The organism is Archaeoglobaceae archaeon, assembly GCA_038734275.1.
In the GTDB taxonomy this organism is placed as follows: Archaea; Halobacteriota; Archaeoglobi; order Archaeoglobales; family Archaeoglobaceae; genus WYZ-LMO2.
This window is the reverse complement of record JAVYOO010000008.1, coordinates 1-57,316: the sequence shown is the minus strand read 5'-3', so window position 1 is coordinate 57,316 and position 57,316 is coordinate 1. Positions and strand designations below refer to the sequence as shown.

The following is a 57,316-nucleotide window of genomic DNA, read 5'->3' as shown; positions in this document are numbered from 1 at the left end:
ATAATGTTAGAGCTTAACAAAGATGCGATAAGAGATGTAAAATTGACTCAGCTTGCATCCAATGCCGAAAATTTCACAAAACCGGAAAACTATTTATTTCATAGAATAAAAGAGATAACGAGAAAAGTTGGGACGCATAAATACTGGGAAAGGGCTTCGATAAATCTTTATTATTTCGTTTGTAATAATCAGACACAGGTGCTTGACATAATCCATGTTCCTACCTCTGCAATGGTGTTTGCTGCTTATGCGGAACTTGTTGACAGTTTAGGATGGAACAAAATACTAATGGCGGGTTGGAGAAACAGAGATACAAGATTTGAAGAACTTGAGAGGAATTATCGCAACGAAGTCTATTCAAGACTTCTAAATGAGGAGAGCATTTTGGAATACTTCTTCGATCGCCAAAACAGAAATACTAACGCTAAATGGGAACTTTTGAATTTTTATTGTGTGGAGGTGTTGGGAATGGATGAGAAGTCTTTAGAATTTATTAAAAGTATTGGAGACAGAATTGTTGAAACCCTTCAAAAATTGCCAGAAAACAAATTAAGAGACAGAGTTAGGGAACTCGAGAGAGCAGAGAGGCGATACCAATTTGAGATGTTTTTTATTAGGCTTGAGAAGGATAGATTGGAGCTCGGTTTAGAAAAACCCTTACTAAGCTATGAGGAATTTGCAAGTATCCTTACGGCTTATGGTGAAGATCTGAACGTTTCTTGGAGAACCGCGAAGAATTTGTTGCTCTTTAGGATTTATGAGAGATTGCATGAGAAGCTTTTGAAAGTTGGAGAAGTCGAAGCCCAAGGAGAAGCTGAAATGATTTTTGCTGGAGGTGAGGAAACATGAGGTTTGTTGTCGGGTTGGTTTTGGTAGATGCTCCACATTCGGCTTTGAACATGTTCGGAATAGACCAGAGCGTTCCGGATAGAAACATAACGCGAGTGAAAAAGTTTCGACGTGGTAGAGATCAGTATCCATACGTATCTCCACAGGCTTGGCGCTACTGGTGGAGAGAAACTCTAAGAGAACGTTTTAATTGGGAACTTTCACCGCTCTTTAGAGAAGAGAAACAGGTTTTTACGTCTGCAAATCCTGTTAAATATCCGGACGATGATGTATTTGGATATATGAGGGCTTATAAAGTAGGAAACAAAAACGTAAGTGTTACAAGGGTTTCTCCACTGAAAACAACACCCTTAGTCTCTATACTCCCAGAAAGAAGCTCGGTTACAGTTGATGAGGGATTTGCATCAAGACACGAAGGTGATCCGGTGCCTTACTCTCAGGAATTCTACTCAACAATTTTAAAGGGAGCTTTTTCACTGGATTTGGATTCCGTAGGTAGATTCTCAATCTTGGACAAATCCGGGTTCAAAAACATACTCAAAGCTGAAGAAATTCCGGCTGGAAAGGGTGAAGAAGCCAAAAATATAAAGAGCGAGTTTGATGAAATGACTAATTTAGCAAAAAAGTTGGAGGTAACAATTTCTACCCAAGAGTGGATTATGCCGTCTGAGATTCGAAAAAAGAGAGCGGTTGATACAATAAAAGCTTTAAAATTCATTTTTGGCGGAGCAAAGCTTGCACAGTATCTCACTGACGTTTCACCCAAGTTTATTATTTTGGCTATGGTGGAAGGAGGAATAAATCCATTTATCTCTGGCATCTTCTATGAAGACAAGGGAGAGGTCAAATTCGATTCTAACGCTCTAAAGTCAAGAATCTTAGACTTGAAAGAAATATTTAATCCAAAGACCATCTACATCGGTAAAGACAATGGATTTATGCCAGAGTGGAACAATGACTTGGACAATCTTTGCAAAGATGACAAATTGAAAGAAGAGGAATTCGTAATTAAACTTGGAACCGTTGGAAGTGCTATTGAAGAGTTCACTAAAGAAATAGAACAATATTATGAACCTGTTAAGAGTTAAACTCCACAGCTGGACTGCGAGCTTCAGATATCCTACCTTCCAGTCAGGCTATCAACCAACTCTGCCCGCTCCACCCCCATCCACGATTCAAGGAATACTCTCTGCTGCAAAAGGGGACATAGTATCCTTCAGGGATTTAGAGTTCTTTGGTTATGTTTTCATAAGCAAAGGACTTGGGGTAGACTTGGAGAAAATCTACCCCCTCGGTAAACCAGAGACCGATGTTATCCAGAGAGAAGTTCTATTTGACAATGAACTATTTCTTTATCTACCCCAGTATTGGGAAATCTATTTTAAAAAGCCAAGATATCAGCTCTTGCTTGGAAGATCTTGCGATTTGGCAACGGTAGAAGAAATAAAAAAGACTTCATTAGAAAAGAAAAAGAATGTCCCACTCGGTGGAACAGTTGTGCCTATTGAGGCTGGAATTCCTGGAGTTGTTCATGCTCTGCCGGTTGAGTTCGATTACAACGTAGTCCCGAGAAAGGCAAAAATTGTGAAACCATTCATAGTTCTACCATTTCCCAGAACTTTAGGGCAAAAGAAAAGGCAGATTTTTGACAAAGAAATCTTCTACGATCCGGAATTAGAGGTTGGTGTATGGTTCCATGAAAACGTGCTTAGCAAAATTTAGACCAAATCAGTTTCTCGAATGTCACATTAACGAGTGTGTTAACGTTCTAAAAAGTCTAAGGGTTGCTTTTTCTGATGCTGTCAAAAACAACGATTTCTGGATACTGCTTTTTTATGCGGTCTTATTACACGATTTAGGAAAATGCGCGATGGGTTTTCAAAAAGCAGGCATAGGTAACAAAATATGGGATTTCAGACATGAAGTTCTCTCAGTCCCATTTACAGAGTTTTTAAATTTAAACTTGGAGCAGAAGAAACTCGTTGCGATCTCAATATTAACTCACCACAAATACCTCAACGAGGATGATAGGCTTATAATTCCAAAAAATGTGAAGTTTGCTTGGGAAAATTACTTGGCTAAAGTCGAAGAACTTTTGGAAAACTCAGATTATATTGAAGAAGTATTTTTACCAAAAATCCCCTACTGGGAAATAATCGCATTCGGGAAAGTTTTGGGAAAATTTAATCTACCTTCTAACTGGAAAGAAGCGATTAAAGAATACGAGTTTGAGAAGCTAATCAATTTTTATGAAGAGAGATTCGCCGAATATAAAAGGGAGCTCATTCTTCTTAAAGGTTTGCTAAATGCCTGCGATCATTTAGCTTCAGCTGGTGAAAGCTCCATAAGGTTTCTACCATCATTTAGAACCATTTTAGAGCAATTCATCCCAAATAAAAATCTAAGAACACTTCAAATCGAAGCTGGAAAAACCAATGGTAATTTAATGGTTAGAGCTCCAACTGGTTATGGTAAAACTGAACTCTCACTACTGTGGGCTGATTTTAATTCTAAGAAAGTTAACGATGAGATAGTCAGCAGAATATTCTATATTCTGCCATACAAAGCAAGCATAAACGCAATGTATGAGCGTTTTTTGAGCTATTTAAAAGAACCTGAGCTTGTCGGAATTCTTCACAGTACAACAAAGCATTATCTATACTCCTCCAATCTCGAATATCGCCGTCTTTCGAGTTTGTATCAAAAGATATTCACTCCAATCAAAGTTTCCACTCCATTCCAGATTATGAAGGCTTTTTTTGGTGTAGGGCACTTTGAGATGACACTAAGCGAGCTAATGGGTTCTGTTTTAATTTTTGATGAAATCCATGTTTACGAACCTAATGTTCTTGGAATAATCTTAGCTATGCTGGAAGTGCTGAAAGACTCAGACACAAGAGTTTTGATTATGTCTGCAACATTTCCAGATTTCATAAAAGAGTTGTTTGAGGAAACCTTAGAATTTAAAAAACTCGAAGTTTCGAAAGAAGAGGCGGATAGATTCACGAGACATAGAATTCGTATAGTTGATGGAACGATTTACGATAAAATCCAAGAATATGCCTCCAAATTCACCGATGAGTATTTAATCCCTGCTCTAATTTGTTGTAATAGCGTAGAAACCGCTATCAACATTTATCGAATTTTAAAGGAGTCTGGAAGAAAATGTCTACTCGTTCACGGCAGATTTACATATGGAGATAGGGAAAGAATTGAGAGAAATCTGAAAAACAATCTGAACAACTACGAATTCGTCGTTGCAACCCAAGTTGTAGAAGTGTCATTAGACATAAGCTTCAAAACAATCTTGACTGAACCAGCACCTTTAGATGCACTAATACAGCGATTTGGTAGAGTTAACAGACAAGGGTGGGTGCAAGGAAAAATATCTGATGTGAACGTTCTCACCAAAGGTTCGGATGTAGATGAGAAAATTTACTCCCCTTATAAAATTGTGGAAGAAACGATAAAAATTTTAGAAGAGTTCGATAGCGAACCGCTTCGAGAGTCGGTTATACCCGAACTCGTTACTCAAGCGTATTCTCCAGTAGCTAAAGAAATTCTGAGCAAAGTTAGGGAATATAAGAACATTGCCAAAAGTTTATTCGAAGAACTCAAACCCTTAGAAAGAGGTGAAACTGAAGAGAGGTTCTACGAGATGTTCGACTCTCTTGAAGTGATTCCGATGACTTTTGTTGATGAAGTGCTAAAATTAATTAAATTTGGAAAAGCGATCGAAATCTACGATTATCTTGTTCCAATCCAAAGAAGCAAATTCTTCGGTTTAAAAAGCAAGCTCGGCGAAGTTTTTAGCTACGACTCAGATAACAAACTCTTGTTTACCAACCTCAAATACAGCCCAGAGCTTGGACTACTCGAAGAATTGGGAGATTCGGAGATTGTTTTTTGAAAGACTGCAAATAGTAAATTTTCCAAAAATCAGTGTCAGAATTAGAGAGGCAATCGTTGAAAGAGATTAGTCCTTTAAAATTTTCTTTTCCATTCTGCCGCTTAGCATCTTTGAGTAAGTCCTTTGGTCTCCTCTATTTAAATGATGGAAAAGTTTATATGCATATATATACAAATATGCATCATGGCGAAAACGATTGCCCTCTCAGACGAAGTTTACGAGATGCTTTCGAAGGCGAAAATGAAGGGAGAATCTTTCAGCGATGCGATTAGAAGACTTCTGGAGAGGCAAAAGATAGGCGAAATTCCGAAAATTCTTGAAGAAGATGAGGCAAAAATGATAAAGGAGCTTATAAAAAGGCAAAAAGAGGCTGAGATGAAAAAATGTGGCTCTTTGACTCCTCCTTTTTAATAGATCTAATGAAGCACGACCCAAGTGCGATCAAAAAAGCACGAGAAATTGATGAAAAGCCATACATTAAAGCAATATCCGCAGTTACAGTCCACGAAGTTCTCAGAGGTCTCTTTTATCTTGGAAACCATGAAAAGATAAGACTTGGCGAATCCATGTTATCAAGATTTGAAATAATTCCCTACACACTGGAAATTGCGCGAAAGTCCGCAGAAATCGATGCGGAGCTCATGAAAATGGGAGAAGTTCTTCCCTTCAGCGACACTGTGATAGCTGCAACAGCGATTCTCTTCGACCTAACATTGGTGACAAGGGATGAGCATTTTAAGAGAGTTAAAGAGCTTAGGATCGAGGAATACTGAGCGAACTCCTCTGAATAGATAAAGAATAAGCCTTTTCTTCTCATTTAAAACTCCAAAGTAGCGAAAAGACCTTCTTGAGATTCCAATCATCGAATATGGCTCATAAACCATTTTTAATCGCCGTGCAAAACGCAAATAGCAGATCTTCGCTTCACAAAAAATCTCGAAACCAAAGTGATCAAAACTTCCTCAAAATCTCTTCCAACCTTTTTCCCCTTTCGATCGCTTTTAGCTTCTCTTCATAGCTACTATGATAGCTTATCCTATGCTTCACGTCTTCCCAGATTTTTCTCCACCAGTAAAAGTATTCAGAGATCTCAAGCTCGTCGCCAAAAAGAACGAGATAATTGCTAAAAATTGAAGCTTTGATCTTTATTGGTAACAACTCGAAAACTCTTACATCGTAAACCTGCCTGAATTTTCCTATTAGACTCTTCTGGATCTCAAGATTCTTATGTAGATCTCTCAGCCTTGTGATTACCGCAACATCGATGTCAGAGCCAATTCTGAACTCTCCAGTTACGTAAGAACCAAAGAGCACAGCTTCGTAATTCGATAGAGCATTAAGCTCTTTTCTAATCTCCTCGATGCTCGGTTTCGAGAACATGTTCAACCCTTCTTATAAACCCAATAAGGGTTTCCCTGACTTTATCAACCGATTCAAGCACAATTTTTTTATCCAATTTGTTATATCTATGAACCAACCAGTTTCTAAGCCCATTGCAAGTTTTTAGCTTTTCAGCCAGCTCTTTGTCAAGTATACCCAGCTCATGAAGAATTTCGATATTCGAATAATCGTCTTCAACACGTTTTCCAAGATCTTTCACAAGCATGGCACAGACGTCCATAGCGGATTCGATTGATGTTAGAAGGTTGTAAAAGGTTCCGCTAACCTCAATTGGCCTTTTGGGTTCTTCTGGAATCTCGTCAAGAGCTTCGAGTATATATTCGATTTTCTCTCTGTATCTCTCCTTTCTCATTGGATCAATTTTGTTCTACTTGGTTTTATATTTTTCTCTCGCATAAGAAAATTCTGAAAAATTTAAAATTCAATAGAATTTCTGCGATTTTTTGCTCTTAAAAATGCTCCAGAGATATGAGCAAAATCACCATTTTAGCGAGATTCCAGCGGATAAATTCTTTTAATAGACAGGCAAGGCAAAATAAAAGCTTTGCAGTCATAAAATTCTCTAATTAAAACAGTAATAGTGAGCAAAGCTAACGTAAAGCTTATATTAAAAATAATATCCAGCGAAAATGACTTATGAATGTGCAGAATTAACAAATTGGCTAAAAATTAGATAACTTCCTCGCAGTAACCCTTTTGAATCCCCAAAACTTCCTTTTTGAAGACTTCCGCACTTCTGAACCTATAGATCACAACCATGTCTTCATTTTCATCTATTATATCCTTTAGCCCCATTTTTATCTCTTCAAGCGTCGCTTGCGTCGCTTCACCCTCGAAAACAGAATTCTGAACCCAGTGTAGATACTTTCGCAGGAATTTCTTAACTCTATTGACTCTTTCAACGTTAACATCGTAGGCGATGATCAAATACATACTACCACCAGATCACAAAGGGCTTGTATTTTTCAACGCCAAAGAAATGCTTAATCAGCTTATAGCATTCGAGCCTGATCAAACGCTGGTATGAAACGTTTCTGTTAAGATCCTTATGCTTTATTGTCTTTTCAAGCCTTTCGTTGAAAGCCTTGACAAACTTTCTCTTTCCGTTTTCGTTCAGTAGAATTCCATTCATTTCTCGATCAAAATCATCTTTCTGGATTATTCTGTTGTTCACAAGGTTAAATATCAGACGATCAACGATTAAGGGCTTGAAGATCTCAGCAAGATCCAAAGCCAAGCTGAAGCGCCTCTCTGACGGCTCATGCAGGTAGCTTATCGCTGGATTCAGCTGTGTATGATAGAGCTCTGAGAGCACCGCTGAGTAAAGCAAAGAATTTCCAAAGCTGATCATCGCATTTACCTCATTCTCTGGCGGTTGTCTGCTCCGCTTTTCAAACTTTAGCTCCTTGAGAATGCTATCGAATTTTTCGTAGTAAGCGTTCCTCGCGGTTGCTTCAATTCCCATTATCTCCGCAATGCTTTTTGCATCGTAAAGGCTTTGTAGGGTTGAAATTATGTCGGTATCGTCTTCTCCGCTCTTCTTCGCTACCTTTGCCATGTTTAAAATGCTTCCCTCAACAAAAGCCTTTGCCAAGTATAGTCTTTTTTCTTTTTCAAGATGGTGCTCAGCTTGCCTTAAAACAACTTCGCCTGAGATCAGAGACTCGCGGGGATAAAAGCTACCTTCATAGAAGCCGTAGCGGTTGAAGAAGTGAATGCAAACGCCTTCTTTTGCTAAATACGATATCGCTTTGGAAGTTATGCTGAGAGAGCCTAAGGCGTAGATTGCATAGATCGTGTTTATCGGGATTGGCTTCTTTCCTTCTTCATTTTCAAAGTAGATCGTGTTCTCATCCCTCATCAGCTTTCCGTCGGAGATTATGTAGTAGTTCTTCCTCATAAGTTCACCCGCAGAAACAGAATTCGAAGTAAGCACATTTTCTGCAATAAGACTTGTATTCTGGCTTTGGCATCTCTCCAGCAAGTATCTCAGCTATTCTTTCCAGAACTTCTTCGATTTCTCCTTCTTCTTCAAGTCTTACTTCGACAACCTTTTTCTTTTTCGGATAACTTATTCTCCCCTTAGCTTTGATTCCAAACTTTGAGAGGTAGTAAAGGTAATAGAGAACCTGATAATAGTCCGCCTTCTCGATAGAATCTGATTTTTTGACTTCAACAATTTCAATCTCATCGCCTCGCCTTAAAACATCGATAGAAATTGGTCCAATGCTAACATCTTTCTCTTCTCTGCCGAAAAATTGCCTCTGCAAAAGCGAACCAAGCTTCACGAGGTCGCTTTCCTGTTCCATCGAAACGTTCTTGCTGAAAAGCCATAGTTTTGTTTTGCAAACAAAGTAGTAGTTAACCTGCGTGCCACGAACATACATTTCGTCGAGCATAAATTAAATTGTTTTATTAAGATAAAAGACTTTCTTTGATTACATGCTTTAACTCTAAGGCTTCAATTCCCTATTAGTTCTCGTTGTTTTGACCTTTATACCTTCCTTGATTTTAAGGTGAAATGCAGAAGAGAGTCACAAGCTCAACCGTATCCCTGAGCAAATCGCCCAAAACTCAACAAAAAACTTTTAAAAGCCTTAAATCAAAATCAAAGCCCAAATAGCAAGTCGCATGCGATAAAATTTTCCTTTATTATTGCAAAGACTTATTTTTTATACTTCCTCCTTTTGCCAATCTGAGCTCTACTATTTTTATTCTTAAGCTCTACCCTGCTGAAATTACCTCAATTTTTAAAAAAGCTTTTTAAAAGTGATTAAATTCAAAAAGAATGCGAAGAAAAAAGTCGCACACCTTTATAAATGACATGCAACTTTGGAGGTTTGCGAGAATATATAAATAAAAGAAGGCATTAGAAAGCTTTAAATTGAGAAAGGAGTAAAAATTCATAAGGTTGAAATCAGACCAAAATGGGATTGAAAGGCAGGCTCGCTGGTCTATGTTAGAAGCATAGGTAAGGTTGAAATCAGACCAAAATGGGATTGAAAGTGGCGTTAACTATAAAGATGTTTTAGTTTCAAATGAAAGTTGAAATCAGACCAAAATGGGATTGAAAGTGAAATACTGGTGTAAGGGCCTTCAATCTCCCTCTAAAGTTGAAATCAGACCAAAATGGGATTGAAAGAAGTCATATATCAAACCACCATTACAACCAAACACTATTGTTGAAATCAGACCAAAATGGGATTGAAAGAACACCACGGGATTGGAGCTCTGATTTCGAAAAATTAGTTGAAATCAGACCAAAATGGGATTGAAAGTCATACACATTCCATGCGAAATAGTCAAGCGAGTCCGTTGAAATCAGACCAAAATGGGATTGAAAGTATCGACACCTTATAAAGCATTAAATTATCTTGCTCGGTTGAAATCAGACCAAAATGGGATTGAAAGTTGGCTTCTGGACTAATAAAAAGTGTTTTTATCTGTTTTGTTGAAATCAGACCAAAATGGGATTGAAAGAGCTTGTTTAATTGCTGAATTGTTTCCTCGCTTGCTCGCGTTGAAATCAGACCAAAATGGGATTGAAAGTAGTCTATAAGCAGAGCTGGAAAACTTACATTGCCCAAAATGTTGAAATCAGACCAAAATGGGATTGAAAGAGTAATTGCAGATGTGTTATACTATCTGCGTCAAATGGTTGAAATCAGACCAAAATGGGATTGAAAGTTGGATCCTGTATCGCAGGAATGTCGGGGGAAATGGGTTGAAATCAGACCAAAATGGGATTGAAAGTTTTTCTTTACGTTTGATACCTTTACTAACATTTCATGTTGAAATCAGACCAAAATGGGATTGAAAGATTAAAACAGTGTCCCCACGAGTTCGTAAATTTACCTGTTGAAATCAGACCAAAATGGGATTGAAAGACGAGTATAAGTGGCATTACGAGAATATAGATCAAAGTTGAAATCAGACCAAAATGGGATTGAAAGTCAGATTCTACGAGACTTATCTATATCGTTGGCATAGAGTTGAAATCAGACCAAAATGGGATTGAAAGATGCTACGCTGTGTCTGTCATGATTGATAATTTGTCATGTTGAAATCAGACCAAAATGGGATTGAAAGCTGCGTCGTTATCACAAATGTCGTTATACTCGCACCAATCGCAAGTTGAAATCAGACCAAAATGGGAATAACTTCATAAAATCCATAAATGCATATTGAAAGCACATTTCGTGTAGCAGAACAAAACTTGAGTGTGAATAAATTTAAATCTCTTTTTTCAAAATTTAAGTATGCCAATTGTCCAAGTTTATGTCTGGAAGGGGATGTCATTGGAAGCTAAAAGAAAACTGATCTCAGGTATTACAAAAACATTTACGGAATTAGGCATTCCATCGCATGCGGTAGAGGTTTTAATTCTGGAAATCCCAAAGGAAGATTGGGGAATCGGCGGTGAATTGGCGAGTGAGAAGTTTAGAGAAGTAAAGCAACCCTGATTTTAAAATTTAAATTTAATTTTTAAATAGCAAAAAGTCATAAGCTGAACAACCCACTTATATGTCGGTGAAAAAACGCAAACTCTAACGGGGTGCTTTTTCAGTTTTAATACGATGTAGGAGGAGAGATATCAATAGAAAACCTGAACTTAGACGACCTTAACCCTGTTAAGAGAGCCCAACCTAAAAGAACTGGAATATTAGCTCCGAGATTTGAAGAAGTTGGGCTAAGACCAGTGGAACTAAACCTTGGTATCAGAGAAGTTGAAAACATTGAGCTTGCAGTTAATGCAAAAATTTACCCGCTTGGGGTTATTGAAGTCGTATTTACTGCTGAATTCAAAAAAGCAAGTTATGAAGACATCATACGCCTCGTTAAAATGCCAGAAAGCTTTGTAAGGTTTGAGGATAAAGAAGTGGAATTTGAAAAGCTGCCCGCTGAGATATTTCAAAAGTTGAAAAATAAGATCAGAAAATCAATAATCAATCCGTATCAGCCATTTGAACAGCCGGAAGTTTACCGAGTTGTGGTCATCACGGAATTCGAGTTAAAACTAAAATTAAGCGAAATTTTGAGTAAATTTAGAAAGCAAATTGCAGGAATTTTAGGAGGAGAGGAAAACTGGGAGAAACTCAATGAGAAAGAAGTTGAGGATATCATGAGATTCTACCTTTCTTACTCTGAAGATGAGGCAATTTTCGTGGACTGGTATTCAACGCTTTTTATCGGTGGTGAGGAATATCTTGATGGACTCATTCAAACCGTGGAAATAGCAAAAATCCAACTTTTAGAGTTGAAGACTTATGATAACCTTCTTGATAAGAGAATTGAGAAAGCTTACAGCTCCTTACGCACAGTATTTGTTCATTCATCTACTGGTATTGCCTGGCTGAGCAGAACCTATACCGAACTTTCGAGAACAGCGAGCGAACTGGCAGAACTGAGAATTGAAGTAGTCGACTACGTTAACGATCTCAGAAACATTCTAAAATTTACTGGAGACTGGTATCTTGGCAAACTCTACAGCGCTCTTAGCGAAAGATTCAGGATTGTTGAGTGGCTAAGTCTTGTAGACAAGAAACTAGATCAGCTGCAAGAACTTTATTCTATGGCAATGGAGAGAGTTGATGTTTACAGGGCGACAACTTTAGAGTTTTTGGTATTGCTTCTAATTGTTTCCCTCGTGTTTCTTCAGATTATCATGGTGGTAAAGCTTTGAGTTTTATTTATTTCAAAGATTTAGGCATACCTAAAAATTTATAAACAAGGACTTTATAGTGAAAAAAGAGAATGAGAACCTTAGAAAACGCAGTCGGAAAGGTTAGAGTGGTTGAGATTACAGGCGGAAAGGGATTCACGCGTAGACTTGCTGACATGGGTTTAACTCCTGGACAGATAGTTGAAGTTCTAACCAATGGTCCTCCTGTTATAGTGAAAGTAAGAGATACCAAAATAGCGCTTGGTAGGGGGATTGCAAGAAAGGTGATTGTGGAATATGTTGAATAGAATTTACTTGGTTGCCCAACCCAATTCAGGAAAAACAACTCTTTTCAATCTTCTTGCTGGAGAGAATTGTTACGTTGCAAACTGGCCTGGAAAAACGGTGGACGTCTTTCAAGCAAAAATCATACACCATGGGAAAGAGATAGTTCTTGTAGACCTTCCAGGAATAAATAGCTTTAAAACTCTTAGCAAAGAAGAAAAATTGACAAAGGACGTTTTGCTAAGAGAAGAAGGTGTTGTGGTAGTCCTTTTAAATGGGGAATCATTATATCGATCACTATACTTTGCAATTCAGATTCTTGAAATAAGAGACAAGGTGATTTTGGCGATAAATAAGTCAGACTATCTTGAGAAAAAGGGAATTCACCTAAATCTTGAAATTCTCAAAGAAAAGCTCGGCGTGGAAATTGTGAAAATCAGCGCTCTCCACGGAACTGGAATAAATCAACTCATGGATCGGATTATGGACGTTCTTGAAGGTAGGATAAAGAGCAAAAAGCTCAGAATAAATTATGGTGCTCTTGAGGCGTATCTGGCGAAGGCTGAACAAGTTATAGGCGAAAGAAGTCTGGCAATAAAGGCGATAGAGGGAGAGGAAGAATTTATTGCAACACTCTCCGAAGATAAGAAGAAGCAGATCGAGGAGATTAAGAGAGAAATTAACGAAAAATTTGCAAACCCGGAAGAGATAATGGCAATGCACCGATACAGGTTTGTGGAAGAGCTACTAAGCTCTGCATTTAAGGAAGTAAAGTTAGCATCAGTTTCGTTCGAGGAAAAATTGGATAAAATCTTTTTTAGTAAATTAGGGCCAGTTTTTTCAATTTTTATCCTATTTAGCTCACTTTTGGTTGCATTTACCGTAAATTTTGGATTTCCACTAAATATTGTCCTCAGACTCCTTGGGCATGTATCTCTTGCAGATTATCTGGAAAATTACAGCTTTGTTGGTATTGTGTCGTCTCTCTTCGATTTTTTGTCTGAACAATTACAAATATTAATGCCCGACTCTTTTCTAAAGAATCTTTTAGTTAACGGTGTTTTAGCTGGAATTGGGGCTGTGATAGCCTTTTTTCCACTGATATTGGTTTTGAACTTCTTTATCTCTCTGATCGAAGACAGCGGTTTAATGGCAAGAATTGCAATCTCAATGGACAGATTTCTATATTTATTTGGATTGACGGGAAAATCTGTTTTCCCCTTCGGAGTTAACATGGCATGTAATGTTCCTGGAGTGATGTGCTCGAGAATCCTCGAAACAGATAGTGAAAGGATTAGAGTTGCAATGGCGTCCCCATTTGTCATCTGCCAAGCAAGACTACTTGTGATAGTTCTCTTTGCATCATTCCTCCTCACTTCCCCGCTTATCCAGAGCGCCGTGGTTATTTTCGTATATCTTATTTCCGTTCTTCTTTTCTTGGTATCCGCTAAGCTTTACGGAAAAGCAGTCAAAGAGCGGAGCTCTGAACTCCTTCTCGAGTTGCCACCCTACCACATGCCCAGCCTGAAGGTAACTTGGTGGATTACATGGGAGAGAAGTAAGGCCTTCATTTTCAAAATAGCCAAGTTAATTCTTCTATTCTCTATAATTGCATGGTTTTTGAACTATTCCGGTATTTCTAATTTGATTGGAGAATTAATAGCAAGTTTACTCCTTCCTATTGGTCTGAATGATCCCGGTCTGGGTTTTGCATTACTAATGGGGCTCTTCGCAAAAGAGCTCATAATTTCTTCTCTCGCAGTCTCATTTGGAACTGCGGATCTGAGTCAGATATCAGCAGAATTGTCGCTAACGAATGCTCAATCAATTGCGCTCATAATCTTTGTAGCGTTCTACACACCCTGCATCGCAACGTTATCTGCAATGTATGCTGAAATCAGGAATTATAAACTTCTCGCCTTTGCCATGGCATTCCAGCTTTTTGTGGGCTACTTACTTGCTCTATTGACTTATTTAGTCCTTTCTTGACTGCTAAGCTCTTTAAGCTTGTGGTAAAGGGTGGGCAAGAACAACCCTACATCTGTAACAACCCCAATGGCCTGATGGGTTCCGCGATCCATTAACTTCATCACCGTCGCGGGATTAGAATCAACACAGATGGTTTTAACCCATGAAGGGAGAAGATTCCCTACTGCAATACTATGTAATGTTGTAGCAAGCATCAAAACCATGTCTATACCTTCTAAAGCTTTCTTCATTTCTGCCTTTGCTACCATTACGTCAGTTATAACTTCTGGCAGGGGACCATCATCCCTTATTGATCCCGCAAGAATGAAAGGAACATTATTGCGAACACATTCGAACATAATTCCATCTTTTATGATTCCTTTCTCCACCGCTTGCTTTATGCCCCCAGCAGCAATTACTTTGCTGATCGCGTAGAGATGATGTCTGTTCCCACCTGGCACGGGTTTACCGGTTTTAATATCCATACCCAAAGAAGTGCCAAAAATCGAAACTTCGATATCATGAACAGCCAGAGCATTTCCGGAGAGAAGCAAATCTACAAAACCGTCTCGAATCATTCCAGCCAATGCATCTCTTGCTGCAGTGTGATCTACCGCAGGCCCGGCTACGACAGCCATCTTCCCATCGCGTCTCTTTAACTCAAGAATTTCTGCTGCAATAGCTTCAATCATCTTTTCTGTTGGTCTTTCAGTAGATACTTTGCCCCCCATAAACTCAAAATATGTAGATTTTCTCGGTCTCTCTGGTGGGATCACTCTAACCCCTTTTTCCCCAATAACAACAAGATCTCCTTTTCTGACTTCGCTGATTGGAACGCATAGAGCTCTTCCGTCTTTGATTACGATTACTCTGTCCATGGCAATTCCTTCAACTTTAAGCCATTTGCCCTTATAATGAACAAAGGTAAGATTGTTTGTAGTGACGTAGAAGTTATCTGGCAAAATCCTATCTCCCGGTGCTTCAGCCAACTCAATCTCCTCAGCATCCGGAATTCTTGCTCCAATCTTATGCAACTCCTTAAGGATTAACCCGAGATGTTCTTCGTCTTTTCCAAAAACAATTATCCTTGCGTAGCTGTAGTCTTGTTTTCTTTTCCCAACCTTGAATTCTATAATTTCAAATTCACCTTCAAGATCGAGAATTAGATCCAGTGCCTTTGGAAAGATCATCGAATCTATCAAATGCCCCTCAAATTCAAGCTCGCGAGCTATCATAGATTCTCCTTAAGATACCGGAATAAATAGTCTCTTGTCTCTATGATGGAGTTCTCTTCCCGGGTCTCGATCGTAAGATACCCACCATAATCTTTAAGAGGTAACAAACTTAGATCAACTTTTCCTTTTCCAAGAGCTAAATGCTCGTCTTTTTGGCCGTTGTTGTCATGGAGATGGATATTTATCACTCTGTCGAAATGTTCAAGAAATATATTACATTGCTGGAGCAAATAGTGACCGATATCGAGCGTTAAAAAAAGCTCCGTATCATTTAATATCTCCCTTAATGCCCTCTCAATACCACCGCTGATCCCAATTGTGTTTTCAAGGGCTAATTTAACCTCAGTTCTTCTTAGAAAGGGCTTCAATTCTTTAAGCAAAACCCTCTCATTGTGTTTGTCATATATTGCTTGCGGAAAATAAAAGTCACCGTTATTTATAAAGCCAGGATTCCAGCCTATGTGAAATGTTACCACTTCCGCACCACACCGATCAGCGATGTGGAGAACTCTCTGCATTTCCGCATAACTCGCCTTACGCATGACTTCACTCGTAGATATAAAATTCGTCGTAGTGGTTGGTAAATGAATGAGAAGGTCGACATCATAACTCCATTTAAGCTCAATCAGCTCGTTATAGCTTAAAGCGTCGGGGGAGAAAAAAGGATGATCCATGAGTATTTCGATGTGCTCAAAACCATTGTTTGTAACGAACTCGAAAGCTTCCTTAGGGTTGTGTCTAACGTCAGGCTGTGCTCCAATTTTCATAATTCCACCATAGTTCCTATGCCCTCTTTTGTGAAGAGCTCCAAGAGAATTGCATGTTTCTTTGAGCCGTCTATTACATGAACTTTTTCAACACCACCACGCAAAGCCTTCGCAATTGCATCGAACTTGGGCAACATACCGCCTTTTAGAACTCCCTTTTCGTAGAGTTGCTCGAGTTCTGAAAGCTTTATTCTTGAGATTAGGGAATTTTTATCGTTTACATCTCGTAAAATTCCTGGAACATCGGTTAGCATTATTAACTTTTTCGCCCTTAATGCACTTGCAATATCTCCTGCGACACTGTCTGCATTCAGGTTGTAGACATTGCCTTCGAGATCAGCAGAAACTGGAGATACAACTGGAATAAATCCGTTATCGAGTAAAAGTCTAAGAATGCCGGGATTGACAAGTTTTGTTTCACCAACAAATCCAAGATCCACCATAGTTTCTTCCATTCCTTTTTTTAGCTTTAGAAGTTTCTTTTCTGCAACAATCAGCAGACCATCTTTTCCGCTCAAACCAACTGCCTTTCCTCCATTTTTTATGAACATAGAAACAATTCTTGAGTTTATTTTTCCATCTAAAACCATTTCTACAACTTCCATGGTCTCCCTGTCTGTTACTCTAAGCCCCTCAACGAATTTGGGTTTCAATCCAAGTCTTTCCATTTTTTCAGAGATCTCGGGGCCGCCGCCATGAACCACAACCGGCTTTATACCTGTAAAATATAGAAGAAGGATATCCTTGACGATCTCCTCGAGAACTTCGTCGTTTACCATTGCATGCCCCCCGATTTTGAACACCATTGTCTGTCCATAGAACTCCTTTATGAATGGGAGTGCTTCAAGTAGAACCTCAACATTCTCCATGAAATGAGCCTGTTTAATGGATTAAGAATTTTGCTGAGCGTAAAAGAATATAGATATATTTTTAAATGCTTCAAGTATTTCATGCCTTACCGTGATCTCAGAGAATTCATTGAAAAGCTTGAATCCTCTAATGAACTGGCCAGAATAAAGGTTGAGGTAAGTCCAGAGCTTGAAATTACTGAAGTTACTGATAGAGTTGTCAAATCTGGTGGCAAAGCTCTGCTTTTCGAGAAACCAAAAGGTTATTCGATACCAGTTTTCATCAACGCATTCGGAACAAAGAAAAGAATGCTTATGGCTCTCGAAATAAGTGATTTTGATGAGATCAGGGAAAGAATCCTTTCAATCTTAAAATTAAGACCATCATCATTTATAGACATGATGGAGGGACTGGAATCACTAAAAGATCTAATAGCTATCGCTCCGAAAAAGGTCAGCGATGCTCCATGTAAAGAAAAAAGGGCGGAAAGCCTCGATAAGTTTCCAATTTTAAAATGCTGGCCAAAAGATGGTGGGAAATTTATTACTTTGCCAGTCGTTATAACCAAAGACCCAGAAAGCGGAGAACTGAATGCAGGAGTATACAGAATGCAGGTTTTCGATGGTAGGACAACAGGAATGCACTGGCAAATTCACAAGCATGGGGCAGAGCATTTCAGGAAATATAGGGAACTTGGAAAAGATCGGATAGAAGTTGCAGTAGCCATTGGAGTGGATCCAGCAGTGCTTTACTCCGCTACCGCGCCATTACCAGAAGGTGTAAGTGAGTTTGCGTTTGCAGGATTTTTGAGAAGAGAAAGAGTTGAGCTTGTTGACTGTGAAACAGTTGACTTACAAGTTCCAGCTACTGCTGAAATTGTGCTTGAGGGATATGTTAAAATTGACGAACTTCGATTAGAGGGGCCTTTTGGAGACCACACTGGTTACTACACCCCTCCAGAACCTTATCCGGTTTTCAGAATTACCAATATCACCCATAGAGAGGATCCAATTTATCATGCAACCGTCGTCGGAAGACCACCAATGGAGGACGCTTGGCTTGGAAAAGCAACAGAAAGGATATTTTTACCGATTATACGGCTTTTGAATCCAGAAATAGTTGACATCAATCTTCCAGTAGAAGCTGGATTCCACAATCTCGCAATAGTCTCCATTCGCAAGAGATATCCCGGACAGGCTAAGAAAGTAATGTTCTCCCTTTGGGGAACAGGGATGCTCTCTCTGACAAAGATTGTGATCGTTGTTGACAGTGATGTTAATGTGCACAATTTGAGCGAGGTAATATGGGCCGTGACTACCAGGTTTGATCCGGCAAAAGATGTCGTGATTCTACCACCTTCTCCAACAGATGCGCTGGACCATTCTGCTTATCTTCCAAGTCTTGCAGGGAAGCTCGGAATCGATGCAACAAAGAAATTAAGAGAAGAAGGCTACGAAAGAGAATGGCCGGAAGTAGTTGAAATGTCTCCTGAAGTTAAAGAAAGGATAAAGAGGATTTGGGGAGAAATAAGCAGATTTTTATGAGCGTTGTGAGTTTGAGCAAAAAATTGTTCGTATTACCAAAAATAAAAACTTTAGCGTTTGTTTACAGCTCATTGGTTCTTATTTTTGGTTTTCTAGATTTTAGTATGCTCCTATTCACGATTCTCATAACACTAACTACTCTCTGCTCTATAAAGCTTTTAAAACTTCGATTTAATCTAAAAAGGGTTCTTTTCCTTTCGATTTTGGTAGCTGTGCTTAGTTTCTCTTCTTTTATAATTTCTGGAAGCTTTTCTGGTTCCTTCTTTCTATTTCTTGCTGTGATTTACTTTTGTTCCGAGCGAGGTTTTATACCAGCAGTTCTCGTCTCGGCAATTCCCTTTTTGATAGTAGAGCCCAGCTCATTTTTCGTAATTTTTATCTCATCTGTTTTATTTTATATTTATCTTAAACTAATGGATGTGAAAATCAAAAATTCAACCATGAGGGAATTCGTTGAGAGCTTCGTTAGATTCTGGCTGACAAATGAACCAAGATACGCTGAGGAGATTCTGATAAAAAACTCTGAAGTGTTCAGCGGAAGGGTTAGATGCATTAAAATAAACGAGTTCAAACTGATCTCGACAGATTTTCATCCCGGCCCTTTTAGAAATGTCGGAGGGGCAAAACTCGTGGACTCGCTCGGTCTTCCAGAAGGTGTTTACCTACATTCGCCGTCATCACACGAAAGAAATCCCGTATCTAAAGAAGAAGTAGAAAAAATTCGCAGTGCTTTAAACTTTGATTGGATAGAAATTTTTCCATTCAGACCTTTTGAACTTGAAAGCGATAATTTTAAGGTTTTTTGCTTGCCATTTGACAAGATTAAACTGATATTCGTTAGTGGGAAAAAAAGACTTGACGATTTCGTGATCAATTCCAAGAACTTTGTAGTGGACTGCCATAATGCAAACTTTTTTGGTGACCTAACGATTGATGAAATAAAGGAGATAGAAAAACTCGTAAGGATCGCTGAAAACACAAATTCTGAACCGATCAGTGAAGTTTATGGAGCATTTATAAAAATAAACGCTGAGACTGAAAGTATTTCGAGATACGTTTCTGCAATTCTACTGGATTACGGCTTTGTAAGATACGTAATAGTGGTCTTTGATTCGAATAACGTTTTACCAGAGTTCAGAGAAATCGTAGAAAAGAAGTTCCTTGAAATTGGATTCAAAGCTGTGGTATGTTCAACGGACAATCATGCCAAAACCGGTATTAATATAAAGGAATCTTACAAGCCGGCTGGAGCAGTTGCTGAAGATTCTGAACTTCTAAAAATTTTACTTGAGAGGTGTAAAAACCCAGAATACGAAAAATTGAGCTTCAGCTACGGAGAATCAGTTGTGAGTGTTAAAGTTCTGGGTAGCTTGAAGGATAAGATTGAAGAAGTTGCCAGTAAGGCAGGAAGATACGTCTATTTGTTCTTTATTTTTGTATTTATTAGCTGGCTTCTTGCAATTATGATCCCGAAATCTATTTAGATAAGGAAGCAGTCAGTCTTATTGGGTGATCAATGTGGAAGGTTTGGAGGAACTGATCAGAGAAGACTACTACGTGATAAACTCTGAGGAAACATTATCAAAGCTTTTTCCATTGATAGATAAGCTTGGAAAGGACAGGGCTCAGGCGATACTGGTAGAAGAGGACGGGAAAATTCTTGGAGTTGTAAGAGAGAAAGATCTGATACGTGGCAGAGCGCTAAAAAATCCACACGAAACCAAAGTCAAATCACTTCTTGTTCGAACTGGAATAATTCCTGCATCAGATTTAACTCCGGAAAAAGTCGCAAGAAGATTTGTAGAGGATTCTACTCCGTTTGTTGTCGTTTCATTGAATGGGAGGTTAGGTGTGATCTATATAAATGATTTTATTAAATTTATAAAAAACAAATTTGAGGGAATTAAGGTAAGAGACTTGATGAACGAAGAGTTTACAACTGTAAGAAGATTTGACACTGTAGCAAAAGCTCTTTCATTAATGAAAAAGAATGGCGTGGACAGAGTAGTTGTTGTTGACGAGCGTGGCAAAGTAATAGGGGTGCTTACAGGCAAAGACATCATAGATAGAGTGATATCTCCAAGAAAGAGAGCAAGAAGCGGAGATTTCAGCGGAGAAAAAGAAAAAACGCTTTCGATAATGGTTGAGAGTATAATGAGTGCCCCACCAATATGTGCAAAAGCAGGAGACAGTATTTCAGATGTAATAGAGTTGATGGCTGAGAACAGAATTTCGAGTGTTGTTGTCGAAAAAGACGGTGTTCCCGAGGGCATTTTAATGAAAAGAGACATACTTGAATACTTCCTGCGTCTTGAAGAAAAGAAAGAATTTGGAGTTCAGTTCGTTCTCCAGAATATTAACACGGATGAATTCGAGAGAGGTGAGATAGTAAAAGACTTGGATAGATTTATGCGGAAATACAGGGATTTTCTTGGTGAAACTCAGATATATGTTTATCTGAAAAAGCAGAGGGTCCATTTCAGGGGTCTACCACTGGTAATTGCGAAGATAAAGCTATGGAGTGTCAAAGGACTTTTTATTGCAAGTGGAGAAAGCTGGGGAATTGAATTTGCAATCCACGTAGCATTAGAAAAGCTTGAAAGAGAAGTGCAAAAAGAAAAAGAGTTGATAGAGGAGGAGAAGCTCGAAAAAGCCGTTTACGAGTTCTTTGAATGATTAAGCCTTATTTTTATACTTTCTGCATGATATTTTAATCCCTCAGCTTCTGCAAGCTTCACTACCGCATTTCCTATTCTTTTAAGGGTGTCCATGCTCAATTGCTGAAATGTAAATGATTTCATGAAACTTTCCACCGTGAGACCACTGTATATTTTTGCATAACCCAAGGTCGGCAAAACATGGTTTGTTCCCGCAGCATAATCGCCCATGGCAACTCCGGAGAACTCGCCAATGAAAACACTTCCTGCGTTTTTGATCTTACTCAAGTACTTTTCTGCATCTCTGCAGAAGATTGAGAGATGCTCGGGAGCGAATTCATTTGAAATCCTTATAGCCTCACCCAAGTCTTTTACGAGTTCCACTGCAAGATTTGCTTCACCCATCACATTCCCAACAATTCTTTTAACCTCTTCAGCAATTTTTTCCGAAGTAGTCAGAACAACAGCAATTGCCAAAGGATCGTGTTCCAATTGGGCTAAGCAGTCGTAAGCTATGAATTCTGGATTTGCAGAATCGTCGGCAATTACAAGGATCTCTGAAGGGCCTGCAGGCATATCTATTGCGACATCTTTGGCAACGAGCAGTTTTGCTGCTGTAACATAAGCATTTCCTGGACCCACAATTTTTTGAACTTTTGGTATGCTTTCGGTTCCGTATGCCATTGCTGAAATTGCTTGGGCTCCACCAACGCAGTAAATTTCGTCAAAACCCGCCAAATCACATGCTACGAGTGTTAAAGGGTTCACTTTCCCTTCAGAATTTGGGGGTGTGCATGCTATGAGTTTTCCAACACCTGCGATTTTTGCTGGAATTCCTGTCATTAGAGCTGTAGAAGGATAGCTTGCCCTACCTCCCGGAACGTATGCGCCAGCAATATCTAATGGCGCGTATATTTTACCCATAATACAGTCTTCAAAGTGAATTTTAATCTCTCTCTCGACAGTTGTAAGCATGTGGAACCTCTCAATGTTCTCCTTCGCAGTTTCTAAAGCGTCAATAAGCTCATCATCGATCTCCTCATAGGCTGCATCTATTTCTTTCTTTTTTATTCTTAGCCTTTTCAACTCCACTTTGTCAAAAAGCTTTGTATACTTCAGAACGGCCTTATCGCCGTTCTTTCTAACGTCTTCCACAATTGGTTTTACTTTTTCTATAAATTCTTCAAAGTTTACCTTTTTTCTTACGCTATCTATATCCATAACTCCCCCTCAATTTGTCGAAAAAACGATCTATGGTGCCATATTTAAGAACTATCCTCATATAGAGATCATCCAAAACTCTGCTCGAGGCACCCCAAACGAGTTCTCGAGCACACTCAAAATTGGGCCCCCAATCGGCAATTCTTCTCGATCTCAGAACTCTTTCAAGACTATCAACAAGAACTTTGCTCACTTCTTTGGTGTCTGGTTTAAACTCTTTTTCGTCGGTTATGCCAACAATCGGGCACAGCGGGATCCTATATTCTCTTACTTCTCTGGATTTTAAAAAACCGATTACCTCTACCTTCCTTTTGTCAACTCCAAGTTCTTCTTCGAACTCTCTTAAGGCAGTTTCAATAACATCTTCTCCCTCCTCTCGCATTCCACCGGGAAATGCTATGTGCCCTGCATTGCGTGTCAGGCTTTCTCCTCTTTTTATCATCAGAATTTTCGGTTCTCTACAGTCAAGAATAGGGACAAGCACAGCAGCCATTACTTCTTTGTTAAACTCCGGGTTGAGTATTTCTTTTAGCATTTCTCTAAGCACAACTCTTGTTTTTCACAAAATATATAAGATTTTAGAAGGGTATCTACTATTTAATTTAGTCAATCTTTTAAAGCATTTGGAAACAGATTTATATCCATCAAACAAATTTCTGCGAGATGGCCCGGATGGGGTAGTGGTTATCCTCTGGGACTGTGGATTCCAGGACGCGGGTTCGAATCCCGCTCCGGGCCCTAACTTTTTTGAAGATCGATAACACCTTTATTCACCAATACTATACTTGTGTTCGGTTTACTAATAAAAAATTACGAGGTTTTCAAAAAGATAAAATAGCATTTAAAAAGTTAAACCGTCGAACTCGCTTGATTTTCTCGGATTTTATGAAAAATAAATCCTGGATGAGCTTCTAAATTCCATAAAAGCTATTTAATTGACGACAAAAAGCAAACATCAGCGACAAATTTTGTTGAAAAACCGAAGATTTTTACTGCACAAGATAGGAATGGAAGTTGAAACTTAGTTCTTGCAGACAGGTCATATCGTGTCTTCTAATGAAAAAATTAATATATTGAGGGTGAGAGATCTAACCATGGCCATGAGCGGGGAAATAACTACTTTTTTTGGAATGAGAGTTTTTACGGATGAAGGACGATATGTTGGCAGAATTGAAGACGTGATGATCGACAGCGATACGAACACGATCACTGGGATAGTCGTTGTGGACTACAACAAGGCAATAATAGATTCAACGGCGAGGGGCGTGGTAATACCTTATCGTATAGTAAGAGCGGTTGGGGATATAGTAATAGTAAGAGATGTATTTACCAGAAAGAAGATACCCGCTTCTGAAATGAGAGAATTAGTTTTAGGCGATTCAGAAGAATAACCAAATTAATTGTTTTCGTTTTTTGGGTCTTTAAAGTTTATCGGTCCCGAATAAAAACCAAAAAACTTATATTCATCATTTAATCGAGTGGAATTGGTGATAGAATGAGCGAAGCAAAAGATCTGATTAAGAAGATGTGCGATATACAGAACCAAGACCCAGAAGTTCAGGCAGCATTGAAGGGCTGGAGCGGAGTAGTGCAGTATCAGATTGACGGCGAGGAGTTCTATGTAGAGTACAAACCAGATGGCAAGTGTGAGTTTAAGGAAGGCAAAGCCGAGAAACCAACATTCACAATTATCGCCAGTTCCAAGTTCTGGTGCGACGTTCTCAGGGGCAAGGAGGATCCAGTTGCAAGCTTCATGATGGGTAAATACAAGATTACTGGCAACATAATGGAGTCCCAGAAGCTTGCAAAAATTGCGAAACAATTCAGAGGTAAGTATCAACTTTAGAAAGTTTTTTAATCCCTTAAACTCCTTTTTTTTGTGCAACCGGATTACCTCGGTTACAGAAGGCAAAAGCTTTTTCCATACGGTGCAAACAATTTGGTTCTGTTCGTATGCCTGATTCTCTTCTTTATATCGATCTTTTTACCATACAAAATGGTCGATCTGTTTGCCCTGCATCCAGATCAGGTTTTGATCAAGCCATGGCAATTGGTTACAAGTATTTTCCTTCACATTGATTTCTGGCACTTTTTCATAAATTGCTTTGTTCTACTTTTCTTTGGGGCTGAATTAGAACGGCTTCTTGGTGAGAGAGGATATTTTAAAGTCTTTTTTGCTTCAGGATTGGCGGGAAATTTTGGATACATTCTCTACGCCTACGCCACACACAGCCTGATCCCAGCTCTCGGTGCTTCGGGAGCGATATTTGGTGTTATGGGAACGCTGGCAATTATAGCGCCCGGTATCAAAATCATAATTTTCCCAATTCCGATTCCAGTAAATATCAGAGCTGCGATACTTCTTTTTGCCCTGTATGACTTCGGAATGCTTATGCTTACGACTACCCACATTATTGGAAGCGGGGTTGCATACATTGCCCATCTTACAGGTCTTGCAATCGGAATTATGATTGGAGAAAGAATGAGGTTTAGGTATATTTATGCCTAAGTTCTGGAAAGAAAAGGAAAGATATCGCGGAAAGGTCGAAGATTGTCTAACTGCTATCATAACAACAAGGGGTTGCTCGTGGAGAAAATGCTACATGTGTAGCTACTGGAGCGAGTCGAGAGCAGTAAGCGAAACGGTTCTCAAGGAAGAGCTTGACCAAATTATCGAAAAAGTTGGAGATGCAAGCATTTTGAAAATTTTTACTTCAGGGAGTTTCTTGGACGAAAAGGAAATTCCGGCAGAGTTGAGAAGATACTTTGTAGATCGAATTAAAGAAATAGGTGTAAAAAAGCTGATAATAGAATCCCGACCAGAATTTGTTGATCAAGAGAAGCTTAAGGATTTTAGGGGAATCGAACTTGAAATTGGCATCGGGCTGGAGACAGCTGATGATGCTATAAGGGAGCAGTGTATAAATAAGGGTTTTAATTTTTTGGATTTCATTAAATCTGCAGAAATTATAAGAGGGAGGGGTTTTAGAGTTAAATGTTACCTCTTACTTAAACCTCCTTTTCTTTCAGAAAGCGAAGCGATAATAGATTTGGTTAAATCAGCAGATAAAGTAAAGAACCACGTGGACGTCATTTCGGTCAATCTAATGAACATACAAAAATCCACTCTTGTTGAAAAATTATGGGAGAAGGGGCTTTATAGATCTCCTTGGCTCTGGAGTGCTATCGAAGTCCTAAAAAATATCCAAACTGAGGTTATCTGTGATCCGGTAGCAGGTGGTAAGATTAGGGGCCCACACAATTGTGGTAGATGCGACAAAAATGTTGTGAGTGCAATCAAGCTGTTCTCCCTAACTCAAGATAAAGAAATGCTCGATATCGAGTGTGAATGTAAAAAAATTTGGCTTAAGTCCTTAGAGTTTGAAAAATATTCAAGAATTCCGCTTTTTGACTAAAATCTGAAGTGTGGTGCCCATGGTGGTTTGAAGATAGCTGAAAACATCATGCCAAAGATCAATGAGAGTATCATTACGCAGATTACGCTTATTATTACCGCAAGGATTGCTTGAAGCCATCTGAGATCAAGAATCTCCTTGAATACCCATAGATAGATAACCGCAAATATTATTGGAGCGAATAAGGTTATCAACGGAATAAATGATAAAATCACTGTTATAAAAGCAGAAGCCACGAAAGCAACAAGATTGGCAAATCCGCATTTGAGCAGTGGCCTTCTTTTCCCAATTAGTGCAAGTGATACCCATATAAAGAACCCAGGAATTACTATTAGCAATAAAAGCAGGATTAAAAGAAAAAATATTGAGATCAGACTCATTCCAAGTATTGTTATCGCTTCAGAGAAGAATTGCACCATCTTCAGCACCTGTTACAAGCTTTGAATACCTTGCCAAATATCCCCTTAGCTCTTTCTTCGGTGGTTTCCAATTTTTACGTCGATCTTTAATTTCTTCCTCACTCAATTTCACGTCAAGTCTTCTTGCAGGAATGTCTATAGAAATTTGATCTCCATTTCTAAGCAGACCGATTGTTCCACCTTCAATTGCCTCAGGAACAATATGGCCTATGCACGGCCCTCTCGTAGCACCACTAAATCTACCATCAGTTACCAGAGCCACCTTCTGCAACCCCATTCCAGCAATAGCCGCTGTTGGAAGCAACATTTCCGGCATGCCAGGAGCACCCTTTGCACCCATGTATCTAATGACCACAACATCACCTTCAGAGATCTCATTGTTCAGAATGGCTTTTAAAGCCATCTCTTCACCATCAAAGACTTTTGCTTCTCCTTCAAATTTTAGCATATCTTCACGAATTGCAGAAACCTTAACAACTGCACTGCTGGCAAGGTTTCCCTTGAGTATAGCTATTCCTCCCTCTTTGCGATATGGCTTTTCTGACATTATTATATCTCTACCCCTAGTAATCGCAGTATCCGCAATCTCGTATAGCTTTTTACCGCTCACTGTCATCTCATTGCTAAAGTAATTTTTCATCTTTTTTATTATCATCGGGACTCCTCCACTCTCGTCCAAGTCTACAACGGTGTCTTTGCTTGCCGGATCAAGTGAAACTATATGGGGTGTTTTCCTGCTTATCTCGTCGAATTTCTCCACTCTCAGTCTGATACCTGCCTCTCTTGCGATGGCTGGCAAATGCAGAACTGTGTTCGTAGAACCGCCAATCATCATGTCCATCGTTATTGCATTTTCAAAAGACTTCTCATTTATGAAGTCAAGAGGTTTTATTTTCTCTTTTACAAGTTCAACAACTCTCTTACCGCTCATCTTAGCAATTCTTAGCTTTCTGGAAGATGCACAGGGGGAAGTTGAGCAATATGGCAAACTTAATCCCAGAGTTTCTGTCAGAATCTGCATCGTGTTCGCAGTGTATAAACCCTGACAGCTCCCACAATAGGGTGCACAAAAATCTTCGTATAATTTTAGTTCTGCTTCACTTATTTTTCCAGATTTATACAGTCCTGCCGCTTCAAAGGCATCTTTTATTGATACTTTTTCCCCTCTTATCCTTTCCGAAAGCATTGGGCCTCCAGTGACTGCAATTGCGGGAATATTGAGTCTTAACATTGCCATTAACATTCCCGGCACAATTTTATCACAGCTTGCCACCACCACAAGTCCATCAAATCCGTGAGCTTCGACCATACACTCTATACTGTCTGCCACAATCTCTCTTGAGGGCAAGGAAAACAGCATTCCCCGATGTCCCATAGCTATTCCATCACATATGCCAATTATTCCGAATTCAAATGGAACTCCGCCTGCTGAGCAAATTCCCTCTTTGACTGCATTTGTGATCTTGTCAAGATTCATATGCCCCGGAACGATTGTGCTGTAGGCGTTTGCAATGCCTATAAATGGCTTATCGAAATCCTCTTCAAGAACACCGAGAGATTTCAGTAAAGCCCGATGTGCGACTCTGTCAATACCTTTTTTCACAATCTCGCTTCTCATAAATTTCAAGGAATTCCAAAAGCTTATAAAGATTTCATCTTCATTTGTTTTATGCGCGTAGAAGAAGTGATGAACAAGAGAATTGAATTCGTTGATCCCGATATAACGGTTTTAGAGGTTATAGAGAAGATCGTCAACAAAAGAATTCGATCTGTTGTCGTGAAACCCAGAGACAAGGACTACGGACTAATAACTATCCGAGATATCGTTTACAAATGCTTGGCAAAAGGATTAGACCCTGAGGATCTAAAAGCTTATGAGATTGCTTCAAAACCACTAATCACTGTAGAAAAAGGCACAAGTATTGGAAACGCCCTTGCCATCATGGAAAAATCAAAGATTGCGAATGTTTTTGTGAAAGAGGGCGAAAAGATCGTTGGAATTGTAAGTTTAATGGATATTATGACCGGATACTTAATAGGGAGACTTTTATGAGGGCGGAAGAGAAAGTTATTAATAATATTGGTCAAATGCTGAATTTAGCCCTCTCCGCTTGTGAATTGCTTCACAAAGCAGTTCTTGAAAAAAACAAAAACTTCTTGGAGGAGGTTTCGAGACTTGAAAGAGATGGAGATGATTTGAGAAGAAGCACCGCACGAGAAATTTACAAGGGGGCCTTTTTGCCGTATCTCAGATCAAATATATTAAGACTCGTTGAAGACGTGGACGACATTTTAAACACGATAGACAAAGCCGGAAAGTATTTCCGAAAAATCCGAAAACTTGATTTTTTGAATTCAGCGTATGAGATCGAAAGAATACTGGAACTGAATGTGATTCTATGCAAAATACTATCAAAAAATTTCTTGGAATTTTTCAAAACACCTGAAAAACTCGGCGAAGCTGTAATTGTGGTGAGAATGCTTGAAAAAGAAGCTGATACCCTCAAACACTCTATACTTGAAAGCTTTAGAGAGGAAGAATTCGAATTGTGGGATGGTATATTCACCTTCAACTTTGTGGAGTCGATTGAAGAAATAAGCGACGTAATTGAAGATACCATGGACACGATTCAAGTGATCGTTCTAAGCCTCTAATCATGACAGAGATAATCTCGCTGATAGCCTTTTTACTGCTTGCATTCAGTATTGGCTCCAATGACACATCAAACGCATTCGGGATCTGCATAGGATGCAAGATAATAAATCTCAAAAAAGCTGTTATCCTCCTTTTTGTTCTTGCTCTTATTGGATTGACTATCCAAGGTGGTAAAGTAATAGAGACTGTTGGTGAAAAAATCACAACACTTAATGCCCAAATCTCCTCAATAGCTTTAATAGTATCGGCATTGGTAGTAATACTCTCAAACTTTCGTGGAAATCCGCTTTCGACTCATCAGGTAATAGTGGGAGGTATTTCGGGAGTAGCTGTAGCTTTTGGTGCTCCCGTTAGTTTAAAAACGCTCTCAGAAATAATTCTATCCTGGATTCTTTCCCCACTTCTGGCTGGAATTCTCGCAATTTTAATATTTTATTCGCTGGAAAGAATTTTGAAAGCACCAACACTAATAGTCGAGAAAACACTGAGACACCTCATGCTGTGCTCCGCAATGTTAATTGCATACAACATGGGAGCAAATGAACTTGCGACTGCAATTGCCCCACTCGTGGCTACCGGGATAGATCGTTCGATCGCGATTCTGGGGCCATTTTTCCTGGCTCTTGGTGCCTTGGCTTTGAGCAGAAGAATTGCAGAGACACTCTGCAAGAAGATAACAACTATAGATCCAAAGTCGGGATTTTCAGCGCAATTCGCAGCTGGTTTAAGTGTTTACACATTTACAGTTCTTGGAATGCCCGTATCTACGACTTATTCACTTGTAGGTGGTATTTCAGCGATTGGACTATCAAAAGGGGTCAGAGCGATCAAGATAGGCAAACTGAGAGAGATAATACTTGGCTGGATTTTTGCCCCTGTTATCGCATTCGTTTTCGGATATGTTATATCAAAAGCATTTATATTTTATTACTAATATAATATTAAAAGAATCTGATCGTCTCCAGGTTCAAAGGGGCTCTTGTTTCGATTTTAAAAGTTTTATAGATTGTAGAGGCTAGATCTATGCACTTACCCTCGTCACCATGGACTGTGATTATCTTTGAAGGCTTTGGTGTTAAATATTTAACGTAATTCACGAGCTGTCTTCTGTCAGAATGCCCGGAGAAACCATCGACAGTTTCAACTCTCATTCTGACTTCAACTACTTCTCTCTTACCATTTGTCGGGAATGGAATTTCTTTCCAACCCTTCTGAACTTTTCTACCCAGAGTTCCCTCTGCCTGGTAGCCAACAAATACTATTGTGTTTTTCTCGTTCGGAGCCAAATGCTTGAAGTATTCCATGACAGGTCCACCATTAAGCATTCCAGAGGGTGAAATTATCACGCAGGGCGAAGGATCGTTGATTATTTCCTCTCTTTTTGAGCTCACGTCTACCTTAACAAAACTCTCGCTTATAAATGGGTTTACACCATTGTAAAAGATCAAATCCCTGAGATTGGCGTTTAAATATTCTGGATAGGCTGTATGAATTGCGGTTGCCTCGTAGATCATTCCATCAATATATATCGGCACTTCTTTTAGTCTCTTCTCTCTTATAGCCTCTTCAAGCACGATCATTACTTCTTGGCTTCTTCCAACCGCAAAAGTGGGAATTAAAACTTTGCCTCCATTTTCTACTGTTGAATTTATAATTTCTACAAGTTTCTGTTCGGCTTCCGTTCTTGATGGCTGAACGTCGTTTGCCCCTCCATAGGTTGCCTCCATGATCAGGGCCTCTAATCTTGGAAAGACACTCGTAGCCCTGTCAAAAAGCCTCGTTCTTTCAAATTTGAAATCACCTGTGAACGCTATGTTATATAATCCTTCGCCAACGTGGAAGTGAGCTATTGCAGAACCAAGGATATGTCCTGCGTTATAAAATGTGAGCCTTAAATCGGGGCTTATGTCTGTTACTTCACCATAATCGAGTGTTATCGTGTGTTTTAAAGCTTCTCTGACCATTGAAGAACTATAAATCGCCTCATTTTCCCTTTCAGCAACCTCTATAAAGTCAAGCTGTAGCAGGATCATCAAATCCCTTGTTGGGGGTGTTACGTAAATAGGCCCATTGTAGCCATACTTGTAAAGCAATGGCACAAGACCGCAGTGATCCAAGTGTGCATGTGTAATTACAACCGCATCGATAGAATCCAATGGCTGAACTTCGGGCAGGTAGAGATAAGGAGTCTCGGACACGTTGCTTACATTAACGCCACAGTCAATCAAGACCTTCGTGTTCCGAGTTTGAAGAAGATAACAGCTTCTCCCTACCTCCCTGCAGCCACCCAAAAATGAGACTCTAACCCAATTCTCATCTAAAATTACTCTCCTGTGTATTCTCTCGCCAACTCTTTTTAATATGTCTCTTCTATCTTCACGAACGCTGGTGAGATAATTTCTAATGCTCTCTATTATCTTAGACTTTATGGGAGGAGTCCTCATTACTCTGGGACTCCAGCCAACTTCCTTCATTATCTCTCTAAAAGTGGCTCCCTGCTTTCCTATAACAATTCCCGGCTTTTCCGCTTCTATTATTACCTCTCCGTTCTCCTCATCAAAGCTTATATTGGAAATCTTGGCCTCTTCGGGTACTATCTTCTTTATTATCTCTTCTGCTTCATTTTTCGGCTTTAATATCTTTGGATCCGGCCTGATTACTATTCTTTTCCTCAACTCTTTTGCGAGCTTTTTGATAAGATCGATTCCCGCGATTTCCTGTGGATTTTCGATATAAACCACTAAAAGTGGACCCTCAAATTCTACATTCTTAATCCTTACGTTCTCAGGAACGAGTTCCTTTACCTTTGTCTTTATTTCCTCCAGCTCTACCATCTCACTACTTCCTGAACTTTGAGATTATAATTTCAATCTCCTTTGGCTCCAACTGATGAAATTCCTTTTCTGTGATCCTTACTACATCTATACCATCTCCAGAAGCAGAATCTCGCTTCATGGCGGACATAATCGCCCTTACAGCCAATTCCACCGCCTCTCCCGTGGTTGTATCTGGCGTAAATCTATCTTCAAGGACACCATAGGCAGTGTAACTACCACTACCCGTTGCCACAATTTCTTTTTCCTCAATAGCACCACCTATTGGATCGATCGAGAAAATCTTGGGCCCTTCTTCATCGACGCCTCCAATCAGTAGCTGAACGAGATAAGGATAATATCTATAGGAGTTAAGTAGATTCGAAGTCAATGTCGCAATCGCTCTGACAGTGGGTTTTCTCTCTCTTTTAATTTCATAAAGACTTGCTTCGACTTTTATAATTCTCGCAAGAAACTGAGCATCACCAACGCTTCCAGCTGTGGTCATAGCAATTCTATCTGCAACCTGATAGATCTTCTTAGCTGTTCTGCTCGCAATTAAGTTGCCCATCGTTGCTCTCTTTTCGGTGGCGAGCACTACTCCATCCTTGCAGACCAAGCCTACCGTGGTCGTTCCCTTATATATCTTTCCATCCATATCCATATATCCACCCAAAATAGCCCACTCGGGCACTAATAATGGTAGAAAAAAAGGTTTTTAAAGATTTCGCCGATTTACCAGTATGATCCAAGATGCGATAGCGATAGGAAAGATGCTATTTCAATCTAAGCTGGTTGATGGAGCAAGCGGGAATCTCAGCTTTCGTGAAGGGTCAAAAATAATGATCACAAAGTCAGGAGCAAATCTTGGAGCTTTGGATGAGAATTCATTCGTTGAAATAACTCATCCCTCTGCCTCGAGAGATCGGTTGGTGCATGCCATGATTTATAAGACAACAGACTACAACGCTGTTATCCACTGCCATGGTGTTTTTAATGTAGTTTTAAGTATTATAAAAGACAAAATATCCCCCTTAGACTTGGAAGGAAAGCTATTCTTGAAAGAACTAAATGTTGTAGATATTGAATTCGGAACACCCGAATATGCGGAAGCCATTGCAGAGAGGATTAAAAATAATGGAGTGATAATTGCCAAAGCCCATGGCATTTACTCTGCAGGAAAAAACTTGGCAGAAGCTTTCAACAAAGCGTGCTACGCAGAACATTCATGCGAGATTCTATACTATTTAAGTCTTCTCGACAAGCTTTAACATCGCAAAAGCTGGAAAAAGCTTTGAAGCTTCTCCGTAAATTTTAGATAGTTTTGTGCAATCAAACGCATGCTCTACTAAAAACTCACCAATACCACATGCCAAAACTCTTTTTAATCCATATTGCAACACTTTCGATCTAATTTCTTCCCCAAGGATCTTTATTATTGTTTTCCTTGTCATTAAAGCCAACAATTTTACGTTTTCTTCGCCAAGCTCTTCAAGATCGCAACAAACGGTTCTCGCAAGTCTTCGCATACAATCCGTTACTCCTTTTCCAGCAGAATCCGGAGTATCGCAGTTGTAGTCTTCCTCATCGATCTCTCCAGTTATTCGAAAAACATCTGCGGTTATGGCAAAGAATTCTGGGCAGAGTTCCACTCCTTTAAAGCGTCTTAGAACATAAAATACAGGAGTTCTCAGAACTCCGATGTAGATTAGTTCCCTTCTCTTCAGTCGTTCAAAGTCGGTTTTTGCAGACATTACTCTGTCTTTTACTGGAATAAGATCTGTCGTCGTCGAACCCATGTCTACAAACAGAAAGTCCCTGTATCCCTCCGCCAATAAAAAAGTAACTGAAGCCATCCAGTTACTGGCACAAAACTTCAGGGGATCTTCAATCTCCTTTGTAAGGTGTCCATCTATATCTAAAAAATAGACTTCTCTGAATACTTCATAACATTTTTTCGCAATAAACCCCACACCCTCTTTTTTGCTCTTGAATACGTCCGCAAGTTCTGCAGTAATTACAACCCCGGCTTTTTCTGCTCCAAAATGATTTGCAATCTCTTTTAGCTTATTTCCCAATTCTGGAGCTTTTTTCCACATTGGAAAATAGATAATTTTGTTCTCTTGGCCGTTCGTAACTTTTAGGTTTGCTCCGCCTATGTCAATCCCCAATGAATTCATTGAGCGTTCCCTCTCCAAAAGTGAACTCCTGATAATCTTCACCCACAGGATAGTAACGAACAGCGATCTTTGGAGGGGGAAAGAAGTGCCCCATATGGGTTAGAACAACTTTTTTCGCCTCAACCCTCTCCGCCAGAGACAAAGCCTCTTTGGCATTCATGTGCTTCTTAAACTTACCGCTTGGAGCGATTGAGTCTACTATAAACAAATCGGGTTTATGCATTTCCGCAATACTGGTCTCAGGTATTTCTATGTTTGTATCTCCTGTTATAACAATTCTGTAGCCATTCCATTCAATTTTTACGCCCACCGCATCCACTGGGGGGTGGTTTACAGGAAAGAGCGTAAACGTGAGGTTTGAAATTGAAAATTTTTCATACACGTCGACTTCTCTTCTCTTGTAGCTCAGAAAATGAAGATATTTCCCAATGCTTTCATGAATCTGTGGAGTTGTATACACATCAATATCCCCCTGGACCCTATAGAATTCACTAAAGCCACCAAAGTGATCGAAGTGAGGATGCGTCCATAATACTGCATCGACTCTCTCGATTCTGTTCTCAAGTAACTGCCTTCTAAGATCGGGAGACGTATCAATTAGAATTATTTTTCCAGCATTTTTAATTAAAATCGAAAATCTTTTTCTTTCCCATCCGTTTCTTCTTGCATCCTCACAGGTTTTACAGTGACAATTTAACACAGGAGTTCCAGGCGAGTCTCCAGTGCCAAGAAGTTTGATTATCATGGTTCCTGACATCTTATTTTGAATCTGCTCTTTATCTCATTTATTGCGGATATAAGATCGTCCTGCGACAAGCGTTTTCTGCCCTCAAGCAAAGCTTTAAGCACTGCCTCCCTCACCACAAGCTTTATATCTGCCCCTGTGAATCCTGCAGTCTCTTTAACGAGCTCGTCTATGTTAAACTCACCCTCAATTTTTTCGAGAAATATTTCGAATATCCTTTTTCTGATTTTTTCCTCTGGCTCTGGAAATTCGAGAATTTTGTCGAATCTTCTCCAGACTGCAAGATCAAGGATTGAAGGATGGTTTGTGGCAGCAATTAACAGAACACCGTCGTTAACGAGGTTTATGTCATCAATTGCTTTTAGCAAAGTGTTTACGGCTCTTTTTATAGCTGCATGTTCATCGCTCGTTCTCATTTTTGCAACGTAATCGAATTCATCGATAAACAGTATGCAGGGGCTAAGTCTTTTCGCTATCTCAAATACTTTTTCGATGTTCTTTGAGGTCTCGCCCAGATATTGGCTGGTGATCATCGAAAGCTTCACTTCAAGCAGAGGTAGATATAACCTCTTACTTAGAGCTCTTGCAGTTGTAGTCTTTCCCGTGCCAGGAGGACCTATGAAGAGTATCTTGCCTATATCTACGAGCCCAATTTTTTTAAGATATTCTTTCTCGCCAATTGCAATCTCGATCTTTCTGACCTCTTCGAGCTGTTCCTCACTTAGCGCAATTGAATCAAAATCAACTGTTATTTCTTCTGGCGAGAATATTCTTACAAGATCAAGCATTTCTCTCGTCTCATCGTTCTTTGTTAGCTCTGCAACAACATTTGATAGCCATTCCTTGTCGCCATGAGCAGGTGGGTTTACTCTCTTTGCATCTTCGTAAGAAACGTCAAGCGAATCAAAGTTTTCATAGTAGTATGCAAGCACCGGATTCCGTTTTATCAACTCTAAACCTTTTGTAGCAAACCATTTAATTGCTAAGTCAAAGGAAGTTATTTTGAACTGTTTTGTCATTGGATTAAAATCAATGAATGGCAGATCATTCGAAATCTTACCCGAATACCTCAGCACGTTATCTTCTTTTACAACAATTGGCCTCTTGAGCATTCCTTTGCTGTAAAGCGCCTTTCGAATATCTTTGGGGATATCGCTCTCACTCAAATTCTCGAATCGGTTGAATATCTCTGCAGTTAACAAGAGTTCAACCAACCTTATGTTTTCCATCCTAAGTTATCTGGAACCAAGATTTTTAAAATTTTTGGCAAAGTTTAAAAAATCTCCCAAGGAAAAACCTAAGCAATGTTATCGGAAATCATAGCATCGGTTAGCATAATCCCGATGTTGATATATGTTTTGAAAAAAAACACCTTAATTGGCACGCTGGCATGGTCTATTTTTAGCATGGCTTGTATAACAAAATCTCTGGAGTTTTTTAACAGTAAAGATTACGTTAATTTCGTTATATTTTTGCTTGGAGCCGTCTTTTTTGTTTTTATGGCAAAATCGATTCTTTCTCGAAATTCAAGGACTTTTGTAGAAGTAACATCTTTTTCTGCTTTGGCCTGCATCTTTTATTTTCCATTTGTATTCATTCCACAGCTTAATTCAACAATTATCGATTCAACTGCCCTTCTAACAGCAGAAATCGGAAAAATTCTTGGCTATCCGATGAATGCGAATGGAAAAGTTGTTGAACTGAACAGCTGTTCAGTCGAAATCATACTCCCATGCACTGCAATAGAAAGCATGGCCCTATTTGCAGGGGCAACGCTTGGCATTAGTGCCAACATAAAAAGAAAGCTAAAAGCTTTTCTATTATCTGTGCCAATAATCTACAGCCTGAATCTCTTTAGAAACGTATTTGTAATTGTAAGCTTTGCATACTCAATCTTCGGAGAAGATAGCTTTTATATCGCACACCACGTAATTGCCAAGATTCTGTCCTTCATAGCGCTTTTAGCAATAGCCTATGTTGTATTCCGCATTCTGCCCGAACTTACGGAACTCATTTATTCCCTGAAATACGAGATTGCAAGGGGGGTTAGAGTTGATTGAAAAAGGAGGATTCAAGATATTTTGCTCCTTCGTGATTCTCTTTATTTTATTCTTATTTATCTCCCTCCCAATAGCCATTCTAATGCTGTCTTTTGCAATTTTCACCGCATACTTTTTCAGAGATCCAGAAAGAAAAATCGGAGATGGAGTTGTATCTCCTGCAGACGGAAAGATTGACTATATTGCCGGAAACAGACTTGAGATATTCATGTCTCCATTTGATTGTCATGTCAACAGAGCTCCGATAGATGGCAAGGTTTTAAAAGTTAAATTCCAAGAAGGAAGAGTTTTACCGGCTTTTTGGAGAATAAAAGACCCAAGAATGAACGAAATTCTCATAGAAGCAGAAGATGGAGTCTTTAAAGTAATTCAGATAGCGGGTATATTCGCCAGAAGGATAGTTTGTTATGTTAAAGAGGGTGAAAATTTGAAAAAAGGTGACAGGATTGGGATAATCCGTTTTGGCTCTCGAGTTGTTCTGGAAGTTCCTCAAAATTACGTATTTGTTAAAAAGATGGGGGATAAAGTAAAGGCAGGAGAAACGGTGGCGGTAAAGAATGAGAATATTCAGAGAAGTTAGTCTCGCAGACTCAATGAGCGTTTTAAACGCTCTTTTCGGCTTTTCGGCGATAGTTTATGCAATCCATGACTATGAAAAAAGCTTCACTCTTTTTTATCTTGCATTGATCGCCGATGGACTCGATGGATGGGTAGCTTCAAAAACCGAAAAAAGTAAAATTGGCAGAGAACTCGATTCACTTGCAGACGCCATTTCGTTCGGTGTTTTCCCCTCTGTTGCAATGATCGTTCAAAATATATCTCTTTTTGCATTTTCCTCTCTTTTCTTGGCTTTCTCAATCCTAAGACTTGCGAGATTCAATGTTCTGAGTCTGGATGGATTTCTGGGTATACCAACAAGCGTTAGTGCGATCGCAGTTACATCGCTATTGCGACTTCAGCAACCTTTTGAAGTTATAGCTCTCTCCGCCATTATTTTGTCTATAATGATGATTTCCGATCTGAATTATCCAAAATTAAGGGGGCACCACCTTCTACTTCCGGGAGCTATTTTAATACTTGGAATTTTTTATATAGAGTTCTGTTATCTACTTTTACTCTGCGTTGTTATATATGGTCTTTATCCGGTGAGTAAGCTATGGAAAAGAAAATAATTGCAAGCTTTGAAGCTGGAATAAAACTTGGTGCGCTATTTCACCAGTTTATAGGAGCTCCAGTTTCTGAAAAAAATGCAGAGATTCTTGAAAGAGCTATGGAAAGCTGTTTAAAGTTACAACCGTATGTAATCGAAGCAAAAGTAAGCATAGACAGAAAAAAGTTGAAAAATGTCTCCCAGTTTGGATACACCTCTCTATCACCTGATATGCTTAGAGCGAGAGTTGTTGTGGAATTTGAAGGTGAAAGAGTTGAAGCTGTGCTCGAATGGGACGAGAGCTTACGTTATCCATTGATGAGGCTCCTATGAAAAATTTTAAATTCCATGAAATGTTTGGCTTTTAAGGTGTCGAGATGGCAAGGATGCATAAAAGCAGAAGGGGAAAGTCTGGATCGAAGAAGGTTTACAGGAATGCTCCCCCAGAATGGGTAGAAATGTCAAAAGAGGAGGTAATCAAGAAAATATTAGAATTATACAATGAAGGCTTAGAACCGTCAAAAATTGGAATGGTTCTAAGAGATAGATACGGGATACCTTCAGTAAGGCAGATAACAGGCAAGAAACTCGTTGACATCCTTAAAGAAAACGGAATAAGCATGAAATACCCCGAAGATCTAAAAGCACTAATAAAAAAGGCCCTGAGACTCAGAAAACATTTGGAGTCGCATAAGAAGGATCTGCACAACAGAAGGGGCTTACAGCTTATCGAAGCTAAAATTTGGAGACTTTCAAGTTATTACAAGGAAATAGGTGTTCTTCCGGCAGATTGGTCATACGATCCAGAAAAACTGCGTGTAGAACTATCTTAATTTTTATGTTGAGCCGAAATAATGGGGTTCTTTTTATTGAAGGTGTATCCTTAGTCGAGATTGCAGAAAAGTATGGCACACCGGTTTACATAACATCAAAGACACAACTTGAGAAGAATATTGAAGCCTACAAGGAGGCATTTCCAGATGCCGAGAAGCTTTATGCTGTGAAGGCTAACAACAACTTAGCAATAATGAAAATAATAGCATCAAATGGATTTGGAGCAGATGTTTTCAGTGCTGGGGAGCTTTATTTGGCTATATTAGCTGGATTTGATAGAAAAAAGATTCTATTTAATGGAAATTCAAAGAGCGATGCAGAAATAGAGATGGGTGTTCAGGCAGGCGTAAAATTCAGTGTAGACAGCTACGATGAACTAAAAACAATTCAGAAAATTGCAGAAGCAGAAGGAAAAGAAGTTGAGATTACATTTCGCATAAATCCTGATATCGATCCAAAAACGCATCCAAAGATCGCAACAGGACTAAAGGAGTCAAAGTTCGGGATTCCAGAGGAACAGGCTGTGAAGGCATATGAAATGGCTCTGAGCATGAAGAATGTTGTCCCAATAGGAATTCACTGCCATATAGGCAGTCAAATTATCGAAACTTCACCATTTGTTTCTGCAATGCAAAAGATAGGAAAAATTGCCAGAGAGATCGAGCAAATCGGAGTTGAACTTGAATTCATCGATATTGGTGGGGGTCTCGGAATTGACTACGAAGGAAAAGGTGTGATCACACCTTTAGATCTTGCTAAAGATTTGCTACCTGTTTTTGACAAAATCTGCGTCAATCTTCGATCAAAACCAAAGCTCTGGCTTGAACCCGGAAGAAGCATAGTTGGAAACACCACGATACTTCTCACAAGAGTTAATGCAGTCAAAAAAGGCTACAAGAATTTTGTAGCGGTTGATGCAGGCTTTAATCTTCTCATCCGCCCCGCAATGTATGGTTCCTATCATCGCGTTCTTGTCGCAAATAAGGAAAGTGGAGAAGAAGAGATTTACACAATTGTTGGCCCAATATGTGAAAGTGGAGACGTGCTTGCAAGAGATCGCAAGCTTCCAAAGGTAGAGAAAGGCGATTTGATTGCAATTCTCGATGCTGGTGCATATGGATTTGCGATGAGTAGTCAATACAACGGTCGCCCAAGGTGTGCAGAGGTTCTTGTGAGTGGCAGTAAAACCGCCTTAATAAGGGAAGCCGAAACTTTTGGAGATCTCGTGGCTAAGCAGAGAATTCCGGAGTGGATTTGAGTAATTATTCCAAAAAAGCAAAAATATTTAAACCGACTAAGCTACGGGTTGCCAATGGATTACTACAATAATTTGCGGGTATTGGTATCTGTAGTCCTTTTTTAAAGCTACTCTGAGGTGGGCTTATGCGTGCTGCCGATGCCTTTATCAAGGCTCTTGAAAAGGAGGGTGTTGAGGTCATCTTTGGCATACCAGGGGGAGCGATACTCGAGATCTACGATGCTCTCTATGACTCAAACATAAGGCACATAACCACGAGACATGAACAGGGGGCGACACATGCCGCAGATGGCTATGCAAGAGCAAGCGGGAAGGTTGGAGTTGTTTTCGCAACTTCTGGCCCTGGAGCAACGAATACTGTAACGGGGATTGCAAATGCTTACATGGACTCCTCGCCACTTGTTGTCTTTACAGGGCAGGTAGCCAGACACCTTATAGGAAACGATGCTTTCCAAGAAGCAGATATAACTGGTATAACGATGCCAATAACCAAACACAATTACTTAGTGACAGATCCAAAAAGCTTGCTTAGAATAGTGAAAGAAGCTTTTCATATAGCCTCAACCGGTCGTCCTGGTCCTGTGCTTGTCGACATCCCGAAAGATGTTTCGCAAGCAGACATCGAATTTGAATATCCAAGCAAAATCGATTTGATGGGTTATAAGCCGAAATACGAAGGTCATCCAATGCAAATTAAGAGAGCAGTAGAGCTTATAATGAAAGCAGAAAGACCAATAATACTTGCAGGAGGAGGGGTTAGAATTTCAAATGCACAAAAAGAGCTTACAGAGCTTGCTGAAGGAATTCCTGCATTTGTTGTGACAACTTTGATGGGTAAAGGGGCTATTAGCGAATACCACCCCCTTTGTTTAGGCTTTGTAGGAATGCATGGCTCAAAGTATGCAAATTACGCTTTAAGCGAGAGCGACCTCATTATAGCTGTTGGCTGTCGATTCAGTGATCGAACTACTGGAAATGCTTCATTGTTTGCTCCAAATGCGAAGATAATCCACATAGATATAGACCCGGCAGAAATTGGCAAAAATATTCGAGTCGACGTGCCAATCGTTGGCGATGCAAAGAGAATCCTAAGCCAGCTAAAAAAGATGATCGAGTATAAACAACGAAAGGAGTGGGGGGACAAAGTGAAGGAATGGAGAGAGAAATATCCACTTAAATACGAAAAGGATGGTTTTAAACCGCAATTTGTCGTTGAGAAGGCTTGTGAGTTCTTTCCAGATGCGATAATCACCACAGAAGTCGGTCAGAACCAGATGTGGGCGGCCCAGTTCTTTAAGGTGAAGTATCCGAGACAGTTTATCAGCAGTGGCGGTCTGGGGACAATGGGCTTTGGTTTCCCTGCTGCAATGGGTGCAAAGGTTGCGTGTCCTGATAAAGAAGTTATAGATATCGCTGGAGATGGAAGCTTTTTGATGAATATTCAGGAACTTGCAACCTGTGTGCATTACAAAATACCGGTAAAGGTTTTCATTTTAAATAATGGTTATCTTGGAATGGTCAGACAATGGCAACAGTTGTTCTACAAGGAAAGATACTCCGCAACATGCATAGGCTGTGAAAAAATGAGCTTCGAAAAAATAGCAAAAGGCTTTGGTGCAATTGGGATTACTGTTGAAAAGCCAAGCGAAGTGGAAGATGCATTCAAACTCGTTAAAGAAAACTACGATGTTCCGGTTGTGGTAGACTTTAGAGTTGACTTTAAGGCGAACGTTCTCCCAATGGTCCCACCCGGGAAAGGTTTAAAGGATATAATTGAGGTGGAGGTATGAAGTATACCATCGCAGTTCTCGTGGAGAACAAGCCTGGCGTATTAGCAAGAGTTGCATCACTTTTTAGAAGAAGAGGTTTTAATATAGAAAGCCTTACAGTAGGGACAACTGAACGGGAAGATTTATCGAGGATGACCATTGTTGTTAAAGGCGACGAAAAAGTTCTTGAACAGGTTACAAAGCAGTTAAATAAGCTAATAGAAGTGATCAAAGTCAGTGATGTTAGCAAAGATGCAGTAGAAAGGGAACTCTGCCTGATAAGAGTGAACTCACCACCAGAGAAAAGAGGGGAAATAATAGAACTGGCAAATATTTTCAGGGCAAGAATAGTTGACGTTGCGAGAGACAGCTTCATCATAGAGATAACCGGTGACGAGGACAAAATCAATGCTTTTATAGACCTCATGAGAGCATACGGAATAAAAGAAGTGGCAAGGACCGGAAAGGTAGCAATGGTGAGAGGAGGGAAAAATGGCAAGTAAAACAATTTATTTAAAATTTTAGACCAAATTAGCGAAAATAGACGCTCTTTTATTCCAAGGTAGAAAGCTTTTTAAAGCTTAGAAATAATTATTATTGTGAGAATAGTAGTAATTAGGAATAAAGATGACGTTAAGGAGTGTGATATTGCGATAATAGATAGCCAAGATCCTGAAGTTTTGAGCGAAGCTAAAAAACGCTGCAAATTCGTATTTTTATTGGGTGAGAAGGTTGAAAGAACCGAAATACCTGCCAAAGTAGAGGACTTTATCTCTGAGTTTGAACTTTTTAAGACTATAGTCGATCGACTCCCTGAGCCAGTAGTTATACACGATACACAGAAAATTCTATATGCTAATCCGAAGGCTATAAGCTACATAGGGCAAGAAGGTTTAAAATTGAATTTAGCAAGTTATATACACCCTGATTACCGATCTCTGGCATTTGAGCGAATGCAAAAAGTTCTCAATGGTGAGAAAGTCGAACCTGCTGAAGAGCTTTTCATATTGCCAGACGGTAGAGAAGTATGGGTGGAAACAAATCCCACTTTTATAAGATTTAAAGGAAAACCTGCGATTTTGCTCATTCTCAGAGATGTGACGGAAAAGAAAAGAATTGAAAAAAAGTTGGAAGAAAGCAGTAGAAAGTACAAGGAATTCTTTGATTATTCGTTCGACATCATAGTTGTAACAGATCTAAGGGGAAATTTTGTGGAGGTTAACCAAGCTTTTGAATTCGCATTTGGATACACAAACGAGGAAGTAAAAGGCAGAAATTTTGCAGAAGTCCTCAGACTTGAAAAAAATGTTGCTGAGGAGATATTTAGGAGCTATAATCTGGCCTTCAGGGAAAGAAAAGACCTGAGGGGCCTTGTATTCGAAGTTAAGCGAAAAGATGGTAGAAAAATTGTAGTAGAGGGCAATATTAGGTTATTGTGGGAAAAGGGAAAGGTCGTGGGTTTTATAAGCAATTATAGAGACATAACCGAAAGAATCAGGCTCGAAAAGAAGCTTAGAGAGAGCGAGGAGAGATATAGAAAGATATTTGAGAATTCTCCGGCTCTTATTGCGCTTTTAAACGAAGACGGCATATTCATTGAGGCTAATCAGGCAATGATTAGGAGTATAGGTATGAATCCGGTTGGAAAAAGCCATTATGATCTTTTTCCAAGAGAAGTTGCTGAGAGGAGAAGTTCATATCTAAAAATGGCAATTGAGGAAAACAAAATGGTTGTTTTTCAAGATGAGCGAGAAAACAGATTTTTTTTCAACCAGTATATACCAATAGAACTGGAAGGTAAAAAGCACTGCTTAATAATCTCTCAGGAAATTACGGAGATATTAAAGTTAAACGAGCTTTTAAGAGAAGTAATCGAAGTTCATGAAGCGATAAACAAGATCAAAGATCCCGAAATGTTAATCGCCAAAGTTGAGGAGATTCTCTCAGGGTATTCAGCAAAGATTTCGGATACTCCAGAAGGTTTATGTTTCCCCATAACATATGCAAACAAAACCTATGGTTATCTGTGCGTAAAAACTGCTGGAGAAGAGGAGATAAAAATTCTCAAAGGTCTGGCAGAAAGTCTCGCATTTGTCTTTAAATCCATTGAAGATGATAAACGAAAAGAGGAACTATATAAGAGGTTGGTTGAAAACATTCACACAATAGCTTATCTTGTGGATGGAATACGAAATCCCTTAGCGGTCATGCTCGCTTACGTGGATATGCTGATCGAGGATGAGAGAGTTAGAGAGAGAGTGTTTCAGCAGGCTGAAAGAATTCTAAAAGTGATGCGCGAACTCGATGTTTCATGGATTAAATCTGAGGAACTCAAGAAAAGCGTGGCTGGAGCGAACTCAAATAATATAAACTAATTTTCTCTTTTTCAAGCGACTTTGGAAAAATATTTATCTTTTTGAACCTTATAATTTATCATGCCCGGAAGCGCGGGAAAAACAATAATGGAACTCAGACCTGAAGACGTGGAGAAGATATGGGTCAAGCACTATGACAAAGGGGTTCGCGATCATATAGACTATCCTGAAATCCCGCTTTATTCTTTGCTCGAAGAAAGTGCAAAAAAGAACCCTTACAAACATGCCCTTATATTTTATGGCAGAAAGATTACTTATGGGGAGTTAAATGAGCTATCTGACAGAGTTGCTGGGTTTCTCTATGACCAAGGAATAAGAAAGGGTAGCAAAGTAATCATCGATCTACCAAATCTTCCCCAATACGTGATCGCTTACTACGGGATTTTAAAGGCTGGAGCAACAGTTGTGCAGTGCAATCCGCTATATACCGAAAGAGAGATTAGGTATATCATAGAGAATAGCGAATCTGAAGCCGGTTTCTTTTTTGAGCCGATATATCCGAGAATTGAAAAAATTTTGAACGAGGGGAAGTTAAAGAAGGTTGTGATATGTAAAGTCGAGGATTTTTTACCCTTCCCTCTCAACTATCTTTATTTCTTCAAAAAGGAGAGGGTGAAAATTCCAAAAAGGGGGGAAGTTTCTTTTTGGAAAGAAGTTGAAAAGCATAGACCCCTTAGAGAGAAGCCTCCAATTGATCCAAAAGAGGACGTGGCAGTTTTCTTATACACAGGCGGAACTACCGGAGTTCCGAAGGCAGTTATGAGCACTCATTTCAATCTCGTTGCAAACACTTACCAAGTACTCGAATGGTTACCCGACAAGGATTCGGAAAGGGATGTATACATAGGAGTATTACCATACTTCCATAGCTACGGAATGACCACATCGCTAAATGCTCCGATTGCATTTGGTGCAACAATTGTGCTAGTTCCAGATCCCAGAGATATAAAGACGATTCTAAAGTTTATACAAAAATACAAAGTTACGATATTTTGTGGGGTCCCCACAATGTATGCAGCAGTTCTGAACTACCCCGAAAGAGACAAATTTGATCTCTCTTCAATAAGAGCCTGTATAAGCGGTGCAGCGCCATTGCCGATAGAGTTGAAGAAAAACTTTGAAAGTGCAGTTGGTGGCAAACTTGTAGAGGGCTACGGCTTAAGCGAAACATCTCCAGTCACGCATGCGAATCCGGTATATGGACTGAACAAGGCTGGGAGTATTGGAATTCCGCTACCTGATACACTTGCAGTGGTCGTTGATGATGAAGGGAATGTTCTGGCACCGGGTCAAGTAGGTGAACTTGCAATCTACGGACCACAGGTTATGAAAGGATACTGGAAAATGGAGAGCGAGACTGCAAAAGTCCTTGTAAATGGCTGGTTGCTCACTGGAGACATGGCAAAGATGGATGAAGACGGATACTTTTACATTGTTGAGAGGAAGAAGGATATGATCATAGCAGGCGGATACAACATATATCCAAGGGAGGTTGAAGAAGTTCTCTATGAGCATCCCGCTGTGCTTGAAGCAGCTGTGATTGGTGTGCCAGATCCTTATAGAGGAGAGACCGTCAAGGCGTTCATAGTCCTTAAACCCGAGTTTAAGGGGAAAGTCAGCGCTGAAGAGATAACGAAATTCTGCAGAGAAAGACTTGCAGCATATAAAATTCCAAGAATTATCGAATTCCGTGACGAATTGCCAAAATCTGCTGTAGGAAAGATCCTTAGAAGAGTTCTAAAGGAGGAAGAAACGAAAAAGGCAGGAAGAGTCTGAACAAAAATTTTCAATCCGGTTTCACAAACAAAGAGACGAAGACAGTCAAATTGAGAAAAATTTATAGCTTGGGGTATAACGGGAGTTAGAAGAAAAAAGGTGAAAGAATGAGGTGGACGATACTGGTTCCTATCTTGGCATTACTTATGCTGGGGTGCGTAGAGCAAAAGGCAACACTCAATCTTGAAAGAAACATTGTTTACAACTGCCAATGCCATGAGGAACCATGGAAATACGTCAAACACTACTCAAACGTTACAAGCTGTAAAGAATGCCATGGAAATGAGATTCTCCCGAGCCACAAGAATCTAGAGGGCTGGATATGGGATAATGCATTTAATGCAACCTGCACTCTTTGCCACGACTCTTCGCTGCTTGCAAACCACATGCCTGACAAATGCGAAGTCTGTCACAAAACAATGGTTGAAAGGCACAGCAAGTATTTGAAAGAATACATTGAGCATGAGGTGAGAACATGAAGAAGTTCGCTCTAATTTTCATTTTAAGCCTTGCAATCTTTTTTGCACCGATAAACGCGCAGCAGAGTGTTCACACATGCGATACCTGCCACAGCCATGCGGATGTTTATACCGCCCACCTCTCTACTTGGACAAAGTGTGCTGAATGCCACGGCGATCTGCATGCCCTTCATTCATCAAAAGATGCAAGCTGTCAGGACTGTCATAAAGGGAACCCATTCACGATTCTTTGCCATTCAATGCCGAGCGATATGAGGATACCCACAACAGAAGGGCTCAGCGCTTCATGTGCGAATTGTCATGCTATTGTAACAGAGCATCAGGGAGACTGCAAGAATTGCCATACTGAGGATGTGAACGTAATACACAAAGATGCAAACATCTTTGGAGGTGAGTGAAGATGCTTGAATTTATTTACTATGTTCTGCTCGTAATCGCTCTGATAATCTTCGCAAAGGGAATGAAAGAAAAAATAGACTTCGTAAATAGTGGCCGTCCAAGTTCTGAGCCAAGAACAAACAATAAACTTAGAAGGTTAAAATACGTAATTGTCGATGCGTTTCTTTTGATCAGGCTGATGAAACGAGAGAAAAAAATGGGTGTTGGACACTTTCTGGTTCTGTGGGGATTTATCATTCTCTTCATAGACATCTTTGTTCTATTGATCGTGGCAATAATTCCGGACATATTCAGAGCAAACTACCAGGCGTTTGGCTTCTCAATAAGTGGATACGAGCTCTTTAAGTATTCAATGACCCTTTCAGCACTTCTGTTCTTTTTAGGCGTGCTATACATGGCGGTAAATCGATACATCCTGAAGCCTTCGAGATTTGCAAGAAAGTATGATAATGCAACCGATGACAACCTGGTCCTACTGATACTAATCTTTGCAGCGATTTTTGGAATTGCTCTTAAAGAATACTTCCGATTTGCCCAAGACTTTGTTTTTAGAATTCCAGTTATTGGCCTCAAATTCGGAGTACCCATCGAAATTATCGTGAATGTTCTATGGTTTGCTCATGCCGTTCTTATACTCGCAATTCTGGCTCTAATACCATACACAAAATTGATGCACATTCTCGCCGCTCCGGTTGCGATATTCACGAAAACTGAAAGAAAGCCAGGAGTCCTAAGACCAACACCGCAAACAGAAGACTACGTGGGAATGGTTAAGAGGTCAGATCTCACGAGGAGGGATCTGCTTGCAAGCCTTGCATGCATGCGTTGTGGAAGATGCCAGGACAACTGTCCAGCATTTAACTCAAAGACTTCACTCTCACCAATGTTCCTCGTGCAGAATATAAGGCACATTGACAAAATTCTGAAGGATGAGTTGCCCATTGGAAAGCCATACGATGTCGTGCTCGAAGAAGATGGCGGCGAAGCTGAAGAACCACTATTACTGGACAACGTATTAGATATGCATGCAATCTGGGCATGCACGACTTGCAGAGCATGTATGGAAATGTGTCCAGTGTACGTGGAGCAGATGGATATAATCATCGAGATGCGCAGGGGTGTTATTGAAAGCGGAGAAACCCCGCCCGATGTGAGAGATTTCCTGACGAACATACAGAAGCAGAAGAATCCCTGGGGTGAAGGGAAGTTCAAGAGAGACCAGTGGGTGAAGAAGTCAGAAGTTCCTGTGCCGACCGTGAAGGATAATCCGGAGTTTGAGTGGCTTTGGTTCGTTGGCTGCGCTCATAGCTTTGATAACAGGAATATTCCAGTGACAGCGAAGCTTGCTAAGATCCTGAAGGACATCGGTGTTAACTATGCAATCCTTGGCAGAGACGAAGGGTGCTGTGGAAACGATGTTCGCAGGGTTGGTGAGGAGGGATTATTCCAGCTACTCAAAGAAGAAAACGTCGGACAGTTTGAGAAGTTTGGAGTCAAGAGAATAATCGCAACTTCTCCTCATTGCTTTAACACGCTTAAGAACGAATACGAGGGCTACGATGTTAAGTTTATACTTGAAGTTATCTATGAGGCGATAAAAGATGGTAGGCTAAAGCTCAAGAAGCCGATAAACAAAACGGTCACCTTCCACGATCCATGCTATCTTGGAAGATACAATGGGCTTTACGAACTACCAAGAGAAATTCTCAAGTCTATTCCTGGACTGAAGCTTGTTGAAATGCCAAGAAACAGAAACAGAAGCTTTTGCTGTGGTGCTGGTGGTGGAAACCTTGTTAGAGAATATCCCGGGCAATTCAGACCAAACAACCTTAGAGCAAGGGAGGCTGCAGAAACTGGAGCAGAAATTCTCGCTGTAGCCTGCCCATTCTGCATGATAATGCTTGAAGACGGAGTAAAGAGCGAGAAGCTCGAACAGAAGATCACAGTCCTTGACGTAATTGAACTTGTTTACGAATCAGCATACGGTCAGTAAATTCTATTTTTTATCTTTTAAAATTAACTTTGTCAATGATTTCAGCTTTTGATAACAAAAAGGAAAACTTAAATAACACCAACATCAACACCTGTCATGGATTTAGCAAAATTGTTAACAAAAGCAAAAGATTTTCATGGACATATTTGTCCCTTTCTTGCTGTAGGTGTAAGAATTTCAACAATTGCAATGGATGAGCTTGGAATCCAGAGAGACGAGGATGCGACAATTGGCGAAGAAATTCTTGCGATCGTTGAATGCAACAACTGTCTAACAGATGGTGTTCAAGTAGCAACAGGTTGCACTCTCGGTAATAACAGCCTGATCTACTTAGATCTTGGCAAGAATGCCCTAACGCTCGTGAGGAGAAGCGACTGGAATGGCGTGAGAATTTACGTTGACGCTGAAAAGATTAGAGAGAAATACTTCGACAAAGAAGCTCTGGAACTTTTTGAAAAAGTCATAGTGAAAAGGCAGGGTAGCGTGGAGGATTACAAAAAGCTTTCTACTCTCTGGGAGCGAATTGGCTGGAAAATGCTTGAAATCCCAAAAGAGGAGTTTAAGATTGAAAGAGTTAAAGTTGAACCAATTGAGAGAGCTCCTATTTTTGAGAATAGGAGATGCAAAAATTGCGGAGAAAATGCAATGGCAACAAGGGTTAGGGATGGTCTCTGCCTTAAATGCGCTGGAGATTATTATGCGGTTGTTGGTAGAGGTATTGTAAAGTTTGAAAATGGAAAAATGGGTGAAGTGGTATGAAGAAGTTGCTAATCCTGTCTCTGATTTTGTTATGTTCGTTGATGTTTGGATGCGTTCAGCAGGATCAAAAGGCGATAGAGGAGAAAAAGATCACTGTGGTTGACCCCGCTGGAAGAACGGTTGAAGTGCCAAAAAATGTGAGCAAAGTTGTTGCCATAGGTCCAGGAGCTCTAAGATTGGTGGTCTATCTGCAGGCGGTCGACAAAGTGATTGGGGTTGAAAATGCAGAAAAGACCTGGGAAGTCTATACCCGCCCATACAGGCTTGCAAATCCACAGCTCGCAGAACTGCCAACGATTGGTGTTGGCGGGCCTGACGATCCACAGCCAAACGTTGAGGAGATCATGAAGTTAAAACCAGATGTGATCTTTGCAACAGTTAATGCTCGCTATGCAGACAATCTGCAGGAAAAAACGGGAATTCCTGTTGTAGTAGTTGATTACGGCACTCTCGGCAATTTCCGCACAACCCAGCTCTTTGAGTCGATCAGAGTTATGGGTAAAGTTCTTGGAAAGGAGAAGAGAGCTGAAGAGGTCATAGTGTTCATTGAAAACGTTGTTAAAGATCTTGAAAGCAGAGCTAAGGATTCTGAAAAGCCATCAAAAGTATATGTTGGAGCTCTTGGTTTTAAAGGACAGCATGGCATAACTTCAACGACCTGCAGATTTCCACCGTTTGAAGTGAACAACATAACAAGTGAGAACATTGCTTGCAAGGTTAACATGACTGCACACGTTTTCATTGACAAGGAGTTCTTGTTGAAAGAACAGCCCGAAGTCATATTCTTGGATCTTGGCAATCTTTTCCTCGTTAAAGAAGATTATACAAAAGACAAGAGCTTCTACCAGTCGCTGGATGCATTCAAAAATGGCAAAGTTTACGGCATTTACTCCTTCAACTTCTACAACACAAACGTGGAGCAGGCTTTAGTTAACAGTTACTGGGTTGGAAAAGTGCTTTATCCAGAGAAATTTGCTGACGTGGATATAAAGAAGAAAGCAAATGAAATATACGAATTCTTTGTTGGCAAACCCGTTTACGAGCAGATCTCAGCAAAATACGGAGAGCTTGGGGCTATAGATGTCGGTAGCTGGTGAATACAAAAGGTTAATTTGGAAAAGGATTTCTTTCGGAATTTTTCTTATTCTTCTCCTTATTTTGCTCTCCGCAATCGCTCTTGGACTCGGAGCTTATCAAATGTCAATTGCAGAGCTATTCAGAGCAATTTTAGATGGAAATCCAGTCTTGTGGAATGTTCGAATTCCAAGGATCATTACTGCGATTTTTGTTGGTGCAAGCCTCGCAATAGCGGGGGCGGTGATGCAGTGCATTCTCAAAAATCCGCTCGCCTCGCCCTTCACACTCGGAATATCGCAGGGAGCAGCTTTTGGGGCTGCGATAGCCATAGTCTACTTCGGCGCAGGACAGATGCACAGGGTTGGCGAGGCTTTAACGATCTTCAATCCCTACGTTGTGCCAATATTCGCATTTTCTGGCTCTCTAATTAGCGCATTCGTGATCTTAGCTCTTGCAAAACTTCGCGATTTGAGTCCTGAGGCAATAGTTCTTGCAGGCGTTGCAATGTCCGCTTTGTTCCAAGCGGGAGTCATGCTTATTCAATACTTCGCCACCGATGTGCAAGTTGCCTCGATCGTTTTCTGGACTTTCGGCGATGTAGCGAGGGCGAGATGGATTGAGATCTACCTTATAATTGCGGTCTTTGTAATTTGCTTCATTTACTTCTTCTATCGCAGATGGGACTACAACTCGTTGCTTGCTGGCGACGAAACTGCAATCTCGCTTGGGGTTAAACCGCAAAGAATAAGGCTTGAAGGAATGCTCCTTTCTTCATTCTTGACCGCTGTTTGCGTTTCTTTTACTGGAATCATAGGCTTCATCGGTTTAGTGGCTCCGCACATCGTAAGACTAACGATTGGTGGAGATTACAGGTTTTTGATCCCTTCGACTGCACTTGTTGGAGCTTTAGTTCTTCTTGCATCCGATACGGTTGGAAGAACCGTGATCTCCCCTGTGATAATCCCAGTCGGAATTATAACCTCGATCGTTGGGGCTCCTATGTTCATATACCTGCTTTTGAGGGGTGGTAAAAGTGTTAGAAGTTGAAAGCCTAACTTATTCCTATGGAAAAAGAGATGTGCTAAAAGATATCGCTTTCTCGCTTGAAAGAGGGGAAATGCTTTTCATAATTGGTCCAAATGGTAGCGGTAAAACAACACTTCTGAAGTGCCTGAATGGGATTTTAAAGCCAAAAGGTTCAGTTTATGTTGAAAAAATTAATTTAAACAAGCTAAATCCACTGGAAATTGCGAAAAAAATGGGCTATGTTCCTCAGAGAGGAGAAATAAGTTTTCTTACGGTCTTTGATGCAATTTTACTCGGAAGAAAGCCCCACATAAAATGGGAAGTAAGCGAAAAGGACGTTAAGATTGTAGAAGAAACAATAAAAATGCTAAAAATTGAGCATTTAGCTCTAAGAAAACTCAACGAGCTAAGCGGTGGAGAACTACAGCTTGTTTTGATAGCAAGGGCTCTTGCACAACAGCCAAGGTATTTGCTCCTTGATGAGCCAACAAACAACCTTGACATTAAAAACCAGATAGAAGTCATGAGATTGGTCAAAACCGCTGTGAAAGATAAGGGCATTTCTGCAATCGTAACGGTGCATGACATTAATCTTGCTCTTAATTACGCTGAAAAAGTTCTTGTTCTTAAGGATGGGAAGATATTCGCATTCGGGGGAAGAGACGTGATCAACGAGGATATAATAAGCGCGGTTTACGGAATAAAAGCAGAAATCCTCAAATACGACGGGAGAATTTTGTTCATTCCAGAGATGTGAATTAATTTTGAGTCCTGAACCCAATTCGCAAATATTTTAAAGAATCAAAACAAAATCTTTCTGCCCGATATAATGGAAGGACGGTTTTGCTTACAGTGGAAGACTTTGCTTGCCCACCTTCAATGCTGATTTACGGAATCGCAACTGGGAAGGATCCAAAAGAAATACTTGTTGGGGCTAACTGGTTAAAGGATTTAAATTGCGATTTTGATGTAAAGTGTCTTCCAGAAGGGAAATACAAGTCCTTCGCCTTTGGAGACATGACAAAAATGAAGGAAAAACCAGATGTGATTTTGATATTTGGTAAACCAGAACAGATAGGGAGGTTAATTCAGGCAAAAACGTTCTTTGGCGGAAAAGTCACCGCAGAACTCACGGCAAAGATGACTTCATGTGCAGAAGCATTGATACCCGCAATCAATGGCGAAGTTGCAATAGCGGTTCCCGGTGCTGGAGACCGAGTATTCTCGGGTCTTGATGAAAGCGAAATGATTTTTGCAATGCCCTACAGCTGGATAGACAGAATACTTGAAGGTCTCGAGAAAGCTGGAAAAGGGGCGAATGTAGGATATCCTCCAAGTCCGTTCCTTTTCTTCACACCAAGATTTCCAAAGAGTTATAGGGAGATAGAAGCCCAGTTCAAACTGCTTGAGTAATCCACAAGTATTCAAACTTGGTTAATTTTTTATATCGTGTCAATCCGAAAATCTCTTAAGCCCTCATGGGCTATATCCGAGTGAGCCGCCGTAGCTCAGCTGGTGGAGCGTGCGGCTGTTAACCGCATGGTCGCAGGTTCGAACCCTGCCGGCGGCGTATTTTTTGAAAAAATCCAAATGCTGGCTGAAATTCGTATTTTACACTTTTTACAAACTGCTCAACGAAAGCTACCTGTAAAAAACAGAATTGAGAAAATATCTACAATGGATAATTTTTGCCTCGCTTTTTCCTCATGACTCTTTATTAATGGCAAGGCGAAAAGCGATTCAGATATAAACTGCATCCTGAACGAAAAATAGAATCGAATTACACATTTTCAAACTCAGTTTCAGTAGTTTAAATTCTGTTCATCTCGATACGAAACTTAGAGCTTTTGCAAAATTTTAATAGACAAGAGAGAATCAATTTTTGCTTCATCATCTATATTCTGAAGCCCTGGACATTTTTTAAGTATATACTCCGATTATTTGCCGGTTAAAATCAAAAAATCCAATTTCGGTTTACCTAAAAAAGGCATATTTGGCTTTTTAATGGAAAATTTTAAATATCGAGGCTCGACCTATTATTATGGCAAAGAAGAAGGAAAAGAAGGAGGAAAAGAAGGCCGAGCCTGGAAAACAGGCTCAAACACAAGCGGAGAAGAAGTAAATTTTTTATTTTTAAAATGTGATAATATTTTTGTTTTGTTTTATTTCACATGAAATCTTTTGCAGGCTAATTTATAGCGACTAAAGGCTACACCAGGCGATAAAGCTTTTTTAGATTTTATCGTCAAGACTTTTACTAACCCAAAAGCTATTTAATGGTAGCCGAGAAATCGTTATGGATGCTGAAAATTGAAATACAAACACCATTAATGGCGGAGTGTGCGCTTGTTGGAATAAAAGAATTGGCTAAGTCTTTTGAAATAAGCGTGGAGACTTTGGCTAATCTTGACGACTCCGTCAAGGCAATTTTGAGAATGAAAGCTGAAAATGCAGAGAATTTGATACAAAAACTCCCTGAATTATGTATTGGTTTTAAAATTTCGAAAAATACAGCAAAAGTCCTTTTGAAGGAACACCCATGCTTAATAGTTCCCGTTTTCCTTAGATCAGGCGCATTAATAACAAAATTGCGAGTTGGAGATTCAAGACTTATCTGGAGTATCGTATGCGATGATGAAAGCTTTTTGAAGCTCATGGAAGCTCTTGAAAGTGCTGAAATTGAATACGAGATCATTTATAAAGGTAGGCTTGAGTCTGAGGAAACAATTACGCTGAGAGAAGAGGAAATTCTCAAAATTGCCCTTCAAAAAGGATTCTTCGATTATCCAAAGAAGATAAGGCTTGAAGAGCTTGCAAAGCAATTAGGAATGGCTCCTTCAACGCTTTCGGAGATCATAAGGAGGGGACAAAAGAAGATCCTGCAAAAGTTCTTCGAGTGAAGAATTTCGGGAAAAATGTTATGTTCTTTCATTTTGTATTTACCCCATGAAACTCGAAAAACCAAGTTACCACGAAAGCATAAACCAGATGTATGAAAAAGTGAAGAACGAGACTACAAATGTCGTGGACAGATTTAACGAGCAGGAAAAGACTCGCTGTCCATTCTGCACTCGTGGCCTAAGCTGTCAGCTTTGTAGCATGGGACCTTGCAGAATAAGCGAAAAGAACCCGTATGGAGCTTGCGGAATAGATGCTGCAGGAATGGTGATGAGAAACTTCGTCCATAAAAACATGTTAGGCACAGAAGCTTATACCTATCATGCAATCGAAGCTTTGAAAACGCTAAAGGCTACAGCGGAAGGAAAAACACCATTTGAAATTAAAGAGCCTGAAAAGCTTAGATGGCTTGCTAATCTGCTTGGAATTGATGGTAGCGATATTAAAGAAATCGCAATAAGATTAGCGGATTTTGCAATTGCGGATCTTAGCTCTGCAGATAAAAGCAGACTTGTGGAAATTATTGCTCCAGAGAAGAGAAAAGAAGTCTGGAAAAGTCTTGAAATTATTCCTGAGGGAATTTTTGGAGAGCTTTTAACTGTTGGAACTTCAGCAATGACCAACGTGGACTCAAATTACGTTTCATTGGCCAAGAAAAGCATGTCGATGAGTATAACAACATGCATCGCTGCGCAGTTTGTGCTGGAAATGGTTCAGGACATCCTTTTTGGCACTCCAATGCCACATGAAAGCTTTGCAGACCTTGGAATTCTCGAAGCAGACTACGTGAACATTGCAGTTGATGGGCATGAGCCATTTGTTGGAATGGCATTGATAAAACTTGCGGAAAGGGAAGAAGTGCAAGAAATGGCAAGAAAAGCGGGTGCAAAGGGTTTGCGAATCATAGGTTTTATAGAAACTGGGCAGGAAATTTTACAACGCATTAGTAGCCCTGTATTCGTTGGATTGGTCGGTAACTGGATCGTTCAGGAATTTGCTCTTGCAACAGGTTGCGTTGATGTATTTGCTGCCGATATGAACTGCGCTCTGCCTTCTTTACCAGAGTATCAAAAATACGGTGTGAAAATAGTCCCGGTGAGCAGGCTTGTAAGGTTCAGAGGCATCGATGTTGGACTTGACTATAAGCCTGAAGAGGCTGAGAAAATAGCGAAAAAGCTAATAGAGATTGCTATAGAGAACTTCAGGAAGAGAGATAAAAGTAAAGCGGTAAAAATAGATAGAAAGCAAAAAATCGTCGTTGGTTTTTCCATTGAAGCGATAGAAAAGCTCGTAGGCTTTGAAACGCTTTTGAATGCAATAAAGGACGGAAAAATAAAGGGCGTTGTCGCGCTGGTTAGTTGCACAACACTGAAGAATGGTCCTCATGATGCGAACACAATTGCAATTGCCAAGGAACTCATAAAGAGAGACATACTTGTGCTCTCCATGGGCTGTGGAAATGCTGCATTGCAGGTTGCGGGACTTACGAGCTTGGAAGCCAAGGAACTTGCAGGGGATAAGCTCAAAGCGGTTTGCGAAGCCTTAAAGATTCCTCCAGTGCTCAGCTTTGGAACCTGCACTGATGTTGGTAGAGCTGCTTATTTGTTAAGATTGCTCGCTGAAAAACTCGGAGTTGACGTTTCACAGCTTCCAGTAGCGGTTACGGCTCCAGAATACATGGAACAGAAGGCAACAATAGATGCTGTTTTCGCAGTAGCCTATGGACTTGCAACCCATGTTTCCCCGATTCCTCCAATCACGGGAAGTGATAAAGTTGTAAAATTGCTCACCGAAGACGTGGAAAAGCTTACCGGAGGGAAAGTGATCGTCGAGGAAGACCCAGCTAAAGCAGTAGATCTGCTTGAAAAAGTGATCTTAGACAAGAGAAAGGCACTGGGGATCTAAGATTCAATTTTTTTCCATAAAAAGAAATAAATAGCAGTGGATAACTCAAAACAATGATCAACAATCTTGAGCTATCAGATGGCATTTCTCTGATTGTGGGACAGAATTGGGGTAAATATCCGTCCGCAAACTGCCTTTACATTAAAGACTTTTGCCTGATCGACGGTGGAGCTGAAAGTGCTTGGGAATTAAAGCCAGAAGTGATCATAAACTCGCACTGGCATGAAGATCATATTTCGATGAATTCGGTTGCAAAGAAGATCTATGCTCACGAACTCGACGCTAAGGCAATCGAGAGCTATGAGGAATTTGAGAGAAGATATGCCCTTGGCGAGGTTGTAAAGCTTTTCTTAGCCTATTATCCAAAACTTGGATTTCGGAAAGTAGATGAATTCGTAGAGGATGGAGAGATTTTGACAATTGGCGATAAAGAGATCGAAGTTATTCATACTCCAGGCCATTCTGCTGGGCACTGTTGTTTTCTGATTGAAGGCAAGATCATTTACCTTGCGGACATCGATCTTACTTCTTTTGGTCCTTGGTATGGTTGTGTAGACTGCGATGTTCAGGAGTTTTTGAACTCGATCGATAAGCTTTTGAAAATTGCTGAAAGCGTTGAGATCGCTGTTCCATCGCATGGAGAGCCAGTAAAAGGTGAAGACTTGCAGGAAAAGCTTTTAAGATACAGAGAAAAGATCTTCGAAAGGGAAAGAAAAATAATGGAAGCGATAAAGTCGGGAATCGATCCCGTTGGCAAAGGCATAATTTACAGAAAGCTTCCAGAACCAGCGGAGATCTACAAAAATTTTGAAAAAATTATGATCGAGAAGCACTTGAAAAAGCTAAACCTTAAACCTCTTTCCTCTGCTGATAAGGATGGATCTTAACCTTGTAGTCGCAGAGCTTCTTGACTGCATCGATGCTCGCTTCCTTGAATTCAGCATAGCCCTTGGCTTTAATAGCATCAGCGATTCTCTTTGC

60 protein-coding genes, 2 tRNA genes and 1 CRISPR repeat array (1 of these 63 cut by a window edge) are annotated in these 57,316 nt (G+C 40.0%); of the genes, 45 read left to right on the top strand and 17 right to left on the bottom strand.

The window, feature by feature from the left end:
* The 6 genes from cas8a1 to QXI54_08085 form a co-directional block, all read left to right on the top strand.
* A protein-coding gene (gene cas8a1 / locus QXI54_08110) for a type I-B CRISPR-associated protein Cas8b1/Cst1 (protein ID MEM0303115.1) crosses the window boundary here: on the top strand, positions 1-849 show its 3' portion. It extends 522 nt beyond the left edge of the window; only the last 849 of its 1,371 coding nucleotides appear in the window; the start codon falls outside the window, past its left edge; the stop codon is at positions 847-849.
* Positions 846-1,937 (top strand): type I-B CRISPR-associated protein Cas7/Cst2/DevR, encoded by a 1,092-nt coding sequence (cas7i, locus tag QXI54_08105; GenBank protein MEM0303114.1) that lies wholly within the window; start codon positions 846-848, stop codon positions 1,935-1,937. The genes cas8a1 and cas7i overlap by 4 nt, the downstream gene beginning before the upstream one ends.
* Entirely contained in the window at positions 1,918-2,571 is a 654-nt protein-coding gene (cas5b, locus tag QXI54_08100; protein ID MEM0303113.1) for a type I-B CRISPR-associated protein Cas5b, read from the top strand. Before cas7i ends, cas5b begins: the two co-directional genes overlap by 20 nt.
* On the top strand, positions 2,546-4,759 hold the full coding sequence (cas3, locus tag QXI54_08095; protein ID MEM0303112.1) for a CRISPR-associated helicase Cas3': 2,214 nt from the start codon (positions 2,546-2,548) through the stop codon (positions 4,757-4,759). Before cas5b ends, cas3 begins: the two co-directional genes overlap by 26 nt.
* Before the next feature lie 183 nt (positions 4,760-4,942).
* Positions 4,943-5,170: an antitoxin VapB family protein gene (locus tag QXI54_08090; GenBank protein MEM0303111.1), complete on the top strand. Its 228-nt coding sequence runs from the start codon at positions 4,943-4,945 to the stop codon at positions 5,168-5,170.
* A complete protein-coding gene (locus tag QXI54_08085) occupies positions 5,143-5,532 on the top strand; it encodes a PIN domain-containing protein (protein MEM0303110.1) in 390 nt (129 codons plus the stop codon). Before QXI54_08090 ends, QXI54_08085 begins: the two co-directional genes overlap by 28 nt.
* Before the next feature lie 178 nt (positions 5,533-5,710).
* Here QXI54_08085 and QXI54_08080 read toward each other — a convergent pair whose 3' ends face one another.
* From QXI54_08080 to cas4, 5 genes are all read right to left on the bottom strand, one after another.
* Complete coding sequence (locus QXI54_08080; GenBank protein ID MEM0303109.1) at positions 5,711-6,139, bottom strand: nucleotidyltransferase domain-containing protein; 429 nt, start codon at positions 6,137-6,139, stop codon at positions 5,711-5,713.
* Positions 6,108-6,512, bottom strand: a complete 405-nt coding sequence (locus QXI54_08075) for a DUF86 domain-containing protein (protein ID MEM0303108.1) — start codon at positions 6,510-6,512, stop codon at positions 6,108-6,110. Before QXI54_08075 ends, QXI54_08080 begins: the two co-directional genes overlap by 32 nt.
* 317 nt (positions 6,513-6,829) lie before the next feature.
* Entirely contained in the window at positions 6,830-7,093 is a 264-nt protein-coding gene (gene cas2, locus QXI54_08070; GenBank protein ID MEM0303107.1) for a CRISPR-associated endonuclease Cas2, read from the bottom strand.
* A gap of 1 nt (position 7,094) precedes the next feature.
* Positions 7,095-8,060: a type I-B CRISPR-associated endonuclease Cas1b gene (cas1b, locus tag QXI54_08065; GenBank protein MEM0303106.1), complete on the bottom strand. Its 966-nt coding sequence runs from the start codon at positions 8,058-8,060 to the stop codon at positions 7,095-7,097.
* A 4-nt stretch (positions 8,061-8,064) separates the two neighbouring features.
* Positions 8,065-8,559, bottom strand: a complete 495-nt coding sequence (cas4, locus tag QXI54_08060) for a CRISPR-associated protein Cas4 (protein ID MEM0303105.1) — start codon at positions 8,557-8,559, stop codon at positions 8,065-8,067.
* Positions 8,560-9,070: 511 nt separating this feature from the next.
* A CRISPR array of direct repeats spans positions 9,071-10,323; the repeat unit is 30 nt; unit sequence GTTGAAATCAGACCAAAATGGGATTGAAAG.
* A 96-nt stretch (positions 10,324-10,419) separates the two neighbouring features.
* Here cas4 and QXI54_08055 point away from each other — a divergent pair.
* The 4 genes from QXI54_08055 (at position 10,420) to feoB (ending at position 14,096) form a co-directional block, all read left to right on the top strand.
* Positions 10,420-10,623: a tautomerase family protein gene (locus tag QXI54_08055; protein ID MEM0303104.1), complete on the top strand. Its 204-nt coding sequence runs from the start codon at positions 10,420-10,422 to the stop codon at positions 10,621-10,623.
* 236 nt (positions 10,624-10,859) lie between these two features.
* Positions 10,860-11,843: a hypothetical protein gene (locus QXI54_08050; GenBank protein MEM0303103.1), complete on the top strand. Its 984-nt coding sequence runs from the start codon at positions 10,860-10,862 to the stop codon at positions 11,841-11,843.
* Positions 11,844-11,914: 71 nt separating this feature from the next.
* A complete protein-coding gene (locus QXI54_08045; protein ID MEM0303102.1) occupies positions 11,915-12,130 on the top strand; it encodes a FeoA family protein in 216 nt (71 codons plus the stop codon).
* Positions 12,120-14,096 carry a ferrous iron transport protein B gene (gene feoB / locus QXI54_08040; protein ID MEM0303101.1) on the top strand — a complete coding sequence of 659 codons (1,977 nt, stop codon included), beginning with the start codon at positions 12,120-12,122 and terminating at the stop codon, positions 14,094-14,096. Before QXI54_08045 ends, feoB begins: the two co-directional genes overlap by 11 nt.
* Here feoB and QXI54_08035 read toward each other — a convergent pair.
* Genes QXI54_08035 through argB form a run of 3 tightly spaced genes read right to left on the bottom strand, consistent with a single transcriptional unit; the run spans position 14,078 to position 16,946 of the window.
* Positions 14,078-15,310: a TIGR00300 family protein gene (locus tag QXI54_08035; GenBank protein MEM0303100.1), complete on the bottom strand. Its 1,233-nt coding sequence runs from the start codon at positions 15,308-15,310 to the stop codon at positions 14,078-14,080. The genes feoB and QXI54_08035 overlap by 19 nt on opposite strands.
* On the bottom strand, positions 15,307-16,077 hold the full coding sequence (locus QXI54_08030; protein ID MEM0303099.1) for a sugar phosphate isomerase/epimerase: 771 nt from the start codon (positions 16,075-16,077) through the stop codon (positions 15,307-15,309). The genes QXI54_08035 and QXI54_08030 overlap by 4 nt, the downstream gene beginning before the upstream one ends.
* The gene (gene argB, locus QXI54_08025) at positions 16,074-16,946 is read right to left on the bottom strand and encodes an acetylglutamate kinase (GenBank protein MEM0303098.1); all 873 of its coding nucleotides are present in this window, start codon (positions 16,944-16,946) and stop codon (positions 16,074-16,076) included. Before argB ends, QXI54_08030 begins: the two co-directional genes overlap by 4 nt.
* Before the next feature lie 81 nt (positions 16,947-17,027).
* On the opposite strand from argB, the gene QXI54_08020 reads away from it, so the two are divergent.
* From QXI54_08020 to QXI54_08010, 3 genes are read left to right on the top strand one after another with little or no spacing between them, the layout of a single operon-like run.
* Entirely contained in the window at positions 17,028-18,470 is a 1,443-nt protein-coding gene (locus QXI54_08020) for a menaquinone biosynthesis decarboxylase (GenBank protein MEM0303097.1), read from the top strand.
* Positions 18,467-19,954, top strand: a complete 1,488-nt coding sequence (locus QXI54_08015; protein MEM0303096.1) for a DUF2070 family protein — start codon at positions 18,467-18,469, stop codon at positions 19,952-19,954. The genes QXI54_08020 and QXI54_08015 overlap by 4 nt, the downstream gene beginning before the upstream one ends.
* Positions 19,955-19,979: 25 nt before the next feature.
* A complete protein-coding gene (locus QXI54_08010) occupies positions 19,980-21,146 on the top strand; it encodes a CBS domain-containing protein (GenBank protein MEM0303095.1) in 1,167 nt (388 codons plus the stop codon).
* Here the strand turns inward: QXI54_08010 and hisD are convergent.
* Positions 21,128-22,348, bottom strand: a complete 1,221-nt coding sequence (hisD, locus tag QXI54_08005) for a histidinol dehydrogenase (GenBank protein MEM0303094.1) — start codon at positions 22,346-22,348, stop codon at positions 21,128-21,130. The genes QXI54_08010 and hisD overlap by 19 nt on opposite strands.
* Complete coding sequence (locus QXI54_08000) at positions 22,335-22,895, bottom strand: CoA pyrophosphatase (protein MEM0303093.1); 561 nt, start codon at positions 22,893-22,895, stop codon at positions 22,335-22,337. Before QXI54_08000 ends, hisD begins: the two co-directional genes overlap by 14 nt.
* Before the next feature lie 119 nt (positions 22,896-23,014).
* Here QXI54_08000 and QXI54_07995 point away from each other — a divergent pair.
* The 5 genes from QXI54_07995 (at position 23,015) to QXI54_07975 (ending at position 25,764) form a co-directional block, all read left to right on the top strand.
* Positions 23,015-23,086: transfer RNA gene (locus QXI54_07995), tRNA-His, on the top strand.
* Between the two features lie 356 nt (positions 23,087-23,442).
* Positions 23,443-23,739 (top strand): PRC-barrel domain-containing protein, encoded by a 297-nt coding sequence (locus QXI54_07990; GenBank protein ID MEM0303092.1) that lies wholly within the window; start codon positions 23,443-23,445, stop codon positions 23,737-23,739.
* A gap of 104 nt (positions 23,740-23,843) precedes the next feature.
* The gene (locus tag QXI54_07985; GenBank protein ID MEM0303091.1) at positions 23,844-24,194 is read left to right on the top strand and encodes an SCP2 sterol-binding domain-containing protein; all 351 of its coding nucleotides are present in this window, start codon (positions 23,844-23,846) and stop codon (positions 24,192-24,194) included.
* 33 nt (positions 24,195-24,227) lie between these two features.
* Entirely contained in the window at positions 24,228-24,857 is a 630-nt protein-coding gene (locus QXI54_07980) for a rhomboid family intramembrane serine protease (GenBank protein MEM0303090.1), read from the top strand.
* Positions 24,850-25,764 carry an archaeosine biosynthesis radical SAM protein RaSEA gene (locus tag QXI54_07975; protein MEM0303089.1) on the top strand — a complete coding sequence of 305 codons (915 nt, stop codon included), beginning with the start codon at positions 24,850-24,852 and terminating at the stop codon, positions 25,762-25,764. Before QXI54_07980 ends, QXI54_07975 begins: the two co-directional genes overlap by 8 nt.
* On the opposite strand, the gene QXI54_07970 is transcribed toward QXI54_07975, so the two are convergent.
* Both QXI54_07970 and ilvD read right to left on the bottom strand, forming a co-directional pair.
* On the bottom strand, positions 25,761-26,183 hold the full coding sequence (locus QXI54_07970) for a hypothetical protein (protein MEM0303088.1): 423 nt from the start codon (positions 26,181-26,183) through the stop codon (positions 25,761-25,763). The genes QXI54_07975 and QXI54_07970 overlap by 4 nt on opposite strands.
* Positions 26,164-27,801 carry a dihydroxy-acid dehydratase gene (ilvD, locus tag QXI54_07965; GenBank protein MEM0303087.1) on the bottom strand — a complete coding sequence of 546 codons (1,638 nt, stop codon included), beginning with the start codon at positions 27,799-27,801 and terminating at the stop codon, positions 26,164-26,166. Before ilvD ends, QXI54_07970 begins: the two co-directional genes overlap by 20 nt.
* 51 nt (positions 27,802-27,852) lie before the next feature.
* Here ilvD and QXI54_07960 point away from each other — a divergent pair, with 51 nt between their 5' ends.
* From QXI54_07960 to QXI54_07950, 3 genes are read left to right on the top strand one after another with little or no spacing between them, the layout of a single operon-like run.
* A complete protein-coding gene (locus tag QXI54_07960; protein ID MEM0303086.1) occupies positions 27,853-28,236 on the top strand; it encodes a CBS domain-containing protein in 384 nt (127 codons plus the stop codon).
* Positions 28,233-28,838: a DUF47 family protein gene (locus tag QXI54_07955; GenBank protein MEM0303085.1), complete on the top strand. Its 606-nt coding sequence runs from the start codon at positions 28,233-28,235 to the stop codon at positions 28,836-28,838. Before QXI54_07960 ends, QXI54_07955 begins: the two co-directional genes overlap by 4 nt.
* Positions 28,839-28,840: 2 nt before the next feature.
* On the top strand, positions 28,841-29,773 hold the full coding sequence (locus QXI54_07950; protein ID MEM0303084.1) for an inorganic phosphate transporter: 933 nt from the start codon (positions 28,841-28,843) through the stop codon (positions 29,771-29,773).
* Between the two features lie 7 nt (positions 29,774-29,780).
* Here QXI54_07950 and QXI54_07945 read toward each other — a convergent pair whose 3' ends face one another.
* Both QXI54_07945 and psmB read right to left on the bottom strand, forming a co-directional pair.
* Complete coding sequence (locus QXI54_07945) at positions 29,781-31,673, bottom strand: beta-CASP ribonuclease aCPSF1 (GenBank protein MEM0303083.1); 1,893 nt, start codon at positions 31,671-31,673, stop codon at positions 29,781-29,783.
* A gap of 4 nt (positions 31,674-31,677) precedes the next feature.
* Complete coding sequence (gene psmB / locus QXI54_07940; GenBank protein ID MEM0303082.1) at positions 31,678-32,316, bottom strand: archaeal proteasome endopeptidase complex subunit beta; 639 nt, start codon at positions 32,314-32,316, stop codon at positions 31,678-31,680.
* Positions 32,317-32,395: 79 nt separating this feature from the next.
* On the opposite strand from psmB, the gene QXI54_07935 reads away from it, so the two are divergent.
* Positions 32,396-32,923, top strand: a complete 528-nt coding sequence (locus QXI54_07935; protein ID MEM0303081.1) for a class II aldolase/adducin family protein — start codon at positions 32,396-32,398, stop codon at positions 32,921-32,923.
* On the opposite strand, the gene QXI54_07930 is transcribed toward QXI54_07935, so the two are convergent.
* The 3 genes from QXI54_07930 to QXI54_07920 are packed head-to-tail and all read right to left on the bottom strand — an operon-like array spanning position 32,900 to position 35,806.
* A complete protein-coding gene (locus tag QXI54_07930) occupies positions 32,900-33,832 on the bottom strand; it encodes a hydantoinase/oxoprolinase family protein (protein ID MEM0303080.1) in 933 nt (310 codons plus the stop codon). The two genes, QXI54_07935 and QXI54_07930, sit on opposite strands and share 24 nt — an antisense overlap.
* Complete coding sequence (locus QXI54_07925; protein ID MEM0303079.1) at positions 33,813-34,589, bottom strand: MBL fold metallo-hydrolase; 777 nt, start codon at positions 34,587-34,589, stop codon at positions 33,813-33,815. The genes QXI54_07930 and QXI54_07925 overlap by 20 nt, the downstream gene beginning before the upstream one ends.
* Positions 34,574-35,806 (bottom strand): ATP-binding protein, encoded by a 1,233-nt coding sequence (locus tag QXI54_07920; GenBank protein MEM0303078.1) that lies wholly within the window; start codon positions 35,804-35,806, stop codon positions 34,574-34,576. Before QXI54_07920 ends, QXI54_07925 begins: the two co-directional genes overlap by 16 nt.
* Before the next feature lie 75 nt (positions 35,807-35,881).
* Here QXI54_07920 and artA point away from each other — a divergent pair, with 75 nt between their 5' ends.
* From artA to QXI54_07805, 23 genes are all read left to right on the top strand, one after another.
* On the top strand, positions 35,882-36,637 hold the full coding sequence (artA, locus tag QXI54_07915) for an archaeosortase A (GenBank protein MEM0303077.1): 756 nt from the start codon (positions 35,882-35,884) through the stop codon (positions 36,635-36,637).
* Positions 36,630-37,217, top strand: coding sequence for a phosphatidylserine decarboxylase (locus tag QXI54_07910; protein ID MEM0303076.1), 588 nt, complete (start codon positions 36,630-36,632; stop codon positions 37,215-37,217). The genes artA and QXI54_07910 overlap by 8 nt, the downstream gene beginning before the upstream one ends.
* Positions 37,195-37,809, top strand: coding sequence for a CDP-diacylglycerol--serine O-phosphatidyltransferase (pssA, locus tag QXI54_07905; GenBank protein ID MEM0303075.1), 615 nt, complete (start codon positions 37,195-37,197; stop codon positions 37,807-37,809). The genes QXI54_07910 and pssA overlap by 23 nt, the downstream gene beginning before the upstream one ends.
* On the top strand, positions 37,794-38,120 hold the full coding sequence (locus QXI54_07900; GenBank protein MEM0303074.1) for a dihydroneopterin aldolase family protein: 327 nt from the start codon (positions 37,794-37,796) through the stop codon (positions 38,118-38,120). Before pssA ends, QXI54_07900 begins: the two co-directional genes overlap by 16 nt.
* A gap of 44 nt (positions 38,121-38,164) precedes the next feature.
* Positions 38,165-38,620 carry a 30S ribosomal protein S15 gene (locus QXI54_07895; protein ID MEM0303073.1) on the top strand — a complete coding sequence of 152 codons (456 nt, stop codon included), beginning with the start codon at positions 38,165-38,167 and terminating at the stop codon, positions 38,618-38,620.
* A 5-nt stretch (positions 38,621-38,625) separates the two neighbouring features.
* Positions 38,626-39,879, top strand: coding sequence for a diaminopimelate decarboxylase (gene lysA, locus QXI54_07890; GenBank protein ID MEM0303072.1), 1,254 nt, complete (start codon positions 38,626-38,628; stop codon positions 39,877-39,879).
* Between the two features lie 125 nt (positions 39,880-40,004).
* Positions 40,005-41,669 (top strand): acetolactate synthase large subunit, encoded by a 1,665-nt coding sequence (locus QXI54_07885; protein ID MEM0303071.1) that lies wholly within the window; start codon positions 40,005-40,007, stop codon positions 41,667-41,669.
* Positions 41,666-42,151, top strand: a complete 486-nt coding sequence (gene ilvN, locus QXI54_07880; GenBank protein MEM0303070.1) for an acetolactate synthase small subunit — start codon at positions 41,666-41,668, stop codon at positions 42,149-42,151. Before QXI54_07885 ends, ilvN begins: the two co-directional genes overlap by 4 nt.
* A 96-nt stretch (positions 42,152-42,247) precedes the next feature.
* Complete coding sequence (locus QXI54_07875) at positions 42,248-44,023, top strand: PAS domain S-box protein (GenBank protein MEM0303069.1); 1,776 nt, start codon at positions 42,248-42,250, stop codon at positions 44,021-44,023.
* A 60-nt stretch (positions 44,024-44,083) separates the two neighbouring features.
* Complete coding sequence (locus QXI54_07870; protein ID MEM0303068.1) at positions 44,084-45,799, top strand: long-chain fatty acid--CoA ligase; 1,716 nt, start codon at positions 44,084-44,086, stop codon at positions 45,797-45,799.
* 107 nt (positions 45,800-45,906) lie between these two features.
* The gene (locus QXI54_07865; protein ID MEM0303067.1) at positions 45,907-46,278 is read left to right on the top strand and encodes a hypothetical protein; all 372 of its coding nucleotides are present in this window, start codon (positions 45,907-45,909) and stop codon (positions 46,276-46,278) included.
* The gene (locus tag QXI54_07860; GenBank protein MEM0303066.1) at positions 46,275-46,676 is read left to right on the top strand and encodes a hypothetical protein; all 402 of its coding nucleotides are present in this window, start codon (positions 46,275-46,277) and stop codon (positions 46,674-46,676) included. The genes QXI54_07865 and QXI54_07860 overlap by 4 nt, the downstream gene beginning before the upstream one ends.
* A gap of 2 nt (positions 46,677-46,678) precedes the next feature.
* On the top strand, positions 46,679-48,670 hold the full coding sequence (locus tag QXI54_07855) for a heterodisulfide reductase-related iron-sulfur binding cluster (protein ID MEM0303065.1): 1,992 nt from the start codon (positions 46,679-46,681) through the stop codon (positions 48,668-48,670).
* A 96-nt stretch (positions 48,671-48,766) separates the two neighbouring features.
* On the top strand, positions 48,767-49,429 hold the full coding sequence (locus tag QXI54_07850) for an FmdE family protein (GenBank protein ID MEM0303064.1): 663 nt from the start codon (positions 48,767-48,769) through the stop codon (positions 49,427-49,429).
* The gene (locus tag QXI54_07845; protein MEM0303063.1) at positions 49,426-50,526 is read left to right on the top strand and encodes an iron ABC transporter substrate-binding protein; all 1,101 of its coding nucleotides are present in this window, start codon (positions 49,426-49,428) and stop codon (positions 50,524-50,526) included. The genes QXI54_07850 and QXI54_07845 overlap by 4 nt, the downstream gene beginning before the upstream one ends.
* Positions 50,510-51,553 (top strand): iron ABC transporter permease, encoded by a 1,044-nt coding sequence (locus QXI54_07840; GenBank protein MEM0303062.1) that lies wholly within the window; start codon positions 50,510-50,512, stop codon positions 51,551-51,553. Before QXI54_07845 ends, QXI54_07840 begins: the two co-directional genes overlap by 17 nt.
* Positions 51,540-52,289 (top strand): ABC transporter ATP-binding protein, encoded by a 750-nt coding sequence (locus tag QXI54_07835; protein ID MEM0303061.1) that lies wholly within the window; start codon positions 51,540-51,542, stop codon positions 52,287-52,289. Before QXI54_07840 ends, QXI54_07835 begins: the two co-directional genes overlap by 14 nt.
* A gap of 14 nt (positions 52,290-52,303) precedes the next feature.
* Complete coding sequence (locus QXI54_07830) at positions 52,304-52,945, top strand: DUF169 domain-containing protein (protein MEM0303060.1); 642 nt, start codon at positions 52,304-52,306, stop codon at positions 52,943-52,945.
* A gap of 84 nt (positions 52,946-53,029) precedes the next feature.
* Positions 53,030-53,102, top strand: a tRNA-Asn gene (locus QXI54_07825).
* A gap of 371 nt (positions 53,103-53,473) precedes the next feature.
* Positions 53,474-53,707, top strand: a complete 234-nt coding sequence (locus QXI54_07820) for a hypothetical protein (GenBank protein ID MEM0303059.1) — start codon at positions 53,474-53,476, stop codon at positions 53,705-53,707.
* Between the two features lie 125 nt (positions 53,708-53,832).
* A complete protein-coding gene (locus QXI54_07815) occupies positions 53,833-54,432 on the top strand; it encodes a helix-turn-helix domain-containing protein (protein ID MEM0303058.1) in 600 nt (199 codons plus the stop codon).
* A 46-nt stretch (positions 54,433-54,478) separates the two neighbouring features.
* Positions 54,479-56,335, top strand: coding sequence for an anaerobic carbon-monoxide dehydrogenase catalytic subunit (gene cooS, locus QXI54_07810; protein ID MEM0303057.1), 1,857 nt, complete (start codon positions 54,479-54,481; stop codon positions 56,333-56,335).
* Positions 56,336-56,388: 53 nt separating this feature from the next.
* Positions 56,389-57,222, top strand: a complete 834-nt coding sequence (locus tag QXI54_07805; GenBank protein ID MEM0303056.1) for an MBL fold metallo-hydrolase — start codon at positions 56,389-56,391, stop codon at positions 57,220-57,222.
* The last annotated feature ends 94 nt before the right edge of the window (positions 57,223-57,316 follow it).

Bases quoted from the DNA above. Each gene is read 5' to 3' on its own strand.
- argB (MEM0303098.1), bottom strand. From the start codon at position 16,946: ATGGAGAATGTTGAGGTTCTACTTGAAGCACTCCCATTCATAAAGGAG.
- ilvD (MEM0303087.1), bottom strand. From the start codon at position 27,801: ATGAGAAGCGAGATTGTGAAAAAAGGTATTGACAGAGTCGCACATCGG.
- QXI54_08045 (MEM0303102.1), top strand. From the start codon at position 11,915: ATGAGAACCTTAGAAAACGCAGTCGGAAAGGTTAGAGTGGTTGAGATT.
- feoB (MEM0303101.1), top strand. From the start codon at position 12,120: ATGTTGAATAGAATTTACTTGGTTGCCCAACCCAATTCAGGAAAAACA.
- QXI54_07970 (MEM0303088.1), bottom strand. From the start codon at position 26,183: ATGGTGCAATTCTTCTCTGAAGCGATAACAATACTTGGAATGAGTCTG.
- artA (MEM0303077.1), top strand. From the start codon at position 35,882: ATGTTATCGGAAATCATAGCATCGGTTAGCATAATCCCGATGTTGATA.
- hisD (MEM0303094.1), bottom strand. From the start codon at position 22,348: ATGGATATAGATAGCGTAAGAAAAAAGGTAAACTTTGAAGAATTTATA.
- QXI54_07960 (MEM0303086.1), top strand. From the start codon at position 27,853: ATGCGCGTAGAAGAAGTGATGAACAAGAGAATTGAATTCGTTGATCCC.
- QXI54_08090 (MEM0303111.1), top strand. From the start codon at position 4,943: ATGGCGAAAACGATTGCCCTCTCAGACGAAGTTTACGAGATGCTTTCG.
- QXI54_07840 (MEM0303062.1), top strand. From the start codon at position 50,510: ATGTCGGTAGCTGGTGAATACAAAAGGTTAATTTGGAAAAGGATTTCT.
- QXI54_07935 (MEM0303081.1), top strand. From the start codon at position 32,396: ATGATCCAAGATGCGATAGCGATAGGAAAGATGCTATTTCAATCTAAG.
- cas5b (MEM0303113.1), top strand. From the start codon at position 1,918: ATGAACCTGTTAAGAGTTAAACTCCACAGCTGGACTGCGAGCTTCAGA.
- QXI54_07955 (MEM0303085.1), top strand. From the start codon at position 28,233: ATGAGGGCGGAAGAGAAAGTTATTAATAATATTGGTCAAATGCTGAAT.
- psmB (MEM0303082.1), bottom strand. From the start codon at position 32,316: ATGGATATGGATGGAAAGATATATAAGGGAACGACCACGGTAGGCTTG.
- QXI54_07850 (MEM0303064.1), top strand. From the start codon at position 48,767: ATGGATTTAGCAAAATTGTTAACAAAAGCAAAAGATTTTCATGGACAT.
- QXI54_07920 (MEM0303078.1), bottom strand. From the start codon at position 35,806: ATGGAAAACATAAGGTTGGTTGAACTCTTGTTAACTGCAGAGATATTC.
- cooS (MEM0303057.1), top strand. From the start codon at position 54,479: ATGAAACTCGAAAAACCAAGTTACCACGAAAGCATAAACCAGATGTAT.
- QXI54_08035 (MEM0303100.1), bottom strand. From the start codon at position 15,310: ATGATAGCTCGCGAGCTTGAATTTGAGGGGCATTTGATAGATTCGATG.
- QXI54_08085 (MEM0303110.1), top strand. From the start codon at position 5,143: ATGTGGCTCTTTGACTCCTCCTTTTTAATAGATCTAATGAAGCACGAC.
- QXI54_07950 (MEM0303084.1), top strand. From the start codon at position 28,841: ATGACAGAGATAATCTCGCTGATAGCCTTTTTACTGCTTGCATTCAGT.
- cas3 (MEM0303112.1), top strand. From the start codon at position 2,546: ATGAAAACGTGCTTAGCAAAATTTAGACCAAATCAGTTTCTCGAATGT.
- cas4 (MEM0303105.1), bottom strand. From the start codon at position 8,559: ATGCTCGACGAAATGTATGTTCGTGGCACGCAGGTTAACTACTACTTT.
- QXI54_07855 (MEM0303065.1), top strand. From the start codon at position 46,679: ATGCTTGAATTTATTTACTATGTTCTGCTCGTAATCGCTCTGATAATC.
- QXI54_07900 (MEM0303074.1), top strand. From the start codon at position 37,794: ATGGAAAAGAAAATAATTGCAAGCTTTGAAGCTGGAATAAAACTTGGT.
- pssA (MEM0303075.1), top strand. From the start codon at position 37,195: ATGAGAATATTCAGAGAAGTTAGTCTCGCAGACTCAATGAGCGTTTTA.
- QXI54_07860 (MEM0303066.1), top strand. From the start codon at position 46,275: ATGAAGAAGTTCGCTCTAATTTTCATTTTAAGCCTTGCAATCTTTTTT.
- cas2 (MEM0303107.1), bottom strand. From the start codon at position 7,093: ATGTATTTGATCATCGCCTACGATGTTAACGTTGAAAGAGTCAATAGA.
- QXI54_07865 (MEM0303067.1), top strand. From the start codon at position 45,907: ATGAGGTGGACGATACTGGTTCCTATCTTGGCATTACTTATGCTGGGG.
- QXI54_07925 (MEM0303079.1), bottom strand. From the start codon at position 34,589: ATGTCAGGAACCATGATAATCAAACTTCTTGGCACTGGAGACTCGCCT.
- cas1b (MEM0303106.1), bottom strand. From the start codon at position 8,060: ATGAGGAAGAACTACTACATAATCTCCGACGGAAAGCTGATGAGGGAT.
- QXI54_07870 (MEM0303068.1), top strand. From the start codon at position 44,084: ATGCCCGGAAGCGCGGGAAAAACAATAATGGAACTCAGACCTGAAGAC.
- lysA (MEM0303072.1), top strand. From the start codon at position 38,626: ATGTTGAGCCGAAATAATGGGGTTCTTTTTATTGAAGGTGTATCCTTA.
- QXI54_08055 (MEM0303104.1), top strand. From the start codon at position 10,420: ATGCCAATTGTCCAAGTTTATGTCTGGAAGGGGATGTCATTGGAAGCT.
- QXI54_08030 (MEM0303099.1), bottom strand. From the start codon at position 16,077: ATGAAAATTGGAGCACAGCCTGACGTTAGACACAACCCTAAGGAAGCT.
- QXI54_07805 (MEM0303056.1), top strand. From the start codon at position 56,389: ATGATCAACAATCTTGAGCTATCAGATGGCATTTCTCTGATTGTGGGA.
- QXI54_08080 (MEM0303109.1), bottom strand. From the start codon at position 6,139: ATGTTCTCGAAACCGAGCATCGAGGAGATTAGAAAAGAGCTTAATGCT.
- QXI54_07945 (MEM0303083.1), bottom strand. From the start codon at position 31,673: ATGGTAGAGCTGGAGGAAATAAAGACAAAGGTAAAGGAACTCGTTCCT.
- QXI54_07815 (MEM0303058.1), top strand. From the start codon at position 53,833: ATGCTGAAAATTGAAATACAAACACCATTAATGGCGGAGTGTGCGCTT.
- QXI54_07845 (MEM0303063.1), top strand. From the start codon at position 49,426: ATGAAGAAGTTGCTAATCCTGTCTCTGATTTTGTTATGTTCGTTGATG.
- QXI54_07930 (MEM0303080.1), bottom strand. From the start codon at position 33,832: ATGAATTCATTGGGGATTGACATAGGCGGAGCAAACCTAAAAGTTACG.
- cas7i (MEM0303114.1), top strand. From the start codon at position 846: ATGAGGTTTGTTGTCGGGTTGGTTTTGGTAGATGCTCCACATTCGGCT.
- ilvN (MEM0303070.1), top strand. From the start codon at position 41,666: ATGAAGTATACCATCGCAGTTCTCGTGGAGAACAAGCCTGGCGTATTA.
- QXI54_08020 (MEM0303097.1), top strand. From the start codon at position 17,028: ATGCCTTACCGTGATCTCAGAGAATTCATTGAAAAGCTTGAATCCTCT.
- QXI54_08015 (MEM0303096.1), top strand. From the start codon at position 18,467: ATGAGCGTTGTGAGTTTGAGCAAAAAATTGTTCGTATTACCAAAAATA.
- QXI54_07885 (MEM0303071.1), top strand. From the start codon at position 40,005: ATGCGTGCTGCCGATGCCTTTATCAAGGCTCTTGAAAAGGAGGGTGTT.
- QXI54_08075 (MEM0303108.1), bottom strand. From the start codon at position 6,512: ATGAGAAAGGAGAGATACAGAGAGAAAATCGAATATATACTCGAAGCT.
- QXI54_07895 (MEM0303073.1), top strand. From the start codon at position 38,165: ATGGCAAGGATGCATAAAAGCAGAAGGGGAAAGTCTGGATCGAAGAAG.
- QXI54_07985 (MEM0303091.1), top strand. From the start codon at position 23,844: ATGAGCGAAGCAAAAGATCTGATTAAGAAGATGTGCGATATACAGAAC.
- QXI54_07975 (MEM0303089.1), top strand. From the start codon at position 24,850: ATGCCTAAGTTCTGGAAAGAAAAGGAAAGATATCGCGGAAAGGTCGAA.
- QXI54_07990 (MEM0303092.1), top strand. From the start codon at position 23,443: ATGGCCATGAGCGGGGAAATAACTACTTTTTTTGGAATGAGAGTTTTT.